The organism is Janthinobacterium sp. EB271-G4-3-2 (assembly GCF_020858035.1).
In the GTDB taxonomy this organism is placed as follows: Bacteria; Pseudomonadota; Gammaproteobacteria; order Burkholderiales; family Burkholderiaceae_D; genus Janthinobacterium; species Janthinobacterium aestuarii.
Genome location: NZ_JACYMG010000010.1, coordinates 1 through 57671, shown reverse-complemented (window position 1 = coordinate 57671; position 57671 = coordinate 1). Strand labels below are relative to the sequence as shown.

Annotated in this window: 47 protein-coding genes (1 of these 47 running past the window's edge); 19 read left to right on the top strand and 28 right to left on the bottom strand. The window is 65.1% G+C overall.

Annotated elements, in window-relative coordinates:
* The 4 genes from IGS55_RS20075 to IGS55_RS20060 form a co-directional block, all read right to left on the bottom strand.
* A protein-coding gene (locus IGS55_RS20075) for a DUF6702 family protein (RefSeq protein ID WP_230519111.1) crosses the window boundary here: on the bottom strand, positions 1-361 show its 5' portion. It extends 155 nt beyond the left edge of the window; only the first 361 of its 516 coding nucleotides appear in the window; its start codon is at positions 359-361; its stop codon lies beyond the left edge, outside the window.
* On the bottom strand, positions 358-2733 hold the full coding sequence (locus IGS55_RS20070) for a M1 family metallopeptidase (RefSeq protein ID WP_230519112.1): 2376 nt from the start codon (positions 2731-2733) through the stop codon (positions 358-360). Before IGS55_RS20070 ends, IGS55_RS20075 begins: the two co-directional genes overlap by 4 nt.
* A gap of 165 nt (positions 2734-2898) precedes the next feature.
* Entirely contained in the window at positions 2899-3360 is a 462-nt protein-coding gene (locus IGS55_RS20065; protein ID WP_101482558.1) for a MarR family winged helix-turn-helix transcriptional regulator, read from the bottom strand.
* Between the two features lie 21 nt (positions 3361-3381).
* The gene (locus tag IGS55_RS20060; RefSeq protein WP_230519113.1) at positions 3382-4257 is read right to left on the bottom strand and encodes an aldo/keto reductase family oxidoreductase; all 876 of its coding nucleotides are present in this window, start codon (positions 4255-4257) and stop codon (positions 3382-3384) included.
* Positions 4258-4377: 120 nt separating this feature from the next.
* Here IGS55_RS20060 and IGS55_RS20055 point away from each other — a divergent pair, with 120 nt between their 5' ends.
* Complete coding sequence (locus IGS55_RS20055) at positions 4378-5307, top strand: LysR family transcriptional regulator (protein ID WP_230519114.1); 930 nt, start codon at positions 4378-4380, stop codon at positions 5305-5307.
* Here the strand turns inward: IGS55_RS20055 and IGS55_RS20050 are convergent.
* Together IGS55_RS20050 and IGS55_RS20045 are read right to left on the bottom strand one after the other, a co-directional pair.
* Entirely contained in the window at positions 5292-6113 is an 822-nt protein-coding gene (locus IGS55_RS20050; protein WP_230519115.1) for a sugar phosphate isomerase/epimerase family protein, read from the bottom strand. The genes IGS55_RS20055 and IGS55_RS20050 overlap by 16 nt on opposite strands.
* Entirely contained in the window at positions 6113-6952 is an 840-nt protein-coding gene (locus IGS55_RS20045) for a phytanoyl-CoA dioxygenase family protein (RefSeq protein WP_230519116.1), read from the bottom strand. The genes IGS55_RS20050 and IGS55_RS20045 overlap by 1 nt, the downstream gene beginning before the upstream one ends.
* A 109-nt stretch (positions 6953-7061) precedes the next feature.
* Here IGS55_RS20045 and IGS55_RS20040 point away from each other — a divergent pair, with 109 nt between their 5' ends.
* Positions 7062-8021 (top strand): LysR family transcriptional regulator, encoded by a 960-nt coding sequence (locus IGS55_RS20040; RefSeq protein ID WP_230519117.1) that lies wholly within the window; start codon positions 7062-7064, stop codon positions 8019-8021.
* Positions 8022-8024: 3 nt separating this feature from the next.
* On the opposite strand, the gene IGS55_RS20035 is transcribed toward IGS55_RS20040, so the two are convergent.
* Positions 8025-9095, bottom strand: coding sequence for a hypothetical protein (locus IGS55_RS20035; RefSeq protein WP_230519118.1), 1071 nt, complete (start codon positions 9093-9095; stop codon positions 8025-8027).
* A gap of 303 nt (positions 9096-9398) precedes the next feature.
* On the opposite strand from IGS55_RS20035, the gene IGS55_RS20030 reads away from it, so the two are divergent.
* Positions 9399-9818, top strand: a complete 420-nt coding sequence (locus tag IGS55_RS20030) for a hypothetical protein (RefSeq protein ID WP_080698430.1) — start codon at positions 9399-9401, stop codon at positions 9816-9818.
* A 206-nt stretch (positions 9819-10024) separates the two neighbouring features.
* Here IGS55_RS20030 and IGS55_RS20025 read toward each other — a convergent pair whose 3' ends face one another.
* Both IGS55_RS20025 and IGS55_RS20020 read right to left on the bottom strand, forming a co-directional pair.
* On the bottom strand, positions 10025-11527 hold the full coding sequence (locus IGS55_RS20025) for a hypothetical protein (protein WP_139091093.1): 1503 nt from the start codon (positions 11525-11527) through the stop codon (positions 10025-10027).
* Positions 11524-12408: a hypothetical protein gene (locus tag IGS55_RS20020; protein WP_230519119.1), complete on the bottom strand. Its 885-nt coding sequence runs from the start codon at positions 12406-12408 to the stop codon at positions 11524-11526. Before IGS55_RS20020 ends, IGS55_RS20025 begins: the two co-directional genes overlap by 4 nt.
* A gap of 180 nt (positions 12409-12588) precedes the next feature.
* On the opposite strand from IGS55_RS20020, the gene IGS55_RS20015 reads away from it, so the two are divergent.
* Complete coding sequence (locus tag IGS55_RS20015; RefSeq protein ID WP_230537267.1) at positions 12589-13464, top strand: hypothetical protein; 876 nt, start codon at positions 12589-12591, stop codon at positions 13462-13464.
* 57 nt (positions 13465-13521) lie between these two features.
* Here the strand turns inward: IGS55_RS20015 and acpA are convergent, their stop codons facing one another.
* A complete protein-coding gene (acpA, locus tag IGS55_RS20010; RefSeq protein WP_230519121.1) occupies positions 13522-15642 on the bottom strand; it encodes an acid phosphatase in 2121 nt (706 codons plus the stop codon).
* A gap of 164 nt (positions 15643-15806) precedes the next feature.
* Here acpA and IGS55_RS20005 point away from each other — a divergent pair, with 164 nt between their 5' ends.
* Both IGS55_RS20005 and IGS55_RS20000 read left to right on the top strand, forming a co-directional pair.
* Positions 15807-17078, top strand: a complete 1272-nt coding sequence (locus tag IGS55_RS20005) for a cytochrome-c peroxidase (protein ID WP_230519122.1) — start codon at positions 15807-15809, stop codon at positions 17076-17078.
* A 137-nt stretch (positions 17079-17215) separates the two neighbouring features.
* On the top strand, positions 17216-17548 hold the full coding sequence (locus IGS55_RS20000) for a hypothetical protein (protein ID WP_034747273.1): 333 nt from the start codon (positions 17216-17218) through the stop codon (positions 17546-17548).
* A 30-nt stretch (positions 17549-17578) separates the two neighbouring features.
* On the opposite strand, the gene IGS55_RS19995 is transcribed toward IGS55_RS20000, so the two are convergent.
* From IGS55_RS19995 to IGS55_RS19980, 4 genes are all read right to left on the bottom strand, one after another.
* Complete coding sequence (locus IGS55_RS19995) at positions 17579-19627, bottom strand: sensor domain-containing diguanylate cyclase (protein ID WP_329958169.1); 2049 nt, start codon at positions 19625-19627, stop codon at positions 17579-17581.
* A 183-nt stretch (positions 19628-19810) separates the two neighbouring features.
* On the bottom strand, positions 19811-21622 hold the full coding sequence (locus IGS55_RS19990; protein WP_230519123.1) for an ABC transporter ATP-binding protein: 1812 nt from the start codon (positions 21620-21622) through the stop codon (positions 19811-19813).
* Positions 21612-23363 (bottom strand): ABC transporter ATP-binding protein, encoded by a 1752-nt coding sequence (locus tag IGS55_RS19985; protein WP_230519124.1) that lies wholly within the window; start codon positions 23361-23363, stop codon positions 21612-21614. Before IGS55_RS19985 ends, IGS55_RS19990 begins: the two co-directional genes overlap by 11 nt.
* A 165-nt stretch (positions 23364-23528) precedes the next feature.
* On the bottom strand, positions 23529-24374 hold the full coding sequence (locus IGS55_RS19980; RefSeq protein WP_230519125.1) for a phasin family protein: 846 nt from the start codon (positions 24372-24374) through the stop codon (positions 23529-23531).
* A gap of 382 nt (positions 24375-24756) precedes the next feature.
* On the opposite strand from IGS55_RS19980, the gene IGS55_RS19975 reads away from it, so the two are divergent.
* Genes IGS55_RS19975 through IGS55_RS19965 form a run of 3 tightly spaced genes read left to right on the top strand, consistent with a single transcriptional unit; the run spans position 24757 to position 27107 of the window.
* The gene (locus IGS55_RS19975) at positions 24757-26031 is read left to right on the top strand and encodes an amidohydrolase family protein (RefSeq protein WP_230519126.1); all 1275 of its coding nucleotides are present in this window, start codon (positions 24757-24759) and stop codon (positions 26029-26031) included.
* Between the two features lie 36 nt (positions 26032-26067).
* Positions 26068-26586, top strand: a complete 519-nt coding sequence (locus IGS55_RS19970; protein ID WP_230519127.1) for a GNAT family N-acetyltransferase — start codon at positions 26068-26070, stop codon at positions 26584-26586.
* A complete protein-coding gene (locus tag IGS55_RS19965) occupies positions 26583-27107 on the top strand; it encodes a GNAT family N-acetyltransferase (RefSeq protein WP_230519128.1) in 525 nt (174 codons plus the stop codon). The genes IGS55_RS19970 and IGS55_RS19965 overlap by 4 nt, the downstream gene beginning before the upstream one ends.
* A 29-nt stretch (positions 27108-27136) precedes the next feature.
* On the opposite strand, the gene IGS55_RS19960 is transcribed toward IGS55_RS19965, so the two are convergent.
* The 6 genes from IGS55_RS19960 to IGS55_RS19935 all read right to left on the bottom strand — a co-directional run bounded on the left by IGS55_RS19960 (position 27137) and on the right by IGS55_RS19935 (position 34465).
* Positions 27137-28384, bottom strand: coding sequence for an ROK family transcriptional regulator (locus tag IGS55_RS19960; RefSeq protein WP_230519129.1), 1248 nt, complete (start codon positions 28382-28384; stop codon positions 27137-27139).
* A 103-nt stretch (positions 28385-28487) separates the two neighbouring features.
* Positions 28488-31127, bottom strand: coding sequence for a glycoside hydrolase family 32 protein (locus IGS55_RS19955; RefSeq protein ID WP_230519130.1), 2640 nt, complete (start codon positions 31125-31127; stop codon positions 28488-28490).
* A gap of 44 nt (positions 31128-31171) precedes the next feature.
* A complete protein-coding gene (locus tag IGS55_RS19950) occupies positions 31172-31627 on the bottom strand; it encodes an RbsD/FucU family protein (RefSeq protein WP_230519131.1) in 456 nt (151 codons plus the stop codon).
* Positions 31620-32417, bottom strand: a complete 798-nt coding sequence (locus tag IGS55_RS19945; RefSeq protein ID WP_219327758.1) for an ATP-binding cassette domain-containing protein — start codon at positions 32415-32417, stop codon at positions 31620-31622. The genes IGS55_RS19950 and IGS55_RS19945 overlap by 8 nt, the downstream gene beginning before the upstream one ends.
* On the bottom strand, positions 32417-33376 hold the full coding sequence (locus tag IGS55_RS19940) for an ABC transporter permease (protein WP_230519132.1): 960 nt from the start codon (positions 33374-33376) through the stop codon (positions 32417-32419). Before IGS55_RS19940 ends, IGS55_RS19945 begins: the two co-directional genes overlap by 1 nt.
* A 96-nt stretch (positions 33377-33472) precedes the next feature.
* Positions 33473-34465 carry a sugar ABC transporter substrate-binding protein gene (locus IGS55_RS19935; protein ID WP_230519133.1) on the bottom strand — a complete coding sequence of 331 codons (993 nt, stop codon included), beginning with the start codon at positions 34463-34465 and terminating at the stop codon, positions 33473-33475.
* A 302-nt stretch (positions 34466-34767) separates the two neighbouring features.
* On the opposite strand from IGS55_RS19935, the gene IGS55_RS19930 reads away from it, so the two are divergent.
* The 9 genes from IGS55_RS19930 (at position 34768) to IGS55_RS19890 (ending at position 46227) form a co-directional block, all read left to right on the top strand.
* Positions 34768-36030, top strand: a complete 1263-nt coding sequence (locus tag IGS55_RS19930; protein WP_230519151.1) for an ABC transporter substrate-binding protein — start codon at positions 34768-34770, stop codon at positions 36028-36030.
* 120 nt (positions 36031-36150) lie between these two features.
* Positions 36151-37041 carry a carbohydrate ABC transporter permease gene (locus IGS55_RS19925; RefSeq protein WP_442908192.1) on the top strand — a complete coding sequence of 297 codons (891 nt, stop codon included), beginning with the start codon at positions 36151-36153 and terminating at the stop codon, positions 37039-37041.
* Complete coding sequence (locus IGS55_RS19920) at positions 37029-37856, top strand: carbohydrate ABC transporter permease (protein ID WP_230519135.1); 828 nt, start codon at positions 37029-37031, stop codon at positions 37854-37856. Before IGS55_RS19925 ends, IGS55_RS19920 begins: the two co-directional genes overlap by 13 nt.
* 11 nt (positions 37857-37867) lie before the next feature.
* Positions 37868-38908: an NAD(P)-dependent alcohol dehydrogenase gene (locus IGS55_RS19915; protein WP_230519136.1), complete on the top strand. Its 1041-nt coding sequence runs from the start codon at positions 37868-37870 to the stop codon at positions 38906-38908.
* Positions 38909-38910: 2 nt separating this feature from the next.
* The gene (locus IGS55_RS19910) at positions 38911-40035 is read left to right on the top strand and encodes an ABC transporter ATP-binding protein (protein WP_230519137.1); all 1125 of its coding nucleotides are present in this window, start codon (positions 38911-38913) and stop codon (positions 40033-40035) included.
* 34 nt (positions 40036-40069) lie between these two features.
* Positions 40070-40960, top strand: coding sequence for an AraC family transcriptional regulator (locus tag IGS55_RS19905; protein ID WP_230519138.1), 891 nt, complete (start codon positions 40070-40072; stop codon positions 40958-40960).
* Between the two features lie 17 nt (positions 40961-40977).
* Positions 40978-42459 carry a xylulokinase gene (xylB, locus tag IGS55_RS19900; protein WP_230519139.1) on the top strand — a complete coding sequence of 494 codons (1482 nt, stop codon included), beginning with the start codon at positions 40978-40980 and terminating at the stop codon, positions 42457-42459.
* 168 nt (positions 42460-42627) lie between these two features.
* Positions 42628-44256, top strand: a complete 1629-nt coding sequence (locus tag IGS55_RS19895) for a methyl-accepting chemotaxis protein (protein WP_230519140.1) — start codon at positions 42628-42630, stop codon at positions 44254-44256.
* A 168-nt stretch (positions 44257-44424) separates the two neighbouring features.
* Positions 44425-46227 carry a putative bifunctional diguanylate cyclase/phosphodiesterase gene (locus tag IGS55_RS19890; protein WP_230519141.1) on the top strand — a complete coding sequence of 601 codons (1803 nt, stop codon included), beginning with the start codon at positions 44425-44427 and terminating at the stop codon, positions 46225-46227.
* Here the strand turns inward: IGS55_RS19890 and IGS55_RS19885 are convergent.
* The 8 genes from IGS55_RS19885 to IGS55_RS19850 all read right to left on the bottom strand — a co-directional run bounded on the left by IGS55_RS19885 (position 46218) and on the right by IGS55_RS19850 (position 55609).
* On the bottom strand, positions 46218-48665 hold the full coding sequence (locus tag IGS55_RS19885) for a TonB-dependent siderophore receptor (protein WP_230519142.1): 2448 nt from the start codon (positions 48663-48665) through the stop codon (positions 46218-46220). The two genes, IGS55_RS19890 and IGS55_RS19885, sit on opposite strands and share 10 nt — an antisense overlap.
* A 91-nt stretch (positions 48666-48756) precedes the next feature.
* Entirely contained in the window at positions 48757-49710 is a 954-nt protein-coding gene (locus IGS55_RS19880; RefSeq protein WP_230519143.1) for a FecR domain-containing protein, read from the bottom strand.
* Positions 49707-50234, bottom strand: a complete 528-nt coding sequence (locus tag IGS55_RS19875) for a sigma-70 family RNA polymerase sigma factor (protein ID WP_369123281.1) — start codon at positions 50232-50234, stop codon at positions 49707-49709. The genes IGS55_RS19880 and IGS55_RS19875 overlap by 4 nt, the downstream gene beginning before the upstream one ends.
* A 5-nt stretch (positions 50235-50239) precedes the next feature.
* Positions 50240-50593, bottom strand: coding sequence for a DUF3325 domain-containing protein (locus IGS55_RS19870; protein WP_230519153.1), 354 nt, complete (start codon positions 50591-50593; stop codon positions 50240-50242).
* The gene (locus IGS55_RS19865) at positions 50593-52215 is read right to left on the bottom strand and encodes a PepSY-associated TM helix domain-containing protein (protein WP_230519144.1); all 1623 of its coding nucleotides are present in this window, start codon (positions 52213-52215) and stop codon (positions 50593-50595) included. Before IGS55_RS19865 ends, IGS55_RS19870 begins: the two co-directional genes overlap by 1 nt.
* Positions 52212-52547, bottom strand: coding sequence for a DUF3649 domain-containing protein (locus tag IGS55_RS19860; protein ID WP_230519145.1), 336 nt, complete (start codon positions 52545-52547; stop codon positions 52212-52214). The genes IGS55_RS19865 and IGS55_RS19860 overlap by 4 nt, the downstream gene beginning before the upstream one ends.
* Positions 52548-52549: 2 nt before the next feature.
* On the bottom strand, positions 52550-53296 hold the full coding sequence (locus tag IGS55_RS19855) for a DUF4198 domain-containing protein (RefSeq protein ID WP_230519146.1): 747 nt from the start codon (positions 53294-53296) through the stop codon (positions 52550-52552).
* A gap of 51 nt (positions 53297-53347) precedes the next feature.
* Entirely contained in the window at positions 53348-55609 is a 2262-nt protein-coding gene (locus IGS55_RS19850) for a TonB-dependent siderophore receptor (RefSeq protein ID WP_230519147.1), read from the bottom strand.
* A 342-nt stretch (positions 55610-55951) separates the two neighbouring features.
* Between IGS55_RS19850 and IGS55_RS19845 the strand changes: the two genes are divergently transcribed.
* On the top strand, positions 55952-57583 hold the full coding sequence (locus IGS55_RS19845) for an alpha-D-glucose phosphate-specific phosphoglucomutase (RefSeq protein WP_230519148.1): 1632 nt from the start codon (positions 55952-55954) through the stop codon (positions 57581-57583).
* Positions 57584-57671: the final 88 nt, after the last annotated feature.

The window sequence follows — 57671 nt, the reverse complement described above, 5'->3', positions numbered from 1 at the left end:
TGGCGGGGGCCAGGCGCGTGCGTTCGATCTCCTGGAAGATGACCACATTGTCGGCATTGACCTTCATGCCGACCCAGTTCAGGCGCAAGCGCTTGCCGTCCGGCCCCACGAGGTAAAACTGTTTTTCGACATAGCGGCGCAGCGCCGCTTCGCTGTCTTCCTGGCCCAGGTCGAACTGGCGCTGGTACAGGTTCGTCAGCAGCGCTTCGACGTCGTGGCCCGTGTAGGTGTGCACCACTTCCGTGCTGCCGCTGGCCGCGTTGTAACTGATGTCGGCGATACCCATGTGGAAGTTGTGGGCGCCGGCCCCCATGCTGGCGCAGGCCAGCATGGCGCAAGCCAGCGCGCGCCAGCGCTTCATGCCTCGTCGCCCTTGGACGCGCCGCTGTTCTGGCCTTTCAATGGCGTATGAAAATCGCGCATCAGGTTATCCTTGGGCGACTTCTCGCTCTTGAACAGTTCCAGGCGCGATGGCGTGATCTTGCGCGGCCAGCTATTGTTGCTCGTGTCGATGTCGGCCGTTTCCCAGTACGGGTCTTGCACCAGGCCCACCATCGGTTCATCCGTGATGACGACCTTGGTGATTTTCTTCGGCGAGTAGCGCCACACTTCGGCCGGCACGCGCTCGACGTACTTCTTGCCGCTTTTCAGTTCGATCTCGAGGATCAGCGGCATGACCATGCCGCCCACGTTCGACAGGTCGACCAGGTACAGGTGCTTGCCCTGTTTCAGCAAGTCCTTTTCCCACGGTTCCAGGGCGGCCAGCGCTTCGGCGTAGGCGTTGCGGTCCTTGTTGGTCACGGTGAAATCGTCGTGCCGGTTATAGAAATCCTTGAGCTCCGGATGCGCATCGACGCGGCGCGGCATGCCCTTGTTGGCGCGGCTCGTGACCGATTCCGGCTGGGCCTCTTTCTGCGCCTTTTTCCACGCTTTTTCCGTGGCCGGATCTTTTGAACTCACGCCATATTCGCTGATGCCGTCGATGCTGATGTCGACCGGGTCGGTCGTATAAAACCAGCCGCGCCAGAACCAGTCGAGGTCCGTGCCGGAAGCGTCTTCCATGGTGCGGAAAAAGTCGGCGGGCGTGGGGCGCTTGAACTTCCAGCGCTGCGCATACTCCTTGAACGCGTAGTCGAACAGTTCGCGCCCGAGGATGGTTTCGCGCAGGATGTTCAGGCCCGCCGCCGGCTTGGCGTAGGCGTTGTTACCGAACTGCAGCAGGGATTCGGAATTGGTCATGATCGGCACCTGGTCGCGGCTACGCATGTAGTCGACGATCTCGCGCGGTTCGCCACGTGAGGCAGGATAGTTTTCTTCCCATGCTTGCTGCGCCAGGTATTGCACGAAGGTGTTGAGGCCTTCGTCCATCCACGTCCACTGGCGCTCGTCCGAGTTGATGATCATCGGATAGTAGTTGTGGCCCACCTCGTGGATGATCACGCCGATCAGGCCATACTTGGTGCGCTTCGAGTAGGTCAGCTCGCCCGTCTTCTTGTCTTTCACCGGACGGGGGCCGTTGAACGAGATCATCGGATACTCCATGCCACCCACGGGGCCGTTGACGGAAATGGCCGTCGGGTACGGGTAGTCGATGCTGTACTTGTTGTACTGCTCGATCGTGTGCACGATGGCTTGCGTGCTGTACTTTTCCCACAGCGGATTGCCCTCTTTCGGGTAGTAGGACATGGCCATCACATCGCTGCCGCCCTTCTTGTAGCCCTGCGCATCCCAGATGAACTTGCGGCTCGAGGCCCAGGCGAAGTCGCGCACGTTGGCCGCCTTGAAGTGCCACGTCTTTTGCGCGCGGCTCACGGATTTCTCGGCCGCTTCCGCTTCTTTTTGCGTGACGATGACGACGGGCTTGTCGCTGCCGCGCGCTTTTTCCAGGCGCTCGCGCTGCGCGGCAGACAGCACGTCCTGCGGGTTTTGCAGCTGGCCCGTGGAGGCGACGATATGGTCGGCGGGCACCGTCAGCTGCACGTCGTAGTCGCCGAATTCCAGCGTGAATTCGCCCGAGCCGAGGAACTGCTTGTGCTGCCAGCCGGCCGCGTCGTAATAGGCGGCCATGCGGGGGAACCACTGCGCCACTTCGAACAGGGCGTTCTTGTCGTCGAAGATTTCATAGCCGGCGCGCCCGCCCAGCACCTTCTGTTCGTTGATGCGGTAATCCCAGCCGATCTGGAAGGCAAAGTCCTGGCCCGGCTTCAAAGGCTGCGGCAGGTCGATGCGCATCATGGTGCGGTTGATAACGTATTTCAAAGGCTGGCCATCGGCGCCCGTCAAGCGGCGGATATGGAAGCCGCCCTGGAAGTCGCCGCGCGCGAGGATGCCGCGCAAGCCTTCGAATTTCATGGTGTCTTCGCCCGCCGTCTTGGCCCACGCCTGGCGCGACGGCGCCGTGGCCATGCGGCGCGCGTCGGAATCGGGCTGGTAGATATTCTGGTCCAGCTGCACCCACAGGTAGCCGAGTGTGTCGGGCGACTGGTTATGGTAGGTGATGGTGCTGCTGCCGGCGATCTCGCGCCTGGCTTCATCGAGCGTGGCGCGGATCGTGTAGTCGGCGCGCTGCTGCCAGTAGGCGTGGCCTGGCGCGCCGGAGGCGGTGCGGTAGGTATTTGGGGTGGGCAACACCTCTTCGAGCTGGCGGAACTTGTCGTCGAATGGCTCGGCGGCGAAGGCCGACACGGTAAAACACAGAGCCAGCGAGGCTACGGAGCCGAAAGGTATGCGCATGATCACCCTGATGTTGTTGTAAGGAAATAGTGGCAACTATTCTATACGCAGGGTGGGGCCATCCATGTATCGATTTGTAATAAAGAAAGGCGGATTTTACGCCAGCTTTTGCCTGCCGCTGTCAGGGGGATGCTTTGCCTGATTTTGCTCGGAAAAGCGGCGCTTTCACTCACTTTTCATCAGGCTGTCGCGCAACTGGTTCAGTTGTTGTTTCATGTCCACAACCTGCTCCACGCTGCAGTGGCTGGCCGCCAGGATGGCCTCGGGCAGCAGGGCCGCCTCGTGGCGCAGCTGGTCGCCCTGCTGCGTGAGGGAAATGATGACCTGGCGCTCGTCGCTGGCGGCGCGCGTGCGCGTGAGCAAGCCCGATTGCTCCATGCGCTTGAGCAAGGGCGTCAGGGTGGCCGAATCGAGGAACAGGCGCTCGCCCACTTCCGACACCGTCAAGCCGTCGCGCTCCCACAACACCATCATCACCAGGTATTGCGAATAGGTCAGGCCGAGCTTGCGCAGCAGCTTGCGGTACAGCTTGTTCATGGCAAGCGAAGTCGAGTACAGCGCAAAGCACAGCTGGCCGTCCAGGCGCGGCACCTGGTGCAAGGGGTTGGGGGCGGTAGTGGTATCCATGGGGACAGTATATATAGTGCGCTACTTAGTTGCAAGCGACCTCAGTGCCGTCAGCGCCTGGGCGTCGAGCGTGAGCGCGCCGGCCGTGACGTTTTCGCGCAGATGCGCCACCGACGAAGTGCCGGGAATGACCAGCATATTCGGCGCGCGCTGCAGCAGCCAGGCCAGCGCCACCTGCATCGGCGTGGCTTGCATGGCGGCCGCCACCTGGTTCAAGGTATCGGACTGCAGCGGCGAAAAGCCGCCCAGGGGGAAGAAGGGCACATAGGCGATGCCTTGCGCGGCCAGGGAGTCGATCAGCGCATCGTCGGCGCGGTGCGCCAGATTGTAGTGGTTCTGCACGCAGACGATGGGGCTGATGCGCTGTGCCTCGGCCACCTGGCCCGCATCGACATTGGACAGGCCGATATGGCGCACCAGGCCTTCGCGCTGCAGCTGCACCAAGGTGTCCAGCGGTTCGGCAAGCGACGAGCCGTCAGGTCCGGCCATGCCCGGCGCGCGCAGGTTGACCACGTCGAGCACGTCCAGGCCCAGGTTGCGCAGGTTGTCGTGCACGGCGTCGCGCAGCTGCTGCGGCGACGCGGCCGGCAGCCAGGATTGGTCGGCGCCGCGCATGAAGCCGATCTTGGTGACGATGGTCAAGCCGTCGCGGTAGGGATGCAGCGCTTCGCGGATGATCTGGTTGGTGACGTGCGGGCCGTAAAAGTCCGACGTGTCGATATGGTTGACGCCCAGTTCGATGGCCTCGCGCAGCACGGCGACGGCGGCGGCGCGGTCCTTCGGCGGCCCCCATACGTGCGGGCCGGCCAGTTGCATGGCGCCGTAGCCGAGGCGGTTGAATGCGATGTCGCAATGGGCGGGCGTGAATTGGTCGCGGGCGGGGAAATACGTGTGCATGGCAGCTCCTGTGTGATGGTTGAGGGCAAGAGCAGCCATCGTAAGGCCGATTGCGCTGTATGATAATCGGGTCAATCCGGCACAGGCTGTACTCGTTTACGCACAATGAAAGCTCTTCCCATGCATGCAGACAGCCCTTCCATGGCCGATTTGGCCGCCTTTGCCCTGGTGGCCCGGCACCACGGTTTTCGCCAGGCCGCGCGCGCCAGCGGGCAGTCCGCGTCCGCCCTGAGCGAGGCGCTGCGGCGGCTGGAGCAGCAGCTGGGCATTCGCCTGCTGGAACGCACGACGCGCAGCGTGACGCCGACGGCGGCCGGTGCGCTGCTGCTGACGCGCTTGCGCCCGGCACTCGATGAAGTGAGCAGCGCGCTCGACGTGCTGAACGACTTGCGCGACAGCCCGCGCGGCATCTTGCGCCTGAACGTGCCGGTCAACGCGGCGCGCTTCTTCCTGCAGCCCATGGTTGACCAGTTCCTGCGCGCCTATCCGCAGATCAGGGTCGAGCTGGTGGTCGATAATAATTTTGTCGATGTCGTCGCCAGCGGCTGCGACGCGGGCATCCGCTATGGCGAACGGCTGGAGCAGGACATGATCGCCATCCCGATTGGCCCGCGCACGCAGCGCTTCGCGGTGGCGGGCGCGCCATCCTACCTGGCGCAGCGCGGCGTGCCCGTGCATCCGCGCGACCTGCTGCGGCACGCCTGCCTGCTGGGGAAATTCCTTAGTGGCGCGGTTCCACCGTGGGAGTTCGAGCGGGACGGGCAAAAGGTCAGTGTGGAACCGGACGGCCCCGTGATCGTCACGCCGACGGCGGCCGACTTCGCGGTCAGCATGGCCATCGCCGGCCATGGTCTCGTCTATCTGTTTGAAGAGTGGCTGCAGCCATATATCGATGCGGGCCAGCTGCAGCCCGTGCTGGAAGACTGGGCGATGCCCTTTCCCGGCCCGTTTTTATACTATGCGGGCCGGCGTCATTTGCCGGCCCCGCTGCGCACCTTCATCGATTTCGTGCAGGCCAATTTTGCGCAGCTTCCTCAGTCCGCCGGATAACGCTGGCGTAAAAGCTGCAGCATCGCGACGTTCTGTTCCCACGCATCGCTCACGGGCTGCTGCGTCCAGGGCAAGGTTTGCGTGTAGGGCGCGGGGCCGAATTCCGGCGTGAACGTCATGCGTTCGGCGCCGGCCGCGCGGCGCAGGGCGACGATGGCGTCCCACCAGGCCAGGTGGGCGTCGAGCGCAGGTTTCGCTTCCGGTGCGCGGAAGTCGGCCACTTGCGGCCCCTGCGCATGGCCGACGCGCGCGTGCACGTGGCGCACCAGCGGCAGCACTTGCGCCAGCGTGTGCGGCTGGTCTTCCAGCAGCGATTCGCAGGCACAGCACCAGTGCGACAGGTCGGCCGTCAAGGGCAGGTGCGGATACTGCCGCAGATACGGCAGCAGCAGCATCGGGTGGCCGCTGAAACGGCTGCGGTGGATTTCATGCACGATGGGCACGCCGTGCCTGGCCGAGATGGCGGCGGCCAGGTCGAGCAGTTCTCCATTCTGTGCCTGCGTATAAAAATCCTTGCCCGTGTGGGTGTTGACCAGTACGGGGCGCGCCAGGCAGGCGTTTTCCAGCAGTTCGGCGAGAGCCGCGCGGTGCAGCTCGAAGTCGCTGTGGAACACGGTTTCCCACTGCGCGGCGATCAGCTGCAATCCCGCCTTGGCGATGCGGTCCGTCCATTCCTCGCGCAGGGCCGCGTCCAGCGGCAGCGACATCTCGATGCCGTCGAAACCGGCATCGAGTACCTTGTCGATGAAGACGTCGGGTGGCAGCGCGTTATTGCCCCAGTGGGCGGCGAAGACGTCGATGCGCATCAGACGAAGCCCCGCACGGGGAACGCCGCGTCGCGCTGTATCCAGTTATGGGCCGCGTATTGCGTCTGGCCGTCGGTGGCGTGCAAGGTGTAGGCGTGGCGCGACACGGGCGAGCGGTTCGGCGCGCTGTAGTGGGGCAGCAGGCCGTGGAAGCAGACGAGGGCGCCCGCCTTGACTTCCAGGGGCACGGCCGTGCTGTCGTCGGGCCACGGCATGGCATCGAGTTTTTCCACTCTGACCTGGTCGCCGTTGCGGATGAAGCGTTCGCGCAGGGGGCCGCGGTGGCCGCCCGGTTCCGCCCACAGGCAGCCGTTGTCCAGGGTGGCGTCTTCCAGCGCGAACCAGAAGGTCGTCACGCTGATGGGCGTGGTTTCGAAATACGTGGCGTCCTGGTGCCAGCGCACTTCGCCGCCGATGCCGGGCTGCTTGAAGATGTACATCGATTGCCACACCTGCGCATCCGCCAGGCCCAGGTCGCGCGCCACTTCGGCCAGTTTCGGGTCGGCCGAAAAGGCGCGGAAGACGGGGTCCAGGTCATGCATGGCGTGGCCGATCTTGTTGATCGACAGCGATTTCGCCTGCTTCAGCTGGCCGTCCGGACCGAACGCTTCTTCCTCGAAGAAGCAGCGGATGGTGTTGTCGGAGGCGAGGAAGTAATCGTTGGTGTTCTTCGCCTGGTCGCGCGTGGTGAAGATGGACTGGCTGACGCTGGGATCGAAGTCGTTGACAATCTGCTCGGCGCGCGCGCGCAGGGCGGCGATGTCGTCCGCACCCTTGAAACCGGGCAGGATGATGTAGCCGTCGCGTTGGTATTGTTCTTGTTGTTCGATCGTTAGCATGGCGGCGGCTCCGGAGGTCAATGGAAAGCGCCATTGTAGGATGGGGACAGTGCGCAAACAATCGCCCGGCGGTTGACAGATTGTCGCCAAAACACAGACAATCTTTGACATGGATCAATTAAAAGCGATGGAAATCTTTGTCGAGGTGGCGCGCCAGCGCAGCTTTACGGTGGCCGGGCAGCGCCTGGGCCTGACGCGGGCCATGGTCAGCAAGACCATCATGCAGCTGGAAGAGCGCCTGCATGCGCGCCTGCTGCACCGCTCCACGCGCGAAGTGAGTCTGACGGACGCGGGCCGCGCCTACCTGGCGCCGTGCATGGCCGCTGTCAGCCAGGCGCAGGAAGCGGCGCGCATGGTGGCGCACGTGGCGCAGGCCGGGGCGGGGGCGGAGCTGGCCGGGCCGCTGCGCATCCAGGCGCCGTCGAGTTTCGGCAGCGCGTGGCTGGCCGATGCCGTCGCCCGTTTCAGCCTGCTGCACCCGCAGGTGCGGGCCGAGCTGTTTGTCGACGATGCGCTGCTCGACCCGATACGCCACGGCTTTGACTTGACGATACGCGTGGGCGGCATCCCGGACAGCAGCGCGCTGGCCATGCGCCCGCTGGTGCCGTGCCGCGCCGTGCTGTGCGCCAGCCCCGCCTATCTGGCGCAATGGGGCGTGCCGCAGACGCCGCAGGATTTGCTGCAGCATCAGTGCCTGCATTTCAGCCACCTGACCGATGGCACGAACTGGCATTTCCAGCGTGGAGTAGGGGAAGAACGTGAAGACGTGCGCGTGCGCGTGCAGGCGGGTTTCACGGCGAATAACGGGCTGGTGCTGCACCAGGCGGCGCAGCGGGGACTCGGCATCGTCTACAGCACCACCTTCCTCGCCTGGCGCAATCTGCTCGATGGCAGCCTGGTGCCCGTGCTGACGGACTGGGAACTGCCCTTGAATTACCTGAGCGCCCTGTATCCGGCCAGCCGCCAGCCCTCGCCCAAGGTGCGCGCGCTGATCGATTTCCTCGTGGCCGAATACCAGCCCGTGCCGCCATGGGACCGCGAGCTGGCAGCGGCGGGGTTTTTCAGCTGAGGGTCAATTGAACGCGACCGGCTCCACCGTCCACGCGCCATCGGCGTACACGCGCTCGTCGTCGAGGTAGACGGCTTCGGTGACGGCGAAGATGTCGACGTGGTAGCGCGCATCCTTGCGCTTGAATTGCGGTTTTGTATACACGCCATGCTTGGCGCCCAGCGACAGATGGATGCCGCACATGCGTTCATACGTGCCGATGTCGTTGACCAGCTGTTCGCGTGAAAAGGCGCGGTTCATGCCGAAGCCCAGTTCGCGCACCCACACTTCGCCTTCGTGCGCGCGGATGATCTCGAGCATGGCGGTAAATTCCGGCGTGGCGTGCTCCGTGCCCGTGACTCTGCCCTTGTCGATGATCAGCGTGATCGGCGTGTCGGGGCGGTTGACCATGAAGTGCGTGTCGCCAAAGACGAAAATGCGCACGCGCCCGTTCACGGCTTCCAGGTCCTGCGCTTCCGTAAACACTTCGCCCAGCGGGAACTGGCCGCCGATATTGTTCATGCCGCTGTAGTCGCCGATATTGAGCTTCGCACCCTCGAATGGCGAGGCGAAGACCAGCTGCTCGCCGCCGCTGTCGACCATGCCGTGGCGGGCGCCGTCGATGCGCGCCTTCAGCGCATGGCCCACGCCCCGATAGTAGGCGGGGTCGTAGGCCAGCGAGGCGATGTAGTGCAGCCCCTGCACGCCGGGCATGCGCGACAGATGCACGTGCTCGATGACTTTCAGGCCCCGCTTGAACAACTCGATGCGGATGCGGAACGCTTCCAGGCGGAAGCTGGTCGACTGGATCAGCACGACGAGGCTGCCGGCCGGCAGGTCGGCAAACGCGGCCAGCACGGCCTCGGGCGTGACTTCGTCGAAATCAATGAAGGCCGCGTCCGGCAAGGCCTGGCGATACGCTTCCGTCAGCACGACGTTGAGCCAGCTGCGCTTGTCGCAGACGATCAGGGATGGTTCGTCCGGGCGGTGGCAGATGGCCATGGCCAGCAGGTCGGCCACGTTTTGCGCGGCCACTTCGGTGGCGGCGGCGCTGATGGCGTCGAGCCGGCTGGTGTCATTCTCGGGAAGCGTCATGGTGCGAAAGTGGGGACGTGAAGTAAACACGGCATTATAAGGCGATTGCCGCGGACGCCGCCATTCCCCATCCGGCGGAGGACAGGCGGCTGCCGCGCCCCTGATTATCTTGTGTAGTGCTTTCCGGCAATGTATTATTTGAAAAATGGTATGAAACGGTATGACAGGGTATGGCAGCGGCCCGGCGCAGCGGCAAACGCACGCATGCGCACGGCGGCACGTTTTCAGTGATGCAGGGACAACAAGCCAACAGGCGATGACGAAGAGTGTGATGTAATGAGCATAATCGGACAAGATATTCCCATGGAGCGGCCGGATACGGATGGGCGCGCCGCCGTCTTCGTTCCCGTCACGGGCGTCAAGGAAGATGTCCTGTTGACCATACGCAAGGGTGCGGCCATCGTCGGTTTTGCCAACCACGACCGCACCATCACCGTGTATTTTGAAAGCAACCGTTTTGACGACCCCGTGCTGGCCAAGTGGGAGCACAAGGCGCGCAAGGCCTACGACCGCCTGGTCGACAATGCGCCCACCGTGTCGAAACTGACTACCAGCCCCGCCAATTTCGAGCAGATCGGCTACATCAATGGCAAGGGCATCACGATTCGCCGCATGGAAAGCCTGCAGCGCTGGCTTGCGTATTCGGATGCGATGGATACTTGCCCGGCGACGGATATCATTCCGCGCACGGTCATTGCCAAGGCTGAAAGCGTTAAAGTTTAAGAACGGCTGATACAAGGCCGGGGAGATGTTGCCTGCCCCGCTTTTACCTCACTGTACTGACGTACTGTCTTCGGGGCCGCGCCTAGCCCTGAGCATTTTCTCAGTCGCTCCTGGTGTGCATACGGGAGCCAACAATATTGTCGGATTACGCGGGGCTTTGCCCCGCTAATCCGACCTACGCGACCTACGCCTGACCTCGCTTATCACTACACCACGACGATATTCGCCTGCGCCTTGAGCGGGCAGGGCAGGGTGTCGTCGAAGGTGATTTCGATGGCGCTGGCGACGAACATGCCGCCGATGTGCTGGGCGGCGATTTCGGGCGGCGTGCCGGGCTTGGTCAGGTTGACGTCCTGGGCGAAGACGAAGACTCTCCAGGTGCCGTAGACCTTTTGATCATATTGCAGCAGGGTGCGGTAAGCGCGCTTCAAGTCCAGGCTGCCTGCGTAAACGCCATCGTTGGCGCCCGGGTCGAAGCCCAGGCCGTCGTCGGTCAGCGATTCGACGAAATACAGGCCTTGCGGCGCCTGGAACAGCACGAAGGCATACAGTTCCGTGCCGCGGAACACATTGCCATTGTCGCGCTTGAAGCTGGCGCGTATCCACAACGGTTCGTAGGCCTGCACGACGGCGGGCGTATCCGTTTCCACAGGCCCCGCCACGTGGATGTTGACTTGCGTTTCGGTGACGGCATGCTGGTAGGTGGCGCCCGTGGTGAAACGCTGATATTCCCAGCTGATGTCGGCCGTGTAGGGCAGGCCAGCGTTCGGCGCTTCCGGCAACACCCATTTCGCCACCACGCGCTCGGCCAGGGTCAGCTCGCCGGCGGCCGGTGGTGTTGCTTCCTGGCCACGCCAGAACGGATCCGCGATATCGGAGCAGGCGACGGCGATGGCGCCCGAGGCGATGGCCGAGGCCACGCCCGCCACCGTGAATTCGGGCTGGCCCGAGCCGGCCCCTTCGAGCGAGCAGCAATCGACGCTGGGATCGGTTTCCTCGAACGTGCCGCCCACGCTGAAGCTGGCCTTGCCTGAACCGAGCGCGGCGGCAATGATGGCCACCAATGCGGCGATGATGGCAATGATGATGGCGAGCACTTTCCACCACGGGTCGGAAAACGGCAAGTCTCCGTGCGTGCCCGCATAAGCGGGGTTCGGCGTCCAGACGAGGGTCATGCCGGTCGGCACGATGGGCCCCAGGCCGGGCGGGCAGCGGCACTCCTTCCCATCCGTGCCTGTGCTGCCCCAGCGCTTGCCCGGCAGGTGGCCTTGCGGTTTGGACAGTTCCAGCGTGCCTTCCTCGACCGTGCACGTGTAGGTGTTGGTGGCGCTGTCGAAGCGCGTCTGCGACACGAAGATTTGCTGGATCGAGCGGTGCGGCGTGTGGCCGTCCGCCTTGGCGACGAAGCTGACCAGGCGCTTGCCGGGCGTCGCATGCTGGAAGTCGGCATCCCACATGACCAGCATGGCCGCGCCGGCGGGAATGCTGGCAAAGAAAAAGGTGCGCGCCACGGGCACGATGCCGGGATCGCCCACGCTTTCCAGGTACACCGTGACATTCGTCAGGGCGCTGCCGGACATATTGGTGACGTGGGCGGCGATGCGCAAGCCATAGATGGCATTGTCGAAGATGCCATCTGGCAGCATGATATTGGTGACGGGCTCGATCGCGAACGGCCGCGTCAGCACCTGCAGGGGGGTATCGCTCATGATGCTTGCTCCTCGGGGCTGTGCTGTTCTTGCGCGGGCTCTTGAGCTTGCTCGTTCTCGAGATCGGTGACGACATACGTAACGCCGCCCATGACCTTGCCGTCGCGCGTTTCCAGCACGCGCAGCAGCGCATACTGGCGTGGCGGCAAGGCTTCGGCGCGCACGCTCAGGTACACGGCCTGCGCCTGGCCGCGCGGCACTTCCAGCACCAGCTTTTGCTCACCGGGCGCATCGCCATTGCAATGGGGCGTGCGCACCAGGCCCGCTACCAGGCGTGCGTCTCTGGCCGGCTGCCATCGTTCCAGCCCCAGGGTGGCCAGCAGGCGCTCGGGCAGTTCGCCGCCATATTCAATCTGCAGTTCCACTTCTTTCGTCGCGCGGGGCAGGGCCGCCACCGCGATGCTCAGCAATTGCGCGCGCCTTGCCGCCAGCACCACGGTGACATTGCGCTGGGCGATCTGCTCGTGCTGCTTGGGCTGGAAGGGAAAGCCGTTGGGCAGGGGATCTGGCAGCGGATTGACGTCGCCAGGGCCATGGGCCACGGCCAGCAGGCATTCGTGGCCGCCATTGACGATGACGGGGATCCACGGCACCAGGCACAGCACTTCCTGCGTGGCGCCGGGCGGCAAGTCGGCAAAGGCGGAGCCGACCTGCGTGGCGGCGCCGACGGCGATCTGGCCGGAAGGATCGGCCCAGTAAAAATCCACGCGCACGCCGTTCGAGGCGCTGTTGCCCGTGTTGTGCACGCGGCCCCACAGGTAATTGCTGGTGCCGGCGATGGGCGCGCCCGGCGGGCCATTCGGATCAGTGCCCGGCACGACCCAGATATCGGCGCTGTCCCACCAGGGCTGGCCGTCTTCGATGATCAGGTGGGCTGGCATGGCGTTCTCCTTGTCCTTGGCCGGTGCTTCCAGCTTAGGCCGCGGCGGAGGATGCTTTTTGATCGGTATCAAGGCCGTGGAACACGGTGCGGGTGCGCCGTTGTGATGCTTGCGTAAGGTAATATTGCGGCAGAACGCAGTGGAATGACTCCAGGAAAAGGTTGGAATGTGCTTGAAACAGTGAATGACGTTTGCATCAACGCCGCTTGCGGCCAAACCTTGCCGCTGCGCGTGGCGCACTGCCCGTTTTGCGGCGCGCGCCAGGTGGCGCAAGCGCCTGTTCTGGAGAAAGCGGTGGCGCCGCCGGTGCCCGTCGCTCCGCCCACTCCCATGCCGCAGCCCGCGCCGCAGCCTGCTCCCGCTCCCGCTCCCCAGCCCGTCGCGCCAGCGCCTGCCGCGCCGGCCAAGGCGCCGCCCGCCAAGCCTGCCAGCAAGGGTTCGGTGCCGCCGCCGCGCCCGCCCGTGCGCTTGCGCACGTGGATCGCGGCGGCGGTGGTGCTGACCGGTATCTGGTTTTACAACAAGCCCGCCGACAAGCCGGCCAGCGTGGCGGAACAGGTCGAGGCCGCCACTGCGCTGGCGGCGCAGTGCGACCTCGATGGGGCGCGCAGCGCGCTGGCCGTGCTGAAAAGCGCCAAGGCCCCCGCCGCCCACATCAAGCGCCTGCAGGCGAGCATCACCAAGTCCGCCGCCGCGTGCGACAAACAACAGCAGCGGGCGCAGGCGTGGACGGCGCTGCAGGACAGCGTCAATCAGGCGCTCGATGCGGGTAAGCCGGAGCTGGCCGCCACGCGCCTGGCCATCTACGTGAAGCGCTGGGGCGACGATCCCGACACCCTGGAACTCGACGCCAAGGTGAAAGTGGCGCAAGCGAGCGCCCAGCTCGACCTGGCCGACGCCTGCCTGGCCAAGGGCGACCGCGTCTGCCTGGAAAACAGCCTGATCGCCGCCGAACGCTACAAGCGGCCGGAACTGGCGGCGCGCACGCAGGCGCTGCGCACGGCGCTGTCGCAATTGCTCGAACGCTCGCTGCTCGATGCGCCCCCCGGCCAGTAACCCCTGCAGGCAACACCCCCGCCGCGGTCAAACCGGGCGGGCGAATTTTACTCAGCCTTACTCTTGCGGTACCAGCGCCAGCGCGGCGCTGAAGTCGCCCATGGGCTTGCCGCCATTGGCCACCAGCGCCTTGTCGCGGGTGCTCAAGCCGTCAAGCACGGGCAGGGCGAAGCGGTGCGTGATGGCGCGCAGGATGGAGGCCGAATCGTATTGCGTATGGTCGACCAAGCCCTTTTTCACGTACGGCGAGACGAGGATGGCCGGCACGCGCGTGCCCGGACCCCAGCGGTCGCCCTTCGGCGGCGCGGCGTGGTCATAAAAGCCGCCGTTTTCATCGTAGGTGACGATGACCAGCATGTTTTTCCATTGCGGACTTTTCTTCAGCTGGGCGATGACGCTGGCGATGTGCGCGTCGCCGTCGGCCACGCTGGCGTAGCCCGGATGCTGGTTCAAATTGCCCTGCGGCTTGTAGAAGGTCACGGGCGGCAGCTTGCCGGCGCCCGCGTCGCTGAGGAACTGGCTGTCGAAGTCGCGCAGGTGGGCGGCGCGGTAGGCGGGCGCCTTTACGGGGTCCATGTTGGCAAAGTAATTGAACGGCTGGTGGTGGAACTGGAAGTTCGGCGGATTCGGGAAGCTGCCGGCGCGCGCGCTGGCCGTGGCCAGGGCCGTCGTATCCTTCCAGGCGCCCGCATACCAGGCCCAGTCGATGTTCTTGCTGGAGAGCAGGTCGCCGATATTCGTCTGCGTTTGCGGCGGCAGCGTATTGGCCTTGCCCGTGTCCGCAAACAGCTTGCTGCTGTCGCCCGAGGCGGGCGCGTTGCTGCTCGGCTGGAACGGCGGCTGCATGGTATTGACGGCGTAGAACATGCCCGTGCTGTCGGCCGGCGTCAGCGCGCCGTCGTTGGCATAGGCGGGCGCGCCGTTCAAGACCGTGCTTGGCGCCGTGGCGGATGGCGTCAGGCGCACGAAGTTGCCGTTGGCGTCGACGTCGATCTTGGCGATCGACCCCTTGGCCACCGAGGTGTCCGCGTTCGGATACGTGGGCGCGCACGCGCAGATCAGATACTGGTGCGTGAGGAAGGAGCCGCCGAAGGCGCCGATGAACAGGTTGTCGGCCAGCGCATATTGCTTGGCGATGTCCCACAGCTGCATCTTGCTGCCGTCGTAATAGCCCATCGACAGGCCGCCCGCGTCGGAATACGCGGCGAACTTGTCGTTGGCGCCGCCGTTGATCTGCATCTGGTTGTTGTAGAAGCGGTGCACCAGGTCGCGCGTGATCACCGATTGCGGCAGGTACAGGGGGCTGCCGGCGTCGTCGATCTGGAACGGCTTGTTCGGCAGGTTGGCCGATTGCGCCTGCGTGATGACGGTGCTCTGGCCGGCCGCCGTCATGCCGCCCCAGGTGGGTGGCAGCACGGGCAGGGTGCTGCCGTCGACGTCTTTCTGCGGCACGTAGGCGGAAGTCGACGTGGGATTGACGCCCGGCACGCCGTTCGCGCCCGGGAACAGGCCATACAGATTGTCGAAGCCGCGGTTTTCCGCGTAGATGACGACGATGGTCTGAATATTGTTCAGCGCCAAGCTGCTATTCAGGGCGGCCAGCGCATCGGCGGGCGCCGCCTGCGCGCTGGCGCTGGCGATCAAGGCCGTCACGCTGGCGTTTTCCGCCTTCAGTTTCGCCAGCTCGTCGCCGCTGGCCTTGTTGAAGTCCGACGCCAGGCCCGCTTCGGACACGCCGATGCGCGCGGCCAGCTTGCCGCTGGCGGACGCAAAGTCGCCGCCGTTGCCATCCATGACTTGCGCCAGTTCCGTCGACAGGGCGCTGACGAAGGCGCTGTGGCCGGCGGGGGCGCGCAGCAGCAGTTTTTGCGTCACCTTGGTGCCTGTGTCGCCGATGACTTCATGGCGGATCGCGTCCGTGCCGACGGTCACCAGCACGGCGCCCTGGCCGTCCAAGGTGTAGCTGCCGTCGGCGGCCGTGCGCACGGGGCTTGAGGCGCTGTCGCACGTGAGTTTGGCGCTGGCGCTTTCCAGGCACACCTGGGCGTTTTCATAGTAGCTGCCGATCACCTGGCCCGTGGTGTTGGGCGTGATCGCATAGTTGCTGCCGCAGGCGGCCAGACCCAGCGACAGCAGGATAGGCAGGGGGCGTAAGACGGGGCGGGAGTGCGGTTTCATTTTTCATGCCTTCTGGGTGGAAAACGTCGCATGCTAGGCAGGCAATATGTCAGCTGCGTGACATGTCAGCGCCTGTTACATGACGTAATGTACGGACTTGATACATTAGCTTTTGCAGGGTTTTGTCACGCAGATGTCATATGCCATTGCTACGCTGCCAGCCCATGATGAAAACGAATTCCACCTTGCTGCTTGCCATTTGCGCGCTGTCCGCCTGCCAGCCCGCGCCGCAAAAAGAAGCGTCCGCTCCCGCCGCCTACCTGGCAGGTGCCTATGCGCCCAGCCTGAAACATCAGCCTTCGGTGGCGGCAATGACAGCCATGGGTCGCGCCATGTTTTTCGAGCCCAGCCTGTCCGTTTCGGGGAAGATGTCATGCGCCAGCTGCCACAGTCCCGAGCATGCATATGGCCCGCCGAATGGGCTGGCGGTGCAGCTGGGCGGCCCTGAGCTCCAGGATGCCGGCACGCGCGCGGCGCCCTCGCTGCGCTACCTGCAGACGGCGCCCGCCTTCACCGAACATTTTCATGACGACGATGGCGACGACAGCGTCGACGCGGGTCCCACGGGCGGGCGCAATTGGGATGGCCGCGCCCAGTCGGGTCACGAGCAGGCGCTGGCGCCCTTGCTCTCCAAACGCGAAATGGGCAACCGCGATGCGGCCGCCGTCGTCGCCAAATTGCAGGCCGGCCCCCTGGCGGCGCAGTTCCGCCAGACGTATGGCGCGGATATCTTCGCGCAGCCGGGCCAGGCGCTGCGCTGGGCGCTGATGTCGCTGGAAGTGTTCCAGGAAAGCCCGTTGGACTTCTATCCGTACACGAGCAAGTACGACGCCGTGCTGCGCAAGCAGGCCGCTTTGAGCCCGCAGGAAGCGCGCGGTCTGGCTTTGTTCAACGATGAGCGCAAGGGCAATTGCGCGTCCTGCCACATCAGCCAGATCACTTCCGGCGGCGCCTTTCCCCAATTTACCGATTACGGCTTGATCAATATCGGCGTGCCGCGCAATGGCAAGCTGCCCGTCAATGCGGACCCGGCGTTCTTCGACATGGGCTTGTGCGGCCCGGACCGCACCGACTTGATGGAACATAAAGAGTACTGCGGCAGCTTCAAGACGCCGTCCCTGCGCAACGTCGCCTTGCGCAAGGTATTTTTCCACAACGGCAGCTTTGACAGCCTGGAACAGGTGCTGCGCTTTTACGTGCAGCGCGATACGGCGCCGCAAAAATGGTATCCGATGGATAAAAACGGCAAGGTGCGCAAATACGACGACCTGCCGCCCGGCCTGGCGTCGAACGTGAACGTGGACGCGCCGTTCGACCGCCAGCCGGGGCAGGCGCCAGCCCTGAACGACGCGGAGATCGCCGACGTGATCGCCTTCCTGCACACCCTGACGGATGGCTATCAGGCCGCCCATCCGGCGCAGGGAAAACATGGCTAAAAGATCTCAAGATACCATTGCTTACAACTACGCCACAAAAGCCTGTTTTTATGTGCGTTAGCGCACGCTAGAAAATTTTAGCCAGGTGTATATTGCGAACTGATCTGTGTCTTTTGATAACAACGAAAGGGAATACCATGAAAGCAAGCAAAAATTGGATGACCGTGTGCGCCGCCGGCATGATGGTTGTGGCACTGGCTGCCTGCCAGAAGAAGGATGATGTCGCCGCCGCCGGTCCTGCGGAACAGGCTGGCCAGAAGATCGATGCGGCCGCTGCCAAGGCTGAAGCCGACATCAAGGATGCCGCTACCAAGGCTGACGCCGCCGTGAGCCAGGCCGCTGCCGATACGGGTGCCAAGATGGACCAGGTCGCCGCTGACGCCGACAAGAAAATGAGCGAAGCGGCCGATGCCGTGGGCAAGAAAGTGGAAAAAGCCGGCGAAAAGATGCAGGACGCCGCGCACAAGTAAGCACGTCATCAGCACGCCCCGCAGCTGCCGTCAGGTGATGGCGGCTGCGGCGACGCCTTCGCTGGCCTGGCCGCCTGATACGGCTGTCCCTGTCTTGTCCATCCCGTCTGTTCCCCCCAGCACCACGCTCAAATCGACAAAGCCGTCGCGCCACGCGCGTTCCAGGTCTTGCTCCACCGCTTCCAGTGTCGTTCTTTCCACCTGCCGAAAACCGCGCAAGCCATACGCCCGGTTGCGCCCGTGCGCCTTGGCCAGGTACAGCGCCATGTCGATCAGGTTGACGCTGCGTTCCCACGTGAGCGGCCGTCCCATCGGCGCCAGCGGATAGGGCGCAAAGCCGACGGACACGTGCACCTGGATGGTCTGCCCTTGGTAATGGATGCTTTGCGCCGCCATGCCGTTGAGGATGCGCCGCGCGATGTCGTCGAGCCCGTCGCGGGCGACGGCCGGCAGGAAGGCGAGGAATTCCTCGCCGCCCCAGCGCACGATCATGTCCGTTTCGCGCAACACGTCGTGCAAGGTTTCGGCGATCGTCGTCAGCACGAGGTCGCCCGCCGCATGGCCGTAGCCGTCGTTGATGTGCTTGAAATGGTCGACGTCGAGCAGGAACAGCGCGCCCACGACATCGCCGCCGGCATAGGATGGCTGCGGCTTGCCCGCATGGCTGCGCATGAATTCCTGGAAATGGCGGCGGTTGTACAGGGCCGTCAGCGGGTCGCGCGAACTCTGGCGCTTGAGTTCCTGGTTTTTCACCTTCAGCTGCACGTTCGCGTGGCGCACCTTGCGGTACAGCAAGCCGACGATGGCGGACGCCATGGCCAGTACCAGCGCCAGCAGCCACCACACGCGCTGCTGCAGGCGGCGGTTGTCGATTTCCGTGCTCTTCAGCTGATTCTCCCTGCTCAGCAGCTCGATCTGGCGCTGTTTCTTTTCCGCCGCATACTTTTCTTGCAGCTCATACACGGCCTTTTGGCGCTGCTTTTCGAACAACTGGTTGGAAATGCCGCGCTCGCGGTGATACGCGGTGACGGCGCCGCGCAGGTCGCCCGCCTTTTCCAGCGCCATGCCGTATTCCAGCAGCACGGCCTGCATTTCCGGCTGGTTGGCCGTGCGTTCGTAGTAGGCCAGGCCAGTGGCCACGCTTTGCTTGCCTTCCTGCAACCGTCCCTGGCCGATCAGCGCCTGGCCGATATTGAGCCTTGCCGTCGCTTCCACCTGTTCATCGTTGACGAGGCGCGCCGCCGTGATGGCTTCATTCGCGTAGCGCAAGGTTTGCCCGTAGTCGTCTTCCTTCAGGTAGCTGTCCGACAGATTGACGAGGGTGACGGCGACCATGCCGCGCGCGCCCAGCTGGCGTTCCAGCGCCAGGGCCGCCAGCAGGGCGCGCTGGCCCCGCCGCGGCTGCTGCGCGTCGAGCGCCAGTCCGTATTCCGTATTTTTCGCCTGCGCCATGCGGCCCGGCGACGCCAGGGTGCCTGACACGGCCAGCAATTCATCGAGCACCTCGAAACCCTTGTCGTATTCGCGCATCTGCGTGTACAGCAGGGTGAGGGCATTCAGGGCGGCGGCCAGGCTGGACGGGGATTTGCTCTGGCGCGCCAGGTCGACGGCCGCCTGCAGCTTGGCCAGCGCAAACGGGAAATTGCCTTCCTCTGCCCACGATTGCCCTGCGCTGATGGTGGCCTGCGCGCGCACGGTCAAGTCGTCCGTGCGGTTGGCGATCTTTTCCGCTTCAAAGGCCAGCAGGTGCGAGGCGCGGCGCTCGTTCCGGGCAAACGTGATGTAGGCCTTGTTGAGCATGCCCTTCGCCAGCGCCACGTCGCTCTTGTTCTGGCGGGCGTAGGCGATCAGCTCCTCGGCCAGCTGCATGGCGATGTCGTTCTGCCCCAGGCGCATGCGGGCGTTGCTCAGTTGGGTAAGGAATTCCGCGCGGATGGGCAGGGGAGCGCTGCGCGCCTGCGTTTCCACCTCTTGCAGGCGCTGCAGGGCGCGCGCGGGCACGAAGCGGCCATCGTCGCGCACGGCGGCAAGATACTGCTCGAGGTTGCCGACCTGGGCGTGCGCGGCAGGCGGCAGCAAGCAGGCCAATACCAGCAGCCAATGCGCCTTTCGCCATGATGCCCGTCTCTGTCTGCCTGCCAACGTCCCGCTCCCGCAATGACCACCTGTCTGTAACAGATTATATTCTGTTGCAATCAAGAAAGATCATGCGGGACGCAGAAATTTGCGAAAGTGCACACGGCCGGCATTGACAAGGCGCTACTACTGCGCCAGCTGCTGCAGCAGGTACAGGCGCTGGTACAGGCCGCCTTCGATCTGCATCAGGGCGTCGTGCGGCCCCGCTTCCGTGATGCGGCCGTGATTGAGCACGACGATACGGTCGGCCTCGCGGATGGTCGACAGGCGGTGGGCGATGGCGATGATGGTGACCTTGCCGCGCAACTCGTTGAGGGCCAGCTGCACGATCTGCTCCGTCTGGCTATCGATGCGTGACGTCGCTTCGTCGAGCAGCAAAATGCGCGGCTGGCCGGCCAGCGCGCGGGCAATGGCGATCAGCTGCTTCTGCCCCGACGACAGGCGCGAACCGCCTTCGCCCAGCGGCGTGTCATAGCCGTGTTCCAGCGCGGCGATGAAGTCGTGCGCATGCGCGGCGCGCGCGGCCGTCTCGATCTGCCGCTGCGTGTAGCCGCGGCCCATGTCGATGTTTTCGCGCGCCGAGGCGGCCAGCAGGAACGGGTCTTGCGGCACCAGGCCCACGTCGGCGCGGAAGTGCTCGTTGTCGATGCTGTCGAGGGCCACGCCGTTGATGGCGATGCTGCCCTGCGTGACGGGATAAAAGCGCAGCAGCAGGGACAGCAGGGTCGACTTGCCGCTGCCCGTGTGGCCGACGATGCCGAAGAAAGCGCCTTGCGGTATCGTCAGCGACAGCTCGTGCAGCACGGGCTGGTTTTCCACGTAGGCGAAGGTCAGGTTCCTGATGTCGACGGCGGGCAGTTCGCTGCCCGCTTGCGCTTGCCGCAGGGCCGGAGTTTCCCGTCCCTGCGCGTGCTCGAGCGCTTGCGCTTCGTCGAGCAGGGCCGAGACGCGCGCCGTGGCCACCACCGACTGCTGCAGCTGGCTGAACTGCATGGTGATCTGGATCAGCGGCTCGATCACGCGCGCGATGTAGCTGATGAACGCATACAGCACGCCCACTTCCACGGCGCCCATCTCGCGCCGGCCGAAGCTGAAGATGACGACGGCCAGCAGCACGATGTTGAGCATGTCGAGCGCGGGGCGCAGCAGCCAGGCGTTGGCGCGCAATTCCTGCATGCGCGCCGTGTAGTGGTCCTGGTTGATGCCCGTGAAGCGCGCGCCGAAGCGCTTTTCCGCGTTATTCGCCTGCAGCACGCTCATGCCGCCGATCGATTCGGCGATCTGGCCATTGATCTCGCTGCGCAGGGCGCGCGCGCGCGTGACGGCCGGCGCGCTCCAGCGCTGGTACAGGAAGACGATGAGCAGCACGGCCGGCAGCAGGGCCAGCACGATCAGCATCAAGCGCCAGTCGAGGAAAGCCATGGCGGCCATGGTGCCGACCAAAACGATGGAGCTGTCGAGGATGACGAACAGCACCTGCACGTACAGCGATTTCACGGCTTCCGTGTCGTTGGTGACGCGGCTGACCAATTGGCCCGTGATGGCGCGGTCGAAGAAGGCCATGGGCAGGCGCAGCACGTGCTGGTAGACGGTTTCGCGCAGGCGCTGCACCGAGCGCATGGCCAGGCCGGACAGGCGCACCAGCTGCAGATAGCGCAGGCCGGACGCGACCCAGCCCGTCAGCAGGCAGCCGCCCAGCAGCAATGACATGCGCGTCCAGTCGAGGTGGCGCGGCAGCAGGTGCTGGTCGATCAGGGCCTTGCCCAGGATCGGTCCCGTCACTTCGAGGGCGGCGGCGAGGATCAGCCAGAACGTGGCCCAATACAAATGGCGCAGGTCCGGCGCGGCGGCGCGGCGCAGCAGGCCGATCGCTTGCGCGGCCTGGCGGCGCACGGATGGCGTGGCGCTGGCGGCTTGGTCGGTCTTATTAGATGGCATCGAGGCTGGCCTCCAGTTGTTGATAGCGCCACTGGCTGGCATACCAGCCGTCGCGCTGCATCAGCGCGTCGTGGTTGCCCGTTTCCGTGACGTGGCCGTCGCGCAGCACCAGGATCAGGTCCGCGTTGACGACGGCGCTCAGGCGGTGGCTGGCGATGATGGCGCTGCGTTCGGGGCGGCGCGCGCGCAGTTCTTCCAGGTGCTGCAGGATGCGCGTTTCCGTGCCCGTGTCGACGGCCGACAGCGCATCATCCAAGAGCAGCAAGCCGTTGTCGGCCAGGAGAGCCCGGGCAATCGCCACGCGCTGGCGCTGGCCGCCGGACAGGGTGATGCCTTTTTCGCCCACATGCGTTTGATAACCGTCCGGGAACTGCAGGATGTCGGCATGGATGTCGGCCAGCTGCGCCGCCCGTTCCACTTCCCCGCGCGTGGCGCCGGGACGGGCGAGGGCGATATTGTCGGCGATGGTGGCGGAGAACAGGAACGACTCTTGCGGCACCCAGCTGATGGCAGCGCGCAGCGCGTGCAGGGTGTAGGCGTCGAGCGCCTGGCCGTTCCACGTGGCTTGACCTGATTGCGGCGTCACCTGGCGCAGCAGCACGCGCAGCAGGGTCGACTTGCCGCTGCCCGTGGGACCGACCAGGCCCAGGGTCTGGCCCGGCTGCAAGCGCAGCGAGATGCCGGACAGGGCCGGCGCCGTCTGGCCCGCGTAGGCAAAGCCGACGTCCTGCAATTGCAGGGGGCCGGGCGTCAGGGTGGCGATGCTGCCATGGTCGTCGATGGCCAGCGGCGCGTCGAGCATCGGCTGCAAGCGCTGCCAGGCGGCGCGGCCCCGCTCGATCAATGACAGCACCCAGCCGGCGGCGAACATGGGCCAGATCAGCTGGCCCAGGTACATGGAAAAGCTCGTCAGCGCGCCGATGGTCAGCTGGTCTTGCCACACGAGGTAGCCGCCCAGGCCCAGGGTCAGCGCCGTGGCGGCCGTCAGGGTCAGGCCGACGGCCGGTTCGTACGCCGCTTCCCAGCGCTGCGCCGTCAGGCTGGCGTTGGCCGCGTGGCCGGCCAGGGTGGAGAACTGCTTGCTGCTGCGCTCTTCCAGGCCCAGCGCGCGCAAGGTGCGCACGCCCGACAAGGACTCTTGCACGTGGTCGTTCAGCGCGGAAAAGCGTTGCAGCGAATCCGTCGACGCCGTATGGATATGGCTTGAAATGCGCCAGAAGGCCAGTCCCATCAGGGGGAAGGGCAACAGGGCGATGCAGGCCAGGCGCCAGTCCACGCCCAGCAGCATGATGCCGAGCACCATCAGCAAGGTCAAGGTGCCGTCGAAACCGGCCAGCATGGCTTCGCCGGCGGCCATTTCGATGGCGTCGATATCGTTCGTCGCCAGCGCCATCAGGTCGCCCGTGCGCTGGTTCTGGTAGAACGACGCGCCCTGCTGCGACATGCGCGTGTAGAAGCGCGTGCGCAGCATCACGCCCAGCTGGTAGGCGGCCTTGAACAGGGTGATGCGCCAGCCCACGCGCAGGAAGTAGATGACGACGCCGACGGCGAGCAGAGTCAGCAGTTCAAGCCACAGTTCGGCGGCCGTCATGCGGTGGGCGGCCAGCGCGTCGATGATGGCGCCCACGCGGCGCGGGATCCAGACGGTCAGTGTTGCCACGCCTGTCAGCATGACGGCGGCGGCGGCATACGCCGGCCAATGCTGACGCACGAAGCCGGCGATGAGCCTCGATAAACTCATGGTTACCTTTTGTTTTGAGTAATGGGGTGTCGCGGGGCGGAAGGACGGGCACGCGGACGGAAAGTACGCGTAGGATACAACAAGGCGGAAAAGCGCGCTGTGGACGGGCACGCAAAAAACGGGCCGTAGCCCGTTGTTTTGCTGCGTCAGTGCCGTGCGCGCGGCTTACTTGCGGCCGCTGCCTTTGCCGCCGCCCAGCATGTCGAGCTGTTTCGATGGCGTGCCCTTGGGCGCTGCCTTGGCTGCCGCCTTGGCCGCTGGCGCAGGGGTGTGCTTCACGGCGGCCTTGGCCACGGTCTTGCCGGCGGCGCTGGCCGGTTTGGCGGCCGGTTTGCTCGAAGGAAATGGTTTTGCGGCAGGCTTGGCCGGTGCCGGCGCGGCGGCTTTCGCTGGTGCTGGTGTAGATGCTGGTGCGGGTTTGGCCGCTGCCGGCTTGGCTGCCGGTTTGGCTTCCACCGCTTTCACGGCTGGCTTGTCGGCGGCCTTCTCGGCAACCTTGGCAGGCGCTGCTTCTGGTTTGGCTGCCGGCGCGGCGGCAGGCTTGGCTACTTCGGCAGGCTTGGCGGCAACGGGCGCAGGTGCCGCTGCTGGCGCTGGTGCAGGCACAGCGGCAGGCGCAGGTACAGCTGCCAGCGCAGGCTTGGCTGCGGCAGGAGCGGGTGCGGCGACAGGCGCGGCTTCGTCGAGGCGGGCCTTGGCTGTGGCCAGCAATTCCGCCTGGGTGCTCGAAGCGATGCCGAACAGCTGGCGGCTGTAGGCCAGCACGCTCTCGATGTTCGGTTGCGCCTGGCTGGCGCTGTAGCTGAAGAAGTCGCGCGGGTCCTGCGTTACCAGTAGCTGCTGCGCCGTCTCCGCCGTTTGCGAGATGGCGGCCTTGCCGGCGTTCAGGTTCAGGGCGATGATTTTCTCGGCGCTTTCAAAGACTTTGCTGGTGAGGGTGCTGAAGATTTGCAGCTGGCTTTCCAGTTGCGACTTGGCGGCGCTGGAAAATTGTTCAGGAAGCGGAAACATATTTACTCCTTTGTACGGATTAAAATGCTGGCAAAACGCTCTGCAAAATCCCGAAAACCAGAGTTGGCCGCGTTTTGTAAAGTGGGTAGCGTGCTAAACAGCTGATCATAGACTTTTTATGATGCAACGCAATATGAATATTCTAGCGGTGATTCGAGTTAGTTGAAAGCTATTTTCTCAAGGGCGTCTGCCCCGCGCATGCTTGTATTCATGCGTCTGGCAGCATTTGTCACAAGTTTGCGCGTGCGCAAAGCGTTGTCAGGGAATCTATGGCTACGCTTTTGCCAGTAACGATATTCGTGCACCGCAGCATCCTTGAGAAAGCCAAGATGCCAAGCTGCTTGAAGCGCCAGGTACCGTAGTCAACCGAAGGAGTGTCCGCATGGACCTTGTCATCCGCAATGCCAGCCTGCCCGACGGGCGCCGCGCCATCGATATCGCCATCGAGGGCGGCCGTATCGCCGCCGTCGGCCCCGCCTTGCCCGTGACGGGCGCGCAAGAGATCGACGCCGAGGGCGACCTCGTCACGCCGCCGTTCGTCGACGCCCACTTCCACATGGACGCCACGCTCAGCTATGGCTTGCCGCGCGTGAACGCGTCCGGCACCCTGCTCGAAGGCATCGCCCTGTGGGGCGAGCTGAAGCCGCAATTGACGCAGCAGGCATTGGTGGACCGCGCCCTGCAGTACTGCGACTGGGCCGTGGCGCGCGGCTTGCTGGCCATCCGCTCGCACGTCGATATCTGCGACCCGCGCCTGCTGGCCGTCGAAGCGCTGCTCGACGTCAAGCGGCAAGTGGCGCCGTATCTCGATTTGCAGCTGGTGGCCTTCCCGCAGGACGGCATCCTGCGCAGTCCCGACGCCTTCGACAATCTGAAGCGCGCGATCGCCATGGGCGTCGACGTGGTGGGCGGCATCCCGCATTTCGAGCGCACCATGGCGGACGGCGCGGAATCCGTGCGCCTGCTGTGCGAATTTGCCTGCGAGCGGGGTCTGATGGTGGACATGCATTGCGACGAATCGGATGACCCGCTGTCGCGCCACATCGAAACCCTGGCCTTCCACAGCCAGCGCCTTGGCATGCAGGGCAGGGTGACGGGCTCGCACCTGACGTCCATGCATTCGATGGACAATTATTATGTGAGCAAACTGCTGCCCCTGATCCGCGAGGCGGGCGTGGCGGCCATCGCCAATCCCCTCATCAACATCACCTTGCAGGCGCGCCACGATACGTATCCGAAGCGGCGCGGCATGACGCGCGTGCCCGAGATGCTGGCCGCCGGCATCCCCGTCGCCTTTGGCCACGACTGCGTGATGGACCCGTGGTACAGCCTCGGTTCGGGCGACATGCTGGAAGTGGCGCACATGGGGCTGCACGTGGCGCAGATGACGGGCCAGCAAGCGATGCACGACTGCTTCCTGGCCGTGACGGAAACGCCGGCGCGCATCCTGGGCCTCGATGGCTACGGCATCGCGCCCGGCTGCCATGCGGACTTGCTGATCCTCGATTGCGGCAGTACCGTGGAAGCGCTGCGCCTGCGCGCGGCGCGGCGCCTGGTGCTGCGGCGCGGGAAAATCGTCAGCGAAGCGCCGCGCGCGCAATCGCGCCTGCACTTGCCGGGGCGTCCTGACAGCGTGAACTTCCGCCTGGGCCGCTGATACAATCAGCCATCACTTGTTATCGGGAGCACCGACTTGAAAGAAATTGATATCCGCCCGGCCGGCGAAGCCGATTTCGACGCCATGTGGCCGATCTTCCAGACCCTGGTGGCCGGCGGCGACACTTATCCCTTCCCCGCCGATACGACGCGCGAAGCGTGCCACGCCTACTGGTTCGGCCCCGGCGTGCAAAGCTTTGTCGCCACCATGGGCACGGAGCGCCTGCTGGGCATGTACAAGCTGGTGGCGAACCAGCCTGGCCATGGATCGCACGTGGCCAATGCCTCGTTCATGGTCGACCCGGCCGCGCAGGGCGTCGGCGTGGGCCGCCTGCTGGGCGTGCACTGCATGGAAGAAGCGCGCCGCGCGGGCTACCTGGCGATGCAGTTCAATTTCGTCGTCAGCACCAACCTGGCCGCCGTCACCTTGTGGAAAAAACTGGGCTTCACGGTGGTCGCCACCTTGCCGCTGGCCTACCGCCACGCGCAGCTCGGCTATGTCGACGCCTACGTGATGTACCAGCTGCTGACCGATCCGATGCAGTGGCCGGCATGAGCGGCGCCGTCACCGTGATCGAGACGCCGCGCCTGCGCCTGCGTACCGCCAGCGTCGATGACGCGGCGTTTTTCCTCGGGCTGGTGAACGAACCGACCTGGCTGGCGACCATCGGCGACCGTCAGATCCATACCGTGGACGCGGCGCGCGCGGCGCTGGAAACGGGCCCGATCGCGCAGCAGCAGGAACTCGGCTACTCTTTCTATATCGTCGAGCACCGCGCTGACAACGTGGCGATCGGCATGTGCGGTCTGATCAAGCGCGCCACCATGCCGGGCCCCGATATCGGCTACGCGCTGCTGCCCGCGTATTGCGGCCAGGGCCTGGCCTGGGAGGCTGCATCGAGCGTGGTGCGCCATGCGCGCGACGTGCTGTGCCTGCCGGCTGTGTATGGCCTCGTGTCGCCGCAGAACCAGCCTTCGGTCAACTTGATCAATAAGCTCGGTTTGCGCTTCGAACGCTTTTCGCGCCAGCCCATCGTCGGCAAGGACATCAATATCTATCGCAAGAGTTTTTCTTAATCTCTATACAAAACAACGCGACAGAACCTTTACTTGAGGAACAGGTCGCGGTCCGGCGCGAAATGCGCGTACAGCGGCAGGAAGGCGCCGCCAACGGCGCGCGCGTCGGAGCCGACGGTGCCGCCGAGCACCTGCGGCCGGGCGATGCCCTCCCAGCTATAGCATTCCAGCGCGCGCTCGACCTGGACCAGCAACTGCTCGAGCAGGCCGCGGTCGAAGGAGCCGTCGATAATCACCCCCTCCAGGTCGAGCAGGCAGGTGGCGCTGGTGATGCTCAGCGCGATGGCCTGCGCCGCGTCGTCGAGCCAGGCCACGGTGTGCGTGACGAACGGTTCCTGCAGCGCGCGCCCGTCGTGGGCGGCGGTCGGGTCCAGCCCGGCCAGGGTGTACAACTGCTCGAGGTTGAACAGGGAAGCGTCGCCCAGCAGCTGGCCCGGCGGATTCCTGGCGCCGGCCGTGGCCATGCCGAGCGGCAAGGAGCCCACCGCGCCGGCGTTGCCGTGCAGGCCGCTGTGCAAATGGCTGTTGATGACCAGGCCGCCGCCGATGAAGATGTCGACGAAGATGTACAGGAAGTTCTTGATGCTGCGCCCGCGCCCGAGCACCAGCTCGGCGACGCAGGCGGCGGCCGTGTCCTTGGCGAACTCGACCGGCAAGGCCGTCATTGCCTGCACGCGCTGGCCGATGTCGATGCCGTCCCACGCGTTGGCCTGCTCCGGCGCCATCTCGAGCAGATTCTGCCAGCCGCCCAAGCCCAGCGGCGCGGCGATGCCGACGCCGCACAGGCGCGGCAGCAACTTCGGTCCCAGCAGCACGGCCATGCTTTTGAGCGCCGACTCGATCTGGCCGAATACGGTGTCGGGGACGGGAAAGGGATAGGGAAACGACAGGCGCTCGCGCGTCTTGCCGACGAAATCGACCAGCAACACGTCGAGGCTGCGCCGGCCGATCTTGATGCCGATCGAGAAGGCGCCGTCCGGATTGAGCATGATGGGCACCGACGGCTGGCCGACCTTGCCGCGCACGGGCGCGCGCTTGCTGACCAGGCCGTCGCCCAGCAGGCGGTTGATGATCAGGGAAACCGTTTGCGTGCTCAGGTTGGTCAGCCGGGCCAGGTCGGCCTTCGGCATGCTGCCGTGCAAGCGCACGGCCTGCAGCACCACCCGCTCGTTGAACTGGCTCATGCCCATCTGGTTCGAGCCGCGCGGCTGCAGCCATGGCACATCGTCGATGGCTGCTTGCGGCGCGGACGCCTCTTCGGTAAAGCTGTCTGACATGGCGGGGCGGGTCCGATTTCTACAGGCGTAAAAGAAGGACATTTTATTACATATCCGACGCCCCGCCAGTGAAGCTCCAGATGGCTGGAGCTCCCGTGCAGCTTTAGCGCTTGGCCCAGATCGACTTCAAAGGCCAGATGGTCAGCTCTTTCAGTGTTGCCGCGCCGCCCACGGCGAACAGCGCGACACCGTTGCTGGACGGTTGCGGGAAGATCTGGTCGGTCAACACCACCTCGTTGCCCGCAAATACCATTACCGACGAGGTATCGACCACGATGCGCAGATCCACCGTGCCGGTGCGCAGGGGCAGCGGGGCGGTATGGCGGGCGGCAAAGCTGGCGTTGAAACTGGCGTCGCCCGATTTGCTGCGGTCGATGTAGACCTCGCCGGCCACCGCGTCATAGCCGATGACGGTTTCTTCGCCATTCGTGCCGGTGCGCACCTTCAGGCCAAAACCGGTGGCACTGCCCGGCTGGAACCTGGCCACGATGTCCAGGGCCTGGCCCGGGGCGGGGGCGATAGCTAGTGCTTGCACGCCGGCGGCCACGGAACGGTCCTGGGCGCTGTACAGCGCTTTGCTGCGCAGTGTGCTGAAGTTGTCCACCGGCTGCTGCACCAGCCGCACCTGGCCGGCTATGGTGCGCAGCGTGAATTCCCGGGCGAAGGTCTGCGCGCTGCGCCATGGCGTGGTGGGCGTGTTGCCAGCGTAGTCCCAGTTGCTCATCCAGCCCAGGCCGATGCGCTTGCCATCGGGTATGCCGTTCCAGGTCACGGCGGCATAGAAGTCGGCGCCGTAGTCGAGCCAGTTGGCTTCTTCTTTGGCGGTGTCCGAAAAGACGATATGGTCGACCAGGATATGGCCCCAGCCGCCCGTGTTTTTGTCCACCACCTGGATCTGCGCGCTCTTGCCCCGGTAGGCGTCCACGTTCCAGCTGCGCCAGTTCAGGGTTTCGGCATTGGCGCCGGTCGCGCTCTTCACCACCTGGCCGTTGACCAGCAGGCTGACCGTCGTTTCATCGCTGACGGGCTTGGCAGGTTGGTCCGATGCCTCGAACACGTCGGCAAGAATGTGTCCCCAGGCCCCGTCGTTGTCGTCGATGATGACGATCTGGGCCTGCTGTCCGGCGAACTCGCGCACGTCCCAGTTTGTCCAGTTCAGTTCGGAGTCCGCCCCGGTGGCGCTGCGCACCACCTTGCCGTTGACCTTGAGCACCACCGCCACAGGATTGGGGCTGTCATAGGGATGGTTGCCGCCCCCGACGAGGAAGTTGATATAGGCCCTCGAGATGGTGAAGGTGGGCGACGTCAGACTGCCCTTGGGCGTGTCGCCGGCACCGAAGAAGGAATTGAACACACCCGCGCCCAGCTTGCCGGCTGCCGCTTGCCTGTCGGCGTCGGTTCCGGCGGCAACCTTTTGCCCCACCAGGTCGCCGGCGGGCGTCCAGCCCAGGTCGGCGTAGGTGGCATTGGCCGGGCCTTCAAAACCGGCGCCCGGGAACAGCAAGGTTCCCGCAGGCACCGTGCCGTCGCCCGCACCGGCCAGGCGTGGATGGCGCCCGCCGCCGACCATCAGATTGATGTACTTGCTGGTGACGGTAAAGGCTGGCGAGGTGAGCGTGCCCGTGGCGCCGTCATCCTTGCCCAGCCGGTAGGTGTCGAGCAGCTCGCTGCCCTGGTTGTCGGCCACGCCATGCGAGGGGACCACGGGCGTCTTGCCTGCAAAGTCGCCCGTCGATGTCCAGCCCGTGGCATCGAAGCTGGCCGCTTCAAAGTCCTGGTAGACGGTGCCCGTGGGGGGCTTCTTGTCGATCACGCTGTTGGCGTCGGCCACAAAGCGCGTGCCGTCGAATTTCCCCACAAAATAATGCGCCCCGGAACCACCGGCCACCGAGCCGGGGTTGATGTTGATGTTCATCACCCATTTGCGTTTGCTGGCGTCGCCATCGACGGGCAGTTCGAACAGGTCGGGACATTCCCAGATGCCACCGACCGCGTTGGCCGGGCCAAAGGCGCTCATGTAGGTCCAGTCGCGCAGGTTTTTGGACGAGAACAGCAGCGCCTGGTGCTTCTCCGAGGCCACGGCAACCATGACCCATTTTTGCTCCGGTGCATACCAGAAGACTTTTGGATCGCGGAAATTTTGCCCTTCGGTTTCAAACGGCGCCGGTGGCGCGGCAATCACCGGGTTCGCGGCGTACTGGGTCCAGGTGCGTCCCCTGTCCAGGCTGTAGGCGATGGACTGGGACTGGGTGTTGGGGGCGAGCACCTGGCCGTTGGCCAGCGTTTTTCCTTGCGGATACACACTGGTGTAGATGGCCACCATGGCAGGATTGCCGGCGCTGCCAAGGCCGCTGGTATTGTTGGTGTCCACCACCACGCTGCCGGAGAAGAACATTTGAGTGAGCTTGCCGCCAGCGTCTTTTTCCGCCGTCAGGGCGACGGGCAGCTCGTTCCAGTGCAGCAGGTCGGTGCTGACGGCGTGGCCCCAGGACATGTCGCCCCAGGTATTGCCGTTCGGGTTGTACTGGTAGAACAGGTGGTATTCGCCGTCGTGGTAGACCAGTCCGTTGGGATCGTTCAGCCAGTTCTTGGCGGCTGTATACGAGAGCTGGGGGCGGTAGGTTTCCAGGTAGCTGGACTGGGGCGGTCCGCTGGTGCTGTCGCTATCGCTGCCGCAGCCCACCAGCAGGGTGGCAAGGCAAGAGGCGAGAATAGGGAGGTGATACGGAAGGTGATACGACATGGTGTCTCCTTTATCTTGTATGTTTTATGCCAGCCGCACGTTCCTCAGCCCGCCAGCGGATCGCTGATCACACCCTTCTTGAACAGGAAATTGGCGTACGGCTGCATTTCGCCGGTCTGCACGATGGCGTAGGCGCCCTTGACGCGTTCGTAGAAGGCGAAGCGCTCGACCGCCTCGCATTGCTCGGGCGTGGCGGCGCCGGTGGCGGCGATCTGCTCGAGCATGGCGCGCTGCAGCGCCGACAGGTAGCCGTCGGCGGTGTTGCATACCTTCATGAAGGCGACCGGCTGGTCGACCATGGCGTCGAGCGGAAACACCGACAGCAGCGCCGCGCTGGCGCGCTGCAGGTCGATGCCGGGCAGGCGCACCAGCGGCTTGCCCTGGCCCAAAGTCTGGCTGGTGAAGTTGGCGTCGACCAGCACGATTTCTTCGCCATGGCCCATTTCGCACAGGATCTTCAGCAATTCCGGGCTGAGCAGTGGATCGATTCCCTTAAGCATGGGCTTCCTCCGGAAATTCTTCGGCGCTCTTCGCACCCGTCATGACCGCCACAGTGTCGGACATGCTGATGTGCTTCGGGTTGAGGACGGCGACGCGCTTGCCCAGGCGTTGCACGTGGATGCGGTCAGCGATTTCGAACACGTGCGGCATGTTGTGGCTGATCAAAATCACCGGCAGGCCGCGCTCGCGCACATTGCGTATCAGTTCCAGTACCATATTGCCCTCCTTTACGCCGAGTGCGGCGGTTGGTTCATCGAGAATCACGACATGCCTGGCAAACGCCGTGCTGCGCGCCACGGCCACACCCTGGCGCTGGCCGCCAGACAGGGTGCCGACGGCTTGCTTCATCGAACGGATGCCGATTTTCAGATCGCGCATATGGGCTTCCGCCTCGGCCAGCATCTGCTTCTTGTCGATGCAGCGCAGGAAGCGCGACAACATGCCCTTGCGCAGCAGTTCGCGGCCGAGGAACAGGTTCTCGGCGATCGTCATGGCCGGCGCCACGGCCAGGTCCTGGTACACCGTCTCGATGCCGTAGCGGCGGGCGTCGATCGGCGACTTCAGATGGATCGGCTTGCCGTCGAGCAGCATCTCGCCTTCGTCCGGGACGAGGGCGCCCGACAGGGCCTTGATCAGCGAGGACTTGCCGGCGCCGTTGTCGCCGATCACGGCGAGTATTTCGCCCGGCAACAAATCAAAATCGGTGCCGTCGAGCGCGGTCACGCTGCCGTAGCGCTTGACCAGGCCGCGGGCCTGGAATACCGGTTGCACATGTGTCGTCATGCTCATCAACCTTTCTTGTGTGTCAGTTGATCGGTGGCCACGGCCAGGATGACCAGGATGCCCGTCACCAGGATCTGGTACACCGAGGACACGCCCATCAAGGTCAGGCCATTGCGGAACACGCCAACGATCAGCACGCCGACGAGCGTGCCCATGATCGAGCCACGTCCGCCGAACAGGCTGGTGCCGCCGAGCACGACGGCGGTGATGCTGTCGAGGTTGTCGGTCTGGCCGCCCTGCGGGTCGCCCACGCCCATGCGCGCCACCGACATCAGCGCGGCGATGCCGTAGCACATCCCGGCGATCATGTAGACGCCCAGCAGAACTTTATTCGTGGCGATGCCGGTCAGGCGCGCCGCCTCCGGATTGTTGCCGACGGCGTACAGGTGGCGGCCGGGCGCGGTCTCGCGCAGGTACAGCCAGGTCAGCACGTACATGCCCAGCATCAGTACGGTGCCGTAGGTAAAGGTGGCCTGGCCGAGCTGGAAGGTGTTGCCGAAAAATCCCATGGCTTCCGGCAGGCCGGTGACGGTCTGGGCCTGCGAGTACAGCTGCGTGACGGCGAAGGCAATGTTCATCGTGCCCAGCGTGACGATAAACGCCGGCAGCTTGATCGAGGTCACCAGCGCGCCGTTGATGAAGCCGATCAGCACGGTGACGGCGATGCCGCACCCGATCGCGAGATAGGGATTCATGCCGAGGTCGACGGCGAACTTGGTCATGATGACCGAACCCAGCGCCATGGCCATGCCGCAGGACAGGTCGATGCCGGCGGTCAGGATGATCAGGGTCTGGCCGATGGCGATGATGCCGACGACCATGACTTGCTGCAAGATCAGGGAAAAATTCTGGCTGCTGAGGAAGCGGTCGCTCTGCGACGCGAAGAACACGCAGGCGGCGAGCAGGGCAATGACCGGCCCCAGTTTGGAGAGCGGCGGCAGAAATGTCGGGACGGTGGAACGCATCTGTTATCCATATTCAAGAGGGGAAAAAGGCGACGCGCCGGCGGCCGCGCGCCGGCAAGGCACGCAGCCTTGCCGAACGCGGCCGCCTGCGTGGATTTATTTACCCCAGCAGGAGTTCAGGCCGAACGCCGTGTCGCGGCTCTCGATGCCTGCTTGCTGCTTGTCGCTGATCAGGGTGACGCCGGTGTCGACGTAGCCGCTGGCCTTCTTCCCGTTCTTGGCGTACTCGACGCCCGCTTCGACGCCCAGGCCCGCCATGTTCAGCGGATACTGCTGCGCGGTCGCCGCGATGACGCCGGCCTTGACGTCGCGCACGCCGGCGCAGCCGCCGTCGACCGAGACGATCATCACGTTCTTTTCCTTGCCCACGGCCTTGAGCGCCTTGTAGGCGCCGGCGGCGGCAGGTTCGTTGATGGTGTACACGAGAGTGATGTCGGGATTTTTCTGCAGGCAGTTTTCCATCGCCGTCTGGCCCTTGCCCTGGTCGCCGAAGCTGTCGGCCATGCACACCACGTCGGCGGTTTTCGCCGGCCCGACCGTCTTGGCGCTGATGCCCGGCGCGCCAAAGCCGGCCAGGAAACCGTTGTGGCGGGCGATCCCCACCGGATGGCCGGGGAACAAGTCCAGCATGGCGATCTTGACGGGCTTGCCGGCGAAGGCGGCCTTCGCGTATTGGCCGATCAGCAAGCCGGCCTTGTAGTTGTCGGTGGCGAACAGCGCATCGGTGGCGTCCTGCGGCTCGGTCGGGCTGTCGAGGGCGATCACCAGCACGCCGGCCGCGCGCGCCTTCTTGATGGCCGGCACGATGGCTTTCGAATCGCTCGGCGTGATCATGATCGCCTTGGCACCGGCGGCCACCATGTTTTCAATCGCCGTCACCTGGCCGGCGTTGTCGCCGTCGGCGCGTCCTGCCGCCGTCAACAGCTTGGCACCCTTCAGTTTTGCGCGTTGCTGCGCGCCTTCTTTCATCTTCACGAAGAAGGGGTTGGTATCGGTCTTGGTGATCAGGCCGACGATCGGTTCCTCGGCCATGGCGGCGCCGCCGGCTGCCGTCAGGACAGCCAGTGCGATGCATTGTTTGACGTTCATTGTGTTGTCTCCAGAATCTATTTATTTTTTACCGGGAGGCGATTGCCTCGGCCTGGGGGCGGCCGTCAATGCGGTGCCCGAGCCAAATATACGCTCGGCTAATTAATAAATCAAGCGGCTTTATATATTGTGTGTGGTAAAAAAGATCAGTCCATCGCGGCCGGCATGGATTTCGTTTTGCTGAAAAATAGTATTTGAAAACTCGCCGCTTTTGCAGTGGTGGCAGATGGGTTTTGTTTTTATAGTTGGCATACCGGTGGAAAACCGCCGGACTATAAAAATGGAGACGTGTTATGAAAATCATGACTGCTGTTGCATGGGGTACCCTCATGTCCGCCGCGTTTGCAGATGCCTCGGCGCAAAGCTGCTCGGTGCCCGTGATCAAGGTGCTGGCGCAAAAAAGCCTGGGCCTGACCGTGATGGAAAAGACCCTCGCCGAGTATGAGAAGAAAAGCGGCACCAAGGTACAAATCAGCTATTTCGGCGAAAACGACCGCCGCTCGAAAGCCCGCCTCGATGCTTCCACCAAGGCCGGTTCCTACCAGATCTATTACATCGACGAAGCCAACGTGGCCGAATTCGCCACGGCCGGCTGGGTCGTCCCCCTGCTCAAATACCTGCCCAAGGACGCCGATTACGACGACTTCCTGCCGGGCCGCCGCGCCGTCGCCTCGTACAAGGGCGTGGCGTATTTCGCGCCCCTGATTGGCGGCAGCGATTTCCTGTTCTACCGCCGCGACCTGCTGGAAAAGGCCGGCATCGCCGTGCCGAAAACGCTCAATGAACTGGTCGCCGCGGTCAAGAAAATGAATAATCCGCCGAGCGTGTATGGCTGGGCGGCGCGGGGCCAGCGCGGCTCGGGCATGAATGTGTGGCGCTGGGCGCCGTTCATGCTGGCCGCCGGCGGCAAGTGGGAAAACAATGGCGTGCCGGCCTTCAATTCGCCGCAGGCCGTCAAGGCCACCACCCTGTACCGCGAGCTGTTCAAGTATTCGCCACCGGGCGGCGCCACCTATGACTGGAGCAACGCGCTCGAAGCATTCAGGTCGGGCAAGGTGGCCTTCATGATCGAATCGACGCCGTTTGCCGACTGGATGGAAGACCCGAAAAAATCCTCGGTGGTCGACAAGGTCGGCTATGCGCGCCCGCCAGCGCCGCTGCCATCGGCCGCATACGGTCACGGCCTGGCCATCTCCGCCACCGGCGCGAAAGATGAATGCACGCGCCAGGCGGCCGGCAAGTTCATCGCCTTCACCACGGGCAAGGAGCAGGAGCAGGCGCGCCTGAAGGACAACGTCTTCAGCGACTACAACCGCACCAGCACCATCAACAGCGACTACTTCCGCAAGCACGTCAAGCCGCAGATCCAGGCGGGCCTGACGGACACCACGCCCGTCTCGCGCGTCACCATCTGGCCTAGCCCCGAGTGGCCGGACATCGGCGACAACCTGGGCGTCGTGCTGGAAGAAGTGTTTACGGGCACGCGCGGCGACGTGCAAAGCGCGCTCGATGAGGCCAACGAGTACGCGACGGAAGTGATGCAACGGTCCAGCAAGCGTAAATAAGCCCATATCGCCAACGACTCCACCAGCTAAAACCAGGGGTCAGACCCGACGGGTCTGACCCCAGCTCTTGCTTTTGGGGTAACGCCAGCGCTTGTCCGTTCTCGTTTGAAAGCCATGACCATGCCGCATACCATCCGCAAGAAACGCCACACCTGGCTGCCGGCCGTCTTTTTGACGCTGCCGCTGCTGGTCCTGCTGGTACTGGGCCTGGTGCCCAGTATCGCCGCCATCAACCTGGCCCTGCAAAACCGCGTGCTGCGCTACAGCGACAGCGATTACGTCGGCTTTGCCAATTTTCTCCGCCTGTTCGGCGACCGCCGCTTCCTCAATGCCGTGCAGGTATCGGCCATCTGGGAAGTGGTCACCGTGGCCGGCTCGCTGATCGTCGGCGTGCTGCTGGCCGTGTTCCTGTTCGAGAAAGTCAAGGGCCGCACGCGTGATCTTCTTGCGCTGCTGCTGATCGTACCCGTGCTGCTGCCGCGCGTGTCGGCCGCCTTCATCTGGAAGTTCATGTATTCGCCGCTGATGGGCATCCTCAACTGGATGCTCGAATGCGTGGGCCTGGGCGGCACGGCCCTGCTGTCCGACCCCGCCACGGCCCTGTACGCGGTGGCGCTGGTCGATATCTGGCAGTGGGGCCTGTTCTTCGGCGCCGTCATCCTGAAGCTGCTGGAAACCCTGCCCGGCGAACCGCTGGAAGCGGCGCGCCTCGACTACGCCAGCACGCTCCAGGTGTACGCCTACATCGCGCTGCCCATGCTGAAGGTACCCATCATGAGCCTCGTGTTCATCAAGATGGTCGAGTCGCTGCGCTCGTTCGACCTGATCTACGTGATGACCAAGGGCGGCCCCGGCATCTCCACCGAAACCCTGGACATGTACGCGTATGCGCAAGGCATCGGCCTGATGGGCAAGGTGTCGTACGCATCGAGCATGGCCGTGCTGATGATGCTGGCCACGACCATTATTTTCACATTGCTCTGGAAGCGGGTCGCCAAATGGGAAAACTGACTATCCGGCGCGGCGTGGACCATGCCGCCACCACCGCCATTACCACCGTGATTATCCTGGTGGCGCTGTTTCCCATCCTGTGGGCCGTGCTCAATTCCTTCAAGGAGCTGATGGACATCGTCACGCCCGTGCCGCGCTTTTTCTTCAGCCCGACACTGGCCAACTACAAGCAGGTGCTGGCCAGCCCGGAAGTGCTGACGGGACTGGGCAACAGCGTGGCCATCGTCGGCGTCGCCGTGCTTGCCGGCGCCGTGCTGGGCGTGCCCGCCGCGTATGCGATCGCCCGCTATCCGGTCCCGGCCAAGAAGGATATCCAGTTCTTCCTGCTGTCGCTGCGCTTTTTGCCACCGGTGGCCGTCGCCATTCCCTTGATCTCGATCTGGATCGACCTGGGCCTGTATGACTCGCGCTTGTCGATGGTGGTGACGTATCTGCTGGTGACCCTGTCGACCATCATCTGGCTGTCGATTCCCGCGTTTGCCCGCATCCCGAAAGAGATCGAGGAAGCTGCCGCGCTCGATGGCTACGGCCCGTACCAGGTGTTCTGGTACGTGGCCCTGCCGGTGGCCTCGAAAACCCTGATGGGCGGCATCGTCTTCAGCTTCGTGCTGGTCTGGAATGAACTGATGATCGCGCTGGCGCTCACCTCGTCGAAAAGCATGACCCTGCCCGTGGTGGCGTCGGCCTTTACCTCGATGGGCCAGGAAGTGCCGTGGGGCGTGGTCAACGCTTCCACCGTGCTGCTGGCGCTGCCGCCGCTGCTGTTCGTCGGCATCCTGGGACGGCTGCTCAACTCCATGCTCAAACATAAATAAGGAAATCCATCATGCAAGCACTCGTACTGGAACAAGCGCATTCCATCACCTTGCGCGACATCGACCTGCCGCTGGCCGTCGGCCCGCGCGACGTGAAAATCAAGATTCACACCGTGGGCATCTGCGGCAGCGACGTGCACTATTTCAAGCACGGCAAGATCGGCCCCTTCGCCGTCGAAGCGCCGATGGTGCTCGGGCACGAGGCGTCCGGCGTGGTGGCCGAAGTGGGCGATGACGTGACGCACCTGAAGGTGGGCGACCGCGTCTGCATGGAGCCGGGCGTGCCGCAGTTCGATTCGCCGGCCACCATGCGCGGCCTGTACAACCTCGACCCCGCCGTGCGCTTCTGGGCCACGCCGCCCATCCACGGATGCCTCACGCCGTATGTCGTGCATCCGGCCGCCTTTACTTTCAAGCTGCCCGACAACGTCAGCTTCGGCGAAGGCGCCATCGTCGAACCGCTGGCCATCGGCCTGCAGGCGGCCAAGAAGGCTGCCATCAAGCCAGGCGACGTGGCCGTGGTGATCGGCGCCGGCACCATCGGCGCCATGAATGCGCTGGCCGCGCTGGCGGGCGGCTGCTCGCGCGTGATCCTGGCCGACCTGGTGCCGGAAAAGCTGGCCCTGTTCGCCGGCAATCCCGCCGTGACCACGGTCGACGTGCGCCACGCCAGCCTGGCGGACACGGTGCGCGAGCTGACGGACGGCTGGGGCGCCGACATCGTTTTCGAGGCCAGCGGCGGCATGCGCGCCTACGACAACATCGTCGACCTGCTGTGCCCGAACGGCTGCCTGGTGCTGGTCGGCATGCCGCCCGAAAATGTCCCATTCGATATCGTCGCCATCCAGGCGAAGGAAGTGCGCATCGAATCCGTGTTCCGCTACGCGAACATCTTCCCGCGCGCGATCGCCTTGCTCGCTTCGGGCAAGATCGATGTCAAACCCTTCATTTCGCGCACCTTCGGCTTTGCCGACGGCGTGCGGGCGTTCGAGGAAGCGGCCCAGGGCCATCCGCGCGACGTCAAGATCCAGATCGAACTGGCAGGAGACTAACCATGGCAAATATCGCTTGCAGGCAGCTGCACAAGACCTACGACGAGAAGACGGCCGTGCTGCAGCCGTTCGACCTGGAAATCGATGACGGCGAATTCATCGTCCTGCTGGGGCCATCGGGCTGCGGCAAATCGACCTTGCTGCGCATGATCGCGGGCCTGGAAGACATCAGCGGCGGCGAGCTGCACATCGGCGGCGCCATCGTCAACGATTTGCCGCCGCGCGCGCGCAACGTGGCGATGGTGTTCCAGAACTACGCGCTGTATCCCCACATGACGGTGTACGACAACATCGCCTTCGGCCTGCGCCGCCTGAAGGTGCCGAACGACGAGATCGAGCGCCGCGTGCGCGAGGTGGCGGCCATCCTCAGCCTGGACAGCCTGTTGGAACGCAAGCCGCGCGCCATGTCGGGCGGCCAGCAGCAGCGCACGGCCATTGCGCGCGCCATGATCAAGACGCCGCAAGTGTTCCTGTTCGATGAACCGCTGTCGAACCTGGACGCCAAGCTGCGCGCGCAGCTGCGCGCCGACATCAAGCGCCTGCACCGCCGCCTGCGCACCACCACCTTGTACGTCACGCACGACCAGCTCGAAGCGATGACCCTGGCCGACAGGGTGGTGCTGATGAAGGGCGGGCATATCGAGCAGATCGGCACGCCGGCGGAGCTGTATAACCATCCGCGCACCCTGTTCGCGGCAGGGTTCATTGGCACCCCTGCCATGAACTTCATCGATGGCGTTGTCGAGAAGGATGGCTGGCAAACGGTGCTCGTGTGCGCCGGCTACCGCTGGCCATTGATATCGCTCCGCTTCACCGCGCTGGCCGAGGGCACGCGCGTGGTGTTCGGCTTGCGGCCGAATCACTTGCGCGCGGCGTTGCCGCAGGAGCAGGCAGGCACGCATGGCCTGGCGTGCGTGATCGACCTGGTCGAACTGCTGGGCGCCGAAGCGCTGATCAGCTTCCAGTGCGGCGCCCTGACCTTGTCGGCGCTGCTGCCGGCGAACGCGGCCAACAGCGCGGCGCAGGTGGGCCAGACCCTGGCGCTGGCCTTCGATGAAGAGCACATGCACCTGTTCGACGCCGACAGCGGTCTGGCTTTGGCGCTCAATGACCAGGTAAGTGGTTAGAATAGCTGGCAACGAGACCGCGTAAGGAACTGCCGTGACGCCTGACCTGGAACTGATCCACAAACCGATCCATGAATCGTTTCGCGCGTGGGCGCACGGCTTTCCGCACACGGTGGCGAAATGGCATTTTCATCCCGAGTACGAACTGCACTTCATCATCACGTCAAACGGCAAATTTTTCATCGGCGACCATATCGGCAGCTACGGGGCGGGCAATCTGATCCTGACGGGGCCGAACCTGCCGCACAACTGGGTCAGCGAACTGCCGGAAGGCGTGGTCTTGCCCGAGCGCGACCTGGTGCTGCAGTTTTCCGGCGACTTCATCGAACGCTGCGCGCTGCTGTTCCCGGAAATGGCGCCCCTGAAAGCCCTGCTGGGCGAGGCTGCCAGGGGCTTGCAATTTCCCGATGCGCTGGGCCTGCGCCTGGTGCCGCTGATGAAGGAATTGACGACGGCGCAGGGCTTGCGCCGGGTTGAACTGTTTACGCGCCTGTTCGGCGAGCTGTGCGACTGCCGCGAGCGGCGGCCCCTGGCCAGCGTCACCTATCTGGCGCAGGCGGGCCGCTACATGTCGTCGACCATCAACCTGGTGCTGGCGTATATCAAGCAGAACATCACGCTCGATTTTTGCGAGCAGGACGTGGCTGACGTGGCGGAGATGAATACGCTCAAGTTCACGCGTTTCTTCCGCAAGCATACGGGCACCTCGTTCATCCAGTACGTGAACCAGGAGCGCATCGCGCTGGCCTGCGAACTGCTGATGAACACGGACATGAAGGTCACCGATATCTGCTACCGCACGGGATTCAACAACCTTTCCAATTTCAACCGCCAGTTTTTGGCCCACAAGCAGATGTCGCCGTCGAAGTTCCGCTCCTGCCTGCTGATGAACATGCCCGATCCGTCCGGCGACGGCCATTCTTAACTTTATTCTGGAATCAAATGACTTATCTCGGTATCGATATCGGCACTTCCGAAGTCAAGGCCATCCTCACCGATGACGCGCAAACCATCGTTGCCAGCGCCGGCGTGACCCTGCGCGTGTCCAGCCCTCATCCCGGCTGGTCGGAACAGAATCCCGAAGACTGGTGGCACGCCACCCTGGACGTCATCGCCGCCATCCGCGCCGCCCAGCCGGTGGCGTTTTCCGGCTTGCGCGGCATCGCCCTGTCGGGCCAGATGCATGGCGCCACCCTGCTCGACAAGCAGCAGCACGTGCTGCGCGCAGCCATCCTGTGGAACGACACGCGCGCCTTTGCCGAGTGCGTGGAACTCGAGGCGCTGGTGCCCGAGTCGCGCGCCATCACGGGCAACCAGGCCATGCCCGGCTTCACGGCGCCCAAGCTGCTGTGGCTGCAAAAGTACGAACCGTCGCTGTTCCGCGCCACGGCCAAGGTCTTGCTGCCCAAGGATTACGTGGCCCTGCGCCTGACGGGCGAGTATGTTTCCGACATGTCCGACGCTTCCGGCACCCTGTGGCTGGACGTGGCCAAACGCGACTGGTCCGAGCGCATGCTGGCGGCCACGGGCCTGACCCGCGAGCACATGCCGCGCCTGGTCGAAGGCAGCGCCGCCGCCGCGCAGGTGCGGCCCTCGCTGTGCCAGGAATGGGGCATCGCGCACCCGGTGCTGCTGGCCGGCGGCGCGGGCGACAATGCGGCGGCGGCTGTCGGCCTGGGCGTGGTGGAGCCGGGCGCCGGCCTGCTGTCGCTGGGGACGTCCGGCGTGCTGTTTGCCGGCAGCGACGGCTTTGCGCCGAATCCGGGCCAGGGCGTGCACGCGTTCTGCCACTGCCTGCCCGAGCGCTGGCACCAGATGAGCGTGATCCTCAGCGCCGCGTCCAGCCTCAGCTGGGTGGCGCGGCTGACGCAGTCGAGCGACATCGGCGAATTGGTCAGCCTGGCGGAAAACGTCGAGGCGCGCACGGCACCCATCTTCCTGCCGTATTTGAGCGGCGAGCGCACGCCGCACAACGACGCTTCCGCGCGCGGCGTGTTCTTTGGCCTGTCGACGGAACACGGCCGGGCGGAACTGGCCTACAGCGCGATGGAAGGCGTGGCTTTTGCTATGGCCGACGGCAATGCGGCCTTGCGCAGCGCCGGCACGCATCTGGAAGAAGCATCGTTCGTCGGCGGCGGTTCGCGCAGCCGCTTCTGGGCCCAGCTGTGCGCGAATGCCTCGGGCTTGCACGTGCTGCGCCACGACCACGGCGCGGCTGGCGGCACCATGGGCGCGGCGCGTCTGGCGCAGATGGCGGTGACGGGCTTGCCCTCCGCGCAAGTGTGTACGCGGCCTGCCGTGCAGGAGACAATTGCGCCGCAAGCGTCCGCCGTGCTGGACGAACGGCTGGCGCGCTACCGGCGTCTGTATCCGCTGCTGCGCGAGGAATTTGCCGGTGCGGCGGCCGACGGCGTGGCCGGATAGTTAACTTTTCCTTGTAATTTGTTGTTTCTATGTTGAAAGTGTTTCTCTAACGAAAGCGTTGCTTGGTTTTTCACGAGGCGCGCCGCATGATTTCCTTGTTCGGTGAGAATTGGATAGTTTTTGGCGGCGCTTTTGTTGCCATCCTGTTCTTGCCGCCGGGAGAAACACATGCAACTTGCGAATCTGAAAATCTCCGTCCGCCTCGGTCTGCTGGGCGCCTTCTTCTTTCTTGCGCTGGTGTTCGTCGGCGCGCGCGGCTGGAGCGCGCTCGACGCGGCCAGTGCGCGCAGCGCGGACGCCATGCAGCGCGCCGTGGCCCTGACGGAAGCCATCGACGCGGCGCGCAGCGCGCAGGTGGAATTCAAGATCCAGGTGCAGGAGTGGAAAAACATCCTGCTGCGCGGCGGCGATGCGGCCGCCTTCCAGCGCTACCGCGAAGCGTTCGTCGCCAGCGGCGCGCAGACGCGCAAGGAATTGAAAAGCCTGCAGGCCATGATGGCGGCGCTGGGGCTCGACACGGCGCCCGTGGCGCAGGCGCTGCAGGCGCATGATGCGCTGGGAGTGAGCTACCTGGCGGCCCTGCAAAAATTTGATGGCGCGCGCGCCGACAGCGCCCACGTGGTCGATGCGCTGGTCAAGGGCATGGATCGCGAACCGACGCGCCAGATCGACGCCATCGTCGCTGCCATCGGCAAGCAGTCGCACAGCCTGATGGCGCAAATGAAGGAGCAGGACGCGGCCGCGCACCGCAGCGCCAGCATCGTCATGCTGGCCACCGTGCTGGTGACCCTGGTGGTCGGCACCGTCACCGTGTGGTGGCTGATCCGCAGCATCACGCTGCCGCTGGGCGCGGCCGTCGGCATCGCCCAGCAGGTGGCGGCCGGCGACTTGCGCGCCGTGGTGGCCGATGGCAGCCGCGATGAAATCGGCGACCTGCTGCGGGCCCTGAAAGCCATGAGCGGCAACCTGGCCGCCATCGTGGGACGTGTGCGCACCGGCACGGACGCCATCGCCACGGCCTCGGCGGAAATCGCCAGCGGCAATATGGACCTGTCTTCGCGCACGGAAGAGCAAGCCAGTTCGCTGGAAGAGACGGCCGCCTCGATGATCGAGCTGACGTCCACGGTGCGGCAAAATAACGGCAACGCCGACCAGGCGCGCCAGCTGGCCGGCGGCGCGTCCGACGTGGCGCAGCGCGGCGGCGCAGCCGTGGCGCAGGTGGTGCGGACCATGAGCCATATCAATGCCTCGTCCAAGCGCATCGTCGACATCATCGCCGTCATCGACGGCATCGCCTTCCAGACGAATATCCTGGCCCTGAATGCGGCCGTGGAAGCGGCGCGCGCGGGCGAACAGGGGCGCGGCTTCGCCGTCGTGGCGACGGAAGTGCGCAGCCTGGCGCAGAGGTCAAGCGCGGCGGCCATGGAAATCAAGCAGCTGATCGGCGAATCCGTGCGCACGGTGGAAGAGGGCAGCGTACTGGCCGGCCAGGCGGGGCGCACGATGGATGAGGTCGTGAGCAGCGTGCAGCGCGTGAACGCCATCATCGGCGAGATCGCCGTGGCCAGCGTGGAGCAGCGCGACGGCATCGAGCAGATCAGCATCGCCATCAGCCAGATGGATGGCGTGACGCAGCAGAACGCGGCCCTGGTGGAGCAGGCCGCCGCCGCCGCGGACGCGCTGCAGCAGCAGGCGGCCAGCCTGGCCGACGCCGTCAGCATCTTCAAGCTGCATGGCACGCCCGGCGTGGCCGCAGCGGCGGGCGCCACCGCGGCCCGGACGCTGTCGCTGGCTTGAAGCACACGTTCCGCGCGCCGCTTGATGCCAGTCAAGCGGCGCCCGATCAGGCAAATATCACGCCAAAATTCTTATATTATTTCCTTTCAGCATGTATCTGCGCCCGGCCGCATGGCGCACGTTGCAAAGGAAAACCATGTTCCGTACTTTCCGCCTGCCGGGTGACGCATGACGGCGCTGTGCCTGGCCCTGGCCATGGTGCTCGCCGTGCTGCTGGCCTGCCAGTGGCGGGCGGCGCGCACGTGGCGCATGCGCCATGCGACGGGCGCGGTGCTGCAGGCGGCGCAGGCGCAACGCATGGCCGATGCGCTGGCGCTGCTGCATGCGCTGCCGGCGGCCGTCATCGGCACCGACCACGATGGCGTGGTGCGGTACCTGAATCCCCGCGCCAGCGCCATGGGCGGGCTGCTGGGCGACGATGGCCCGGGCCAGGCCGTGACGCAGCTGCTGCCGCTGTTCCATGACGGCACGCCCATCGACGCGGCGCGCCAGGTGCGCGACTGCGTGGCGCGGCAGGAAGTGCTGGAAGTGGCGCGCGGCGCCGTGCTGCTGCGCCATCTCGACGGCAAGCGCATCGACGTGCAGTACAGCTGCGCGCCGCTGGCGCAGGGCGGCGCGGTGCTGCTGCTGCACGATGTGTCGGCGCGCCGGCGCGCCGAGCAGCAGCTGGAATTCATCGCCCACCACGACGGCTTGACGGGCTTGCCGAACCGTTTGCATTTCCAGATCCGCTTCGAGCACGGCATCGCCTACGCGCGCCGCCACCAGGGGCTGCTGGCCGTGCTGTTCGTCGACATCGACCGCTTCAAATCCATCAACGACAGCCTGGGGCACGACGTGGGCGACCAGGTGCTGACGGAGTTCGCGCGCCGGGTGCAGCAGTGCGTGCGCAAGGTCGACACGGTGGCGCGCCAGGGCGGCGACGAATTCATCATCCTGCTGACGGAACTGCGCACGGCGCACGATGCCGAGCGGGTGGCCGAGAAAATCGTCCGCGCCATCGCCGCGCCCTTCGTCATCGGCGAATACAGCCTGTCGGTGGCGGCCAGCGTGGGCGTGGCCCTGTACCCGGACGACGATGACGACGTCAATGCGCTGATCGAAAAGGCCGACCTGGCCATGTATGCGGCCAAGCGCCACGCGCCCGGTACTTGCCAGCGCTATGCGCCGCGCATGCAGACGCAGTCGTATTCGCGCACCATCCTCGAGACGGCCCTGCGCCACGCGCTTGAACGCAATGAATTCGTGCTGTACTACCAGCCGCGCATGGACTTGACGACGCGCAGGATCACGGGCGTGAAGGCGCTGCTGCGCTGGAAGCACCCGGAACTGGGCCTGATGATGCCGCTCGACTTTTTGCCGGTGCTGGAGGAAAGCGCCTTGATCCTGCCGGTCGGTGCCTGGGTGCTGGCCACGGCCGTGGAGCAGGCGCGCAGCTGGATCGCGCAGGGGCAGATGCTGACGGTGTCCGTCAGCCTGTCCGCGCGCCAGTTCTACCAGCGCGATATCGCGCGCAATTTCGCCGCCGCGCTGGAGGCGGCCGGCGTGCCGGGCCATTGCATCGAACTGGAAATCGCCGCCGGCATCCTGATCGACAGCAACCAGAACTGCGAGCTGATACTGCGCCAGTTCCGCCAGCTGGGCATGGCGATCGCCATCAGCGATTTCGGCACGGGCGACGCTTCGCTCACTTACCTGAAACGCTTTCCCACGGATGCCGTGAAGATCGAAAAGTGCTTCGTCGACGACCTGGGCAAGCCGGGCGGCGATAGCGCCGTGGTGCGCGCCATTGTGGCGATGGCGCGCACGCTCGGACTGCGCACCATCGCCGGCGGCGTGGAAAGCGGCGAGCAGCTGGAACTGCTGGCCGAGATGGGCTGCGACGAGGCGTTCGGCTATTTTCTTGGCCGCGCCGTGGCGCCCGAGGACATCGAGGCGCTGCTCAAAAGTAGCGAAGCCATTCAGAACTGATAGCGCAGCGACAGCATGGCATTGCGCGGATCGCCGTAGTAGCCGCCCATGCCCGTCGAGTAGTAGCGCTTGTCGAAGACGTTATTGACGTTCAGTGTCGCCACCAGCTGCCTGCTGACCTGGTATTGCGCCATCAGTCCCGCCACCGCATACGCCTTCTGCGTGAAGCGTTCGCCATTCGGTCCGCGGTCATCCATGTAGATATCGCTCTGCCAGTTCACGCCGCCGCCCAGCACCAGGCCAGGCACGCCTTGCGCCAGGCGCCAGGTGGTCCACAGCTTGGCCATGTTCTGCGGCTGGTTGGTCTGGATGCGTGCGCCGGCGGCATTGCGGATGCGGCTATGCGCATAGCTGGCCGTCAGCTGCCAGTCGGGGCGCAACTGGCCCGATACTTCCGCCTCGAAGCCGCGCGTGGTGGCGCCCTTGACCGTGTGATAGGCGTAGGAGCCGCCGCCCGTGCCGATGATCCAGATATTGCCCGGATCGGCTTCGGCCAGATTTTCCTGCTTCAGCTGGAAGAGGGCGGCGCTGGTGGTGAGCTTGCCGCCGAAGAATTCGCCCTTGGCGCCCACTTCGTGGTTCTTGCCCTCGAGCGGCGCCAGGAAGCGGCTGTTGACGTCGCGCTGGCTTTGCGGCGTGAAGATGCTCGTGTAGCTGGCATAGGCCGACCAGTTTCGGCCCAGGTCGTAGACGAGGCCCGCATACGGCGTGATCTTGCCGTTTTCGCGCATCGCGTCGTACAGGTCCGTGTCGGCATCGTAATCGCTGCGGATGTCGCGCTTCCAGTACGACAGGCGCGCCCCCAGGATCACCGACAGCGCGTCCGTCGGGCGCAGGCGCAGCGTCGAATACAGGCCGCTTTCGCGCTCCTTGTCGTACGAGCTGCCCAGGCGCGTGCCGCTGTAGTCGGGCACCGGCATATCGCCATTCCAGGCGTGGATATTCGGCACCGCATGGTCATAGCCGGCGAGACGCCAGCCCGGATAGACGGGGCTATTCGTCTCGAGTTCCGAGGCGCTCACGCCCAGCACCAGTTCGTGCTGGCGGCCGAAGGCCTGGAACGGTCCGCTGACGTACGCGTCGAGCGAGGTCTGTTGCGGCTTGCTGTGCCAGTTGGCCAGCCACAGTCGCATGCCGCCGCCCGTCATGCGGTCCGGGTAGCCATTGCCGGAAAAACCCTGCAAGGCGTCGTACTGGTTGCTGCTGCGGCTGACGGCCAGTTTGGCGATCCAGTCGTTGTCGAAATAATGGTCGAGCGTGGCGAACAGCATGCTCTGCTCGCGGTCATACGTGCTCCACGCGGCCGTGCCGTTCATCGAGCGGGGGAAGCGGGTCTGCGAGCCGTCGGCATAGAACATGGGAAAGTCGCGGCCCGCGCCCTTGAGCTTTTCCTGCTGGTAGTTGATGCCGGCGCCGAGTACCGTCGACGGCGTCAGGTCCGCTTCGACGATGGCGTACAGCACGTCCTTTTTCTGCCGGTAGCGGTCGATGAACGAGCGCTGGTCTTCATGCGCGGCGACGAGGCGCGCGCGTACCTTGCCGTCCGCCGTCAACGGCGTCGAGACGTCGCCTTCGATGCGGTAGCGGTCCCATGATCCCAGCTGCGCGCCGGCCGTGGCGGCAAAAGCGCGGCCCGGGCGCTTGCGCACCAGGTTGACGGCGGCCGACGGGCTGCCCGTGCCGCTGATCAGGCCCGTGGCGCCGCGGATGATTTCGACGCGATCGTAGATGGCCATGTCGTAGGTGCGCGCTTCCAGGTTCTTGCTGGTCGGGATGCCGTCGAACATGTACGACGTCACTTCGAAGCCGCGTGAAAATACCTGGTCGTATTCGCGCGTGCTCGACGAATGGTCGACCGTGATGCCGGGCGCCTGCACCAGCACGTCCTGCAAGGTGCGCAAGCCCTGGTCGTCGATCTGCTGGCGCGTGATGACGCTGACGGCCTGCGGCGTTTCGCGCAGCGACAGGTTCAGGCGCGTGGCGCTGGTCAGGCCCGCGTAGCCGCGCTTGCCTTCCGTGGTGCCGTCGCGCAGGGCGCTGGAGCTGACGGCCACTTCGTCCAGGGTGGCGGCGATAGGCGCGCCGGTCGATGCGGCCCCCGCCTTGCGCAGCACGTAGCTGCGTTCCCCGCTGGGCAGCGCCTCGAGGCCCGTGCCGGCCAGCAGGCGGGCCAGTGCCTGCGTCACCGTGTAGCTGCCGTTCAGGCCCGGCGTGCGCACGCCTTGCAGCAGTTCGGCCGCCGCGCCCACGCTCACTTTTGCTTCGATGGCAAAGCTGGCGATGGCGGCGGACAGTTCGCCTGCCGGCACGTGGAAGACCGTTTGCGCGGCGGCTGGCGCGGCGGCATCGGCCGCCATGGCCGGCGCCTGCGCCAGCGACAGCAGGATCAAGGCGCCGCCGATGGCGCGCGCGAGGGGAGTCAAACGGGGTGGGTGCATGGGACTGGCCTTTCCGGTGAGTGTCGTTGTAAGGTATCGTTGTAATACCCTCAGGACAGGTCACGGCGAAAAAAGGGCCAATTTTTATCAATTATTTTTTTCCGGCCGCGATGGTGACCCAGTATGGGGTGCGGTACAGCACGTCGACGGGCAGCATGCGCGCCAGGCTGTCCAGTACGGCGTCCGTGTCGTCGAGCTGGAAGGCGCCCGACAGGCGCAAGCCCGCCACTTGCGGCTCCACGCGCAGCAGGCCGGGGCGGTAGCGTGACAATTCGGCAGCGAAGGTATCGAGGCGCATGTCCAGCACCGCCAGCATGCCGCGCGCCCACGCATCGGCTTGCAGTGGCGCCGGCGCGGGCAGGCCGGCGTGATTGGCGTCGAAGCGGCTTTGCTGGCCCGCCACGAGCGTGCGGACGGTGGCCGAGGGCGCGCGCGGCGTGATTTCCACCGCGTGTTCGAGTACCGTCACGCGGCTGCCGTCGTCGTCGACGCGCACGATGAAGCGCGTGCCCAGCGCGCGGATGCGGCCATGGCAGGTGGCGACGATGAAAGGGCGGCTGTCCGCATGGCCGGGGCGCGTCTGCACCAGTACTTCGCCGCGGCGCAGGGTCAGCCGTCGTTCGCCGGCGCCATACGCCACGTCGACGGCGCTGTCCGTGTTGAGCACCACGGTGCCGCCGTCGGGCAGCGAGACTTCGCGCCGTTCGCCCACGCCGCTACGGTAATCGGCCAGCATGTCGTGGCGCACCAGCAGCCAGGCGGCTGGCGCCGCCATCAGCGCCAGCAGCACCTGCACGGCCACGCGGCGCTGCGGCCGGCGCAGCACGGGCACGGCCAACTCCGGCGGCAGCAGGCCAGCCGTCTGGCTCACCTGCTGTACCCTGTTCCAGGCGCGCGCGTGTTCCGGGTCGCGTGCACGCCACTGGGCGATAGCGGCCAAGTCGTCCGGCGTGGCCTGGCCCGACTGCTCCAGCAAATACCATTCGACGGCCTGGCGCGCCACCTTGCGCGACAACGGTGGATATGGCGAAGTGGCCGCGCTCATGCCGGCAAGTCCTGCGCCAGCAGCACGCATTCGGTCAGCGCCTCGGCCATGTAGCGTTTCACGGAGCGCTCGCCGATGCCCAGCTGTGCGGCGATGTCCGCATAGGCATGGCCTTCGATCTGCGCCATGATGAAGACGGCGCGCACCTTCGGTTTCAGGCCGTCGAGCATGGCGTCGACCGCTTGCAGCGCCTGCAGGACTTCCGCGCGCTGCTCGGCCGATGGCACCTGCTGTTCGGGCAGGGCGGCGAGCGCGGCCAGCCACGCGCGTTCCAGCGACTGGCGGCGCAAATGGTTGATCAGCAGGTGTTTGGCGACGGTCGCCAGGTAAGCCTTGGGCGCGCGCAGGGCCGGCGTGTGCGGCTGCATGGGCGCGCCGGCCAGCAGGCGCGCGAAGGTATCGTGCATCAGGTCGGCCGCCTCGGCAGCATTGCCCAGGCGCCGCTGCAGCCAGTGCGCCAGCCAGCCGTGGTGCGCGCGGTAGTGGCTTTCCAGCTGCGTGGACAGCAGGGGGGGCATGGCCATGATAATTACAGCAGTGCCAGCGCGACGGCGGCCAGCAAGGCCGCCACGCCGATCATGCGCGCCAGGCGCATGGCCTGGTGAGGGGCGTACGGCAGCAGCCAGATCAGCAGCAAGCCGCAGCCCGTCAGGCTGCCGACCCAGTAGACGAGGCCATAGCCGCCGCCCGCGATGTGCATGGCCCAGGCCAGGGCCGCCGCCAGCGCCAGCCAGCCTGCCCATTGCAGGCGGCGGCGCAGCGGTGCGGGCGGTTCGGCGCCGCGTCCGTGCAGGTCGGCGTAGTGGCGGTCCATGGCCAGGCACAGCGAGGACAGGCCCGCATAGCACAGGGCGAAGACGAGGAAGTTCGACAGCAGCTCCATCACGCGGCCTCCATCGTCTGCGCCGGTTTTACTGGCGCCGCCTTGGCCGCTTTCACGGGCAGCGGTTTCAACTTGAACGCCGCATACGCGAGGCCCAGGCCCAGTACCAGCACCACCAGGTCGAAGGCGGCCACCGCCACGGGGCCACGGCCCAGGAACAGCGTGACGCCCAGGTGCGAATCGGTGGTAAAGACGTTCAGCACGGGCAGCGACGCCAGCAGGAAGGCGCCGGCGGCCAGCTGCATGCGCCACATGGCGCGCGACGGGCGCAGCTGGGCGACGATGGCGGCCAGGGCCCAGGCGCCGAAGAAGCAGGCGATTTCCTCTTGCGGCCGGTCTTCCATCGCCACGGGCAGCAGGCGGTTGGCCCAGAAGTAGGCGCCGAAGGCGATCGGGATGCCGGCGATGGCGCCGATGTTGAGCGCCTCGACCAGGCGCAGGCCGAAGCTGGCGCGCTTGCCGGCGGCCAGTGCCTTGGCCTGCTTCTGGCGCGTCTTGACGGCCCATAGCAGGGCGCCCGTGGCGACCATGGCGCAGCCGGCCAGGCCGGACAGGAAGAACAGGGCGCGCAGCAGCGGGCCGCCGAAATGCGCGACGTGCAGTCCCACCATCACGCCTTGCGTGGCGGCGGCGCCGGGCTGCGCGTCGCCGTCGGTCGACAGCAGCTTGCCGGAAACGCCATCGAATTCCATCGACGGCTGTTTCGATGACATGTCGCGCCCGCCCGCGCGCGTCAGTGAAATGGTGGCGTTGGCGTCGCCCGGGTGGTTGACGGAAATGCGTTCGACCTTGCCGCCGCCCCAGTGCTGTTCCGCCTGGCGCACGAGGGGCGCGAGCGCCGTCAGCGGCGCGGCCACGCCGGCCGGCTTGCTGTCGCCCGAGCGGCCGGGAAACGCTTCGGCGAAGAAGGCATCCTTGTCGCCCTTGTAGGCGGCCGTGGCGCCCGATGGCATGTACAGGAACATCAACGTGACCAGGCCCGTGTAGGTGATCATGATGTGGTAGGGCAGGGCCAGCACGGCCGTCACGTTGTGCGCATCGAGCCACGAGCGCTGGCCCTTTTTCGGCCGGAAGGTAAACAGGTCCTTGAAGATGCGCTTGTGCGTGACGATGCCGCTGATGATGGAGACGAACATGAACATGGCGCAGAAACCCACGATCCAGCGGGCCCAGATGGCCGGCATGTAGTGCAGGTCGAAGTGCAGGCGGTAGAGGAATTCGCCGCCCCGCGTCTCGCGCGGCTTGGACAGCACCTCGCCCGTGGCCGGGTCGGCTTTTTCGCTATGAAAATTGCCGCGCCGTCCGCGTTTCTTTTCGCCCGGTTGCGATGGCTTGCTCCAGCCCAGCTGCGTGGCGGGGCTGCGCTCGCCGGGCAGGCTGATGAACCAGCGCGTGGCGCCCGTGGCCCGCTCTTCCATCGCCTGCTGCGCGACCTTGGCCGCTTCCTCGGTGCTCACCTCGCTGGCGGCGGCGCCATGCAGTTCGGGCTGCATCCACACGGTGATTTCATTGCGGTAGTAGCTGGCCGTGCCGGCGCAAAACACCAGCAATAAAATCCAGCAGACGAGCAGGCCGGACCAGGTGTGCAGCCATGCCATCGACTGGCGGAAACCTTCTTTCATGCGAGACTCCAGGATAGTGCGTCCATCCACTGCAGGATGGCGGCGATGACGGCGGCCGGCATCAGAAGGCCCAGCCAGGCGCGCAGCGCGCTGCGCGTGGCAAAGACCCACATCACGGCGCAGGTATAGATGGCAAACGACAGCAGGGTGGCTGTCATGACGGCTTCGGAACGGGCCATGGGCAGGCTTACCGACAGCAGCATGGTGGCCAGCGCGGCCAGCACGTAGCCGCCGACGATGGCCGCCACGCTGCGCGAGGCCACGCCGAGCCGGTACACGGCGCCGGCGGACAGCCGCAGGCGCGCGATTTTAGTGATGGCTTGCGCTGGCATGGTCAGTCGTGATCCTTGCTCGGCGGCAGGGCCGGGCCGGCCGGCAGCGGCGTCACGCCTTGCGGCTGCACCAGGCTCAGGGTGGTCACGAACATGGCCTTGTCATAGGCTTGCGCGCCGCGCTGGCCGGCCGTCTTGTCCGTGTACTGCACTTCCAGCACATAGGTGCCCTTCCATGGCAGCGGGAAGCTGACCAGGCCTTGCGCATCGCTCCACGCTTCCTTGCCCCAGCCCGATTGCACCACGGCGTTGACCTTGGCCTGCGCCAGCGGCTTGCCCTGGTAGCTGACCTGGAACTGGCCTGGTTTGCCGGTCGGCACGAGGTCCAGGGTCAACGCTGGCGTCTGCGCCTTGCCGTCGGCGATCAGGCGCGCGGCCGGGACCCACACGGTGCGCGTGGCCTTGCCATCCTTTTTCTCTTCCCACGACGGGTAGTTGTCTTCCTCGACGATGATGCTTTCGCCGGCGCCCACCTTGCCATTGAGGAGGAACGCGCCGGCCGTCTTGCTTGCCTGCAGCGGCTGCGCGCCCTTGGCCGATACCCACGTCACGTTCTTGATGCTGAATTTGTCGAGCAGGCCGGGCGACGCTTCGCGCAGGTTGTCGCCGAATTCGCCGAAGTACACGCTGGCCGCCTTGCCGTCCTGCTGCAGCCAGATCTGGTGCGCGCTGGCGCTGCCGGAGACGAGGGCTGCGCCCAGCAAGGCGGTGGCGAGGGCGCCGAGGCGCGCGATGGAAGTGATGTGCATGGTGTATCCCTTATCTTGTTATGTGAATGGAAAATCGGCTCGTATCGTGCTTCAGTACTGGTAGCGCAGGTTCAGCGCCACGTTGCGCGGCTCGCCGTAATAGCCGCCGTTATAGAAGCCCACGCGGCGGAAATACGTCTTGTCGAACAGGTTGTTGACATTCAGGCTGGCCGACAGTTTCGGGCTGATCTGGTAGCGCGCCATCAGGTTGGCCAGCACGTAGCTGCCCTGGCTGACCCGGATCTTGCTTTTGTTCGGCAGGGTGGCCGTCGTGTAGATCTCGTTCTGCCAGTTCAAGCCGCCGCCGACGGTGACGTTTTGCAGCTCGCCCGGCAGGCGGTAGGTGGTCGAGACGCGCAGCATATTGGTCGGCTGGATGGTGTTGGTCACCACACCCTTGCCCGTCTTCGATTTGTTGTGCGTGTAGCCGGCGAACAGCTGCCAGCCGCTCAAGGGGCTGCCCGACACTTCCGCTTCGTAGCCTTTGCTTTTCGTGCCCTTGCCCGAAGAGACATAGGGACGGCTGCCATCGGGCAGCACGAAGGTCAGCGGCACCGATTTGTCTTCCTCGCCCAGGTTGTCCTGCTTGGCTTCATACACGGCGAACGAAGCATTCACGGCGCCGTCGAAGAATTCGCTCTTCACGCCCGCTTCCACGTTGCTGCCCGTGATCGGGTCGAGGAAGGCGTTGTTCTTGTCCTTCAGGTTTTGCGGTTTGAACAGGTCCGTATAGCTGGCGTACAGCGAGGTGCTCTTGCTGACGTCGAGCACCAAGCCCGCATACGGCGTGACGACGTCGTCCGTCTTGTAGGCGGAGCTGCGCTTCACGAAACGGCCCTGGGTGTCGATGCGGTCGTTATATGTTTCCCAGCGGGAGACGCGCGCGCCGGCCAGCACCTTGAAGTTGTCCGCGACGTTGATGCGCGTGGCGATGAAGGCGCCCGACTGCTTGGTCGTGGCGACGTCGCGCGCGCCCGTGCGCGTCAGCACCGGCTCGGGCACGTCGCCCGTCCAGTGGCGGAAGTCGGGGATGGTGGTGGCGTAGGGCAGCGGATCGGGCAGCAGGGTTTCATTCGTCGTGCCGGTGCGCTTCCAGCCGTTCACGCCCAGCACCAGGTCGTGCCGGCGGCCGAACAGAGTGAAGGCGCCATTGGCCGACAGGTCGAAGTTGTCCTGCTTTTCATCGTAGGGGAAGGCGCCGCTCCAGACTTCCAGGCCGCTGCCGTCGCGGTTGGGAAAGCCGCTGCCGCCGTAGAACAGCTTGCCGTTCGAGGAGCTGTCCAGGCGGCCGTAGGCAGCCTTGATCTTCCAGTCGTTGGCGAAGCGGTGTTCGAGGTAGACGTACTTGTTTTCGAATTCACGCTCCCAGCTGCTCCACTTGGCCGCCATGTTGAACGAGCGGGGCATGTTGGCCGAGGTGCCATCGCTGAAGAACAGGGGCGTGGTGCCCCAGCTCGTGCCTTTCGGCGTGTTCTTTTGATAGTCGATGCCGGCCGTCAGCAGAGTGTCCGGCGTCAGGTCCGCCTCGACGATGACGGCGCCCGCCAGCTTGCGTTCCTTGTACAGGTCCATATGGGAATGGCGGTTCTGGCCGGCCACGACGACTCTTCCGCGGATGCTGCCGTCGGCGTTCAGCGGCGCGCTGATGTCGCCTTCGAGGCGGACTTTGTTCCACGAGCCCACGGTCAGGCCGGCCGAGGCGGCGAACTCCTTGCCGGGACGCTTGTGCAGCATGTTGATGGTGGCCGACGGGTCGCCATTGCCGCTGACCAGGCCCGTGGCGCCGCGCACGATTTCGATGCGGTCATAGATGGCCGTGTCGAACAGCGCATTGCTGCCGGAATTGACGGCCACGCCGTCGATCTGGTAGTTGCCGATGGAAAAGCCGCGCGCCGAAAAGCTCGTGCGTTCGCTGTCGTTTTCCTGCACCGTCACGCCCGTCGACTGCACCAGCACCTCGGCCAGGCTGTTCAGCCCCATGTCGTCCATGCGCTGGCGCGTCACCACGGAAATCGATTGCGGCGTTTCGCGGATGGACAGGCCCATGCGCGTGGCCGTGGCCATCTGTTTGGTGGTGTAGGAGCCCGTGTGCTCGCTCGACGCCTTGTCTTGCCGGGCTTGCACCTTGATTTCGCTCAAGGTGGCTTCTTCGGGCTTGGCGGGCGCATCCGCTGCCAGGGCCGCGCCCGCGCCCAAGGCCGCCGTCAGCAAGGCCGAATGCACGGCGATGGACAGCGGGCGCATGGCAACCTTGGAAATGGGTGGGGAAAACGGGCCGGCAACCATGCCGGCCAGCGAACGTGCTCGCGCCATGAAACATCCTTCTTCTCGTGCGCCTGCCGTTGTGCGGCACACAGGTATTGATAGGGAAGGCTTGCTTGGCGTAGTGCCTGGCTGGCGCAGCGTGTCATCCAGCTGCGCACCAGCCGGTGACTGGGAGCAGACTCTGGCGAGAGTCCAAATGTGAATGAGAACTATTCTTATTATAGTGCGGGGTTGCGAGACATGCAAGAGTGAGCTGGCGTATCGCCGTTGGAAACACGGCTGGCTCTAGTCGGGCAGCCAGCTTAAGCGGTTTACCGCACCGTGGCAGACGTACAACGCTTTGCCGCCGGCCCCGCATGGGTTAACATGCGAAGTTAACATGGAGGCAAGATGGCTATTCAAATCATCAATACGGCGCCGATAGCCGGCCAGCGGCCAGGCACGTCGGGCCTGCGCAAGAAAGTGGGCGTGTTCAGCCAGCCGCAATACCTGGAAAATTTCGTGCAGAGCATTTTCGACACGCTCGGCGACTGCCGCGGCCAGACCCTGGTGCTGGGCGGCGACGGGCGTTACTACAACCGCGCGGCCATCCAGACGGTGCTGCGCATGGCGGCAGCGCACGGCTATGCGCGCGTGCTGCTGGGGCAGGGCGGCATCCTGTCGACGCCGGCCGTCAGCTGCGTGATCCGCAAGCATGGCGCCAGCGGCGGCATCATCCTGTCGGCCAGCCATAACCCGGGCGGCCCCGATGGCGATTTCGGCATCAAGTACAACATCGCCAATGGCGGCCCGGCGCCCGAAAAGGTCACCGAAGCCATGTTTGCGCGCACGCAGGCCATCACCGAATACCGGATCAGCGACGCTGCCGATATCGACCTCGATACCCTGGGCACCGTGCGCATCGAGCGGATGACGGTCGAAGTGATCGATTCCGTCGCGGACTACGCGGAACTGATGCAGCAGCTGTTCGATTTCGACGCCATCCGCGCCCTGTTCGCGGGCGGCCTGCGCCTCTGCTTCGACGGCATGCACGCCGTCTCCGGCCCGTATGCGACGGCCATCCTGGAAGGCATGCTGGGCGCGCCGAAAGGCAGCGTCATCAATGGCCTGCCGCTGGAAGACTTCGGCGGCGGCCATCCGGACCCGAATCCCGTCAACGCGCAGCAGCTGATCGCCATCATGGCCGGCGCCGATGCGCCGGACTTCGGCGCCGCCTCCGATGGCGACGGCGACCGCAACATGATCGTCGGCCGGCGCTTCGACGTGACGCCGTCGGACAGCCTGGCCATCCTGGCCGCCAACGCCAGCGTGGCGCCCGGCTACCGCGCCGGTTTGTCCGGCATCGCCCGCTCCATGCCCACGTCGGGCGCGGCCGACCGGGTCGCCAGCGCGCTGGGCATTCCCTGCTACGAGACGCCGACGGGCTGGAAGTTCTTCGGCACCTTGCTCGATGCCGGCATGGCCACCCTGTGCGGCGAGGAAAGCTACGGCACGGGCTCGAACCACGTGCGCGAAAAGGATGGCCTGTGGGCCGTGCTGTTCTGGCTTAACCTGCTGGCGGAAAAAAAGCAGTCGGTGGAAGACATCGTGCGCGCGCACTGGGCCACGTATGGCCGCAACTACTATTCGCGCCACGACTACGAAGACATCGACAGCGCTTGCGCGGCGCAGCTGATGGAGGCCATGCGCGGCCAGCTGGCGGCCTTGCCGGGCCAGGTACTCAATGGCTACACGGTGGCGCTGGCCGACGACTTCAGCTACACGGACCCCGTCGACGGCTCCGTGGCCACGCAGCAGGGCATCCGCATCATCATGACGGACGGCGCGCGCATCGTGCTGCGCCTGTCCGGCACGGGCACCGAGGGCGCCACCCTGCGTTTGTACCTGGAGCGCTATGAGGCCGATCCCGCGCAGCATGACATCCCGACCCAGCAAGCGCTGGCGGGGCTGATCGCAGTGGCGCAGCAGGTCGCGCAGATCCGCGAGCGCACGGGGCGCGATGCGCCGACGGTGACGACGTAAAAAAGAAGGGCGCGTAGATACTGTTATCCCCGTCAAGCGGCGTGCAAGGCCGGATCAAATATTTTTCCCGACCTGAGCACGCCGAATG

Coding starts and splice junctions, on each gene's coding strand:
- IGS55_RS20070 (WP_230519112.1), bottom strand. CDS start 2,733: ATGCGCATACCTTTCGGCTCCGTAGCCTCGCTGGCTCTGTGTTTTACC.
- IGS55_RS20065 (WP_101482558.1), bottom strand. CDS start 3,360: ATGGATACCACTACCGCCCCCAACCCCTTGCACCAGGTGCCGCGCCTG.
- IGS55_RS20060 (WP_230519113.1), bottom strand. CDS start 4,257: ATGCACACGTATTTCCCCGCCCGCGACCAATTCACGCCCGCCCATTGC.
- IGS55_RS20055 (WP_230519114.1), top strand. CDS start 4,378: ATGCATGCAGACAGCCCTTCCATGGCCGATTTGGCCGCCTTTGCCCTG.
- IGS55_RS20050 (WP_230519115.1), bottom strand. CDS start 6,113: ATGCGCATCGACGTCTTCGCCGCCCACTGGGGCAATAACGCGCTGCCA.
- IGS55_RS20045 (WP_230519116.1), bottom strand. CDS start 6,952: ATGCTAACGATCGAACAACAAGAACAATACCAACGCGACGGCTACATC.
- IGS55_RS20040 (WP_230519117.1), top strand. CDS start 7,062: ATGGATCAATTAAAAGCGATGGAAATCTTTGTCGAGGTGGCGCGCCAG.
- IGS55_RS20035 (WP_230519118.1), bottom strand. CDS start 9,095: ATGACGCTTCCCGAGAATGACACCAGCCGGCTCGACGCCATCAGCGCC.
- IGS55_RS20030 (WP_080698430.1), top strand. CDS start 9,399: ATGGAGCGGCCGGATACGGATGGGCGCGCCGCCGTCTTCGTTCCCGTC.
- IGS55_RS20025 (WP_139091093.1), bottom strand. CDS start 11,527: ATGAGCGATACCCCCCTGCAGGTGCTGACGCGGCCGTTCGCGATCGAG.
- IGS55_RS20020 (WP_230519119.1), bottom strand. CDS start 12,408: ATGCCAGCCCACCTGATCATCGAAGACGGCCAGCCCTGGTGGGACAGC.
- acpA (WP_230519121.1), bottom strand. CDS start 15,642: ATGAAACCGCACTCCCGCCCCGTCTTACGCCCCCTGCCTATCCTGCTG.
- IGS55_RS20005 (WP_230519122.1), top strand. CDS start 15,807: ATGATGAAAACGAATTCCACCTTGCTGCTTGCCATTTGCGCGCTGTCC.
- IGS55_RS20000 (WP_034747273.1), top strand. CDS start 17,216: ATGAAAGCAAGCAAAAATTGGATGACCGTGTGCGCCGCCGGCATGATG.
- IGS55_RS19990 (WP_230519123.1), bottom strand. CDS start 21,622: ATGCCATCTAATAAGACCGACCAAGCCGCCAGCGCCACGCCATCCGTG.
- IGS55_RS19985 (WP_230519124.1), bottom strand. CDS start 23,363: ATGAGTTTATCGAGGCTCATCGCCGGCTTCGTGCGTCAGCATTGGCCG.
- IGS55_RS19980 (WP_230519125.1), bottom strand. CDS start 24,374: ATGTTTCCGCTTCCTGAACAATTTTCCAGCGCCGCCAAGTCGCAACTG.
- IGS55_RS19975 (WP_230519126.1), top strand. CDS start 24,757: ATGGACCTTGTCATCCGCAATGCCAGCCTGCCCGACGGGCGCCGCGCC.
- IGS55_RS19965 (WP_230519128.1), top strand. CDS start 26,583: ATGAGCGGCGCCGTCACCGTGATCGAGACGCCGCGCCTGCGCCTGCGT.
- IGS55_RS19960 (WP_230519129.1), bottom strand. CDS start 28,384: ATGTCAGACAGCTTTACCGAAGAGGCGTCCGCGCCGCAAGCAGCCATC.
- IGS55_RS19955 (WP_230519130.1), bottom strand. CDS start 31,127: ATGTCGTATCACCTTCCGTATCACCTCCCTATTCTCGCCTCTTGCCTT.
- IGS55_RS19950 (WP_230519131.1), bottom strand. CDS start 31,627: ATGCTTAAGGGAATCGATCCACTGCTCAGCCCGGAATTGCTGAAGATC.
- IGS55_RS19945 (WP_219327758.1), bottom strand. CDS start 32,417: ATGAGCATGACGACACATGTGCAACCGGTATTCCAGGCCCGCGGCCTG.
- IGS55_RS19940 (WP_230519132.1), bottom strand. CDS start 33,376: ATGCGTTCCACCGTCCCGACATTTCTGCCGCCGCTCTCCAAACTGGGG.
- IGS55_RS19935 (WP_230519133.1), bottom strand. CDS start 34,465: ATGAACGTCAAACAATGCATCGCACTGGCTGTCCTGACGGCAGCCGGC.
- IGS55_RS19930 (WP_230519151.1), top strand. CDS start 34,768: ATGACTGCTGTTGCATGGGGTACCCTCATGTCCGCCGCGTTTGCAGAT.
- IGS55_RS19925 (WP_442908192.1), top strand. CDS start 36,151: ATGCCGCATACCATCCGCAAGAAACGCCACACCTGGCTGCCGGCCGTC.
- IGS55_RS19920 (WP_230519135.1), top strand. CDS start 37,029: ATGGGAAAACTGACTATCCGGCGCGGCGTGGACCATGCCGCCACCACC.
- IGS55_RS19915 (WP_230519136.1), top strand. CDS start 37,868: ATGCAAGCACTCGTACTGGAACAAGCGCATTCCATCACCTTGCGCGAC.
- IGS55_RS19910 (WP_230519137.1), top strand. CDS start 38,911: ATGGCAAATATCGCTTGCAGGCAGCTGCACAAGACCTACGACGAGAAG.
- xylB (WP_230519139.1), top strand. CDS start 40,978: ATGACTTATCTCGGTATCGATATCGGCACTTCCGAAGTCAAGGCCATC.
- IGS55_RS19895 (WP_230519140.1), top strand. CDS start 42,628: ATGCAACTTGCGAATCTGAAAATCTCCGTCCGCCTCGGTCTGCTGGGC.
- IGS55_RS19890 (WP_230519141.1), top strand. CDS start 44,425: ATGACGGCGCTGTGCCTGGCCCTGGCCATGGTGCTCGCCGTGCTGCTG.
- IGS55_RS19885 (WP_230519142.1), bottom strand. CDS start 48,665: ATGCACCCACCCCGTTTGACTCCCCTCGCGCGCGCCATCGGCGGCGCC.
- IGS55_RS19880 (WP_230519143.1), bottom strand. CDS start 49,710: ATGAGCGCGGCCACTTCGCCATATCCACCGTTGTCGCGCAAGGTGGCG.
- IGS55_RS19875 (WP_369123281.1), bottom strand. CDS start 50,234: ATGGCCATGCCCCCCCTGCTGTCCACGCAGCTGGAAAGCCACTACCGC.
- IGS55_RS19870 (WP_230519153.1), bottom strand. CDS start 50,593: ATGGAGCTGCTGTCGAACTTCCTCGTCTTCGCCCTGTGCTATGCGGGC.
- IGS55_RS19865 (WP_230519144.1), bottom strand. CDS start 52,215: ATGAAAGAAGGTTTCCGCCAGTCGATGGCATGGCTGCACACCTGGTCC.
- IGS55_RS19860 (WP_230519145.1), bottom strand. CDS start 52,547: ATGCCAGCGCAAGCCATCACTAAAATCGCGCGCCTGCGGCTGTCCGCC.
- IGS55_RS19855 (WP_230519146.1), bottom strand. CDS start 53,296: ATGCACATCACTTCCATCGCGCGCCTCGGCGCCCTCGCCACCGCCTTG.
- IGS55_RS19850 (WP_230519147.1), bottom strand. CDS start 55,609: ATGGCGCGAGCACGTTCGCTGGCCGGCATGGTTGCCGGCCCGTTTTCC.
- IGS55_RS19845 (WP_230519148.1), top strand. CDS start 55,952: ATGGCTATTCAAATCATCAATACGGCGCCGATAGCCGGCCAGCGGCCA.